This is a genomic window from Roseomonas sp. USHLN139 (genome assembly GCF_037145735.1).
Classification (GTDB): domain Bacteria; phylum Pseudomonadota; class Alphaproteobacteria; order Acetobacterales; family Acetobacteraceae; genus Pseudoroseomonas.
The window spans coordinates 57174-110471 of the sequence record NZ_JBBCWY010000004.1; the positions used below are offsets into that span (position 1 = coordinate 57174).

The 53298-nt window shown below is 72.5% G+C and carries 59 protein-coding genes and 1 tRNA gene (2 of these 60 running past the window's edge); 29 read left to right on the forward strand and 31 right to left on the reverse strand.

Annotated features, from left to right (window positions below):
- On the reverse strand, positions 1 to 701 hold the 5' portion of the coding sequence (locus WFI16_RS13025) for a LysR family transcriptional regulator (protein WP_419898248.1). It extends 184 nt beyond the left edge of the window; 701 of the gene's 885 nt are visible here — the first part of the coding sequence; its start codon is at positions 699 to 701; its stop codon lies beyond the left edge, outside the window.
- Positions 702 to 794: 93 nt separating this feature from the next.
- On the opposite strand from WFI16_RS13025, the gene WFI16_RS13030 reads away from it, so the two are divergent.
- The gene (locus tag WFI16_RS13030; RefSeq protein ID WP_419898249.1) at positions 795 to 1313 is read left to right on the forward strand and encodes a GNAT family N-acetyltransferase; all 519 of its coding nucleotides are present in this window, start codon (positions 795 to 797) and stop codon (positions 1311 to 1313) included.
- A 1-nt stretch (position 1314) separates the two neighbouring features.
- On the opposite strand, the gene WFI16_RS13035 is transcribed toward WFI16_RS13030, so the two are convergent.
- Positions 1315 to 1908 (reverse strand): nitroreductase family protein, encoded by a 594-nt coding sequence (locus WFI16_RS13035; protein ID WP_419898250.1) that lies wholly within the window; start codon positions 1906 to 1908, stop codon positions 1315 to 1317.
- Between the two features lie 167 nt (positions 1909 to 2075).
- Here WFI16_RS13035 and WFI16_RS13040 point away from each other — a divergent pair, with 167 nt between their 5' ends.
- Genes WFI16_RS13040 through WFI16_RS13050 form a run of 3 tightly spaced genes read left to right on the forward strand, consistent with a single transcriptional unit; the run spans position 2076 to position 3729 of the window.
- Positions 2076 to 2531, forward strand: coding sequence for a thioredoxin family protein (locus WFI16_RS13040; RefSeq protein WP_419898251.1), 456 nt, complete (start codon positions 2076 to 2078; stop codon positions 2529 to 2531).
- Positions 2528 to 3427, forward strand: coding sequence for a J domain-containing protein (locus WFI16_RS13045; RefSeq protein ID WP_419898252.1), 900 nt, complete (start codon positions 2528 to 2530; stop codon positions 3425 to 3427). Before WFI16_RS13040 ends, WFI16_RS13045 begins: the two co-directional genes overlap by 4 nt.
- Entirely contained in the window at positions 3427 to 3729 is a 303-nt protein-coding gene (locus WFI16_RS13050) for a hypothetical protein (RefSeq protein ID WP_419898253.1), read from the forward strand. The genes WFI16_RS13045 and WFI16_RS13050 overlap by 1 nt, the downstream gene beginning before the upstream one ends.
- Here the strand turns inward: WFI16_RS13050 and WFI16_RS13055 are convergent.
- The 3 genes from WFI16_RS13055 to WFI16_RS13065 form a co-directional block, all read right to left on the reverse strand.
- Positions 3726 to 5105, reverse strand: a complete 1380-nt coding sequence (locus tag WFI16_RS13055; RefSeq protein ID WP_419898254.1) for a CoA transferase — start codon at positions 5103 to 5105, stop codon at positions 3726 to 3728. The two genes, WFI16_RS13050 and WFI16_RS13055, sit on opposite strands and share 4 nt — an antisense overlap.
- Positions 5106 to 5180: 75 nt before the next feature.
- Positions 5181 to 5927: a hypothetical protein gene (locus tag WFI16_RS13060; protein WP_419898255.1), complete on the reverse strand. Its 747-nt coding sequence runs from the start codon at positions 5925 to 5927 to the stop codon at positions 5181 to 5183.
- On the reverse strand, positions 5924 to 6136 hold the full coding sequence (locus WFI16_RS13065) for a hypothetical protein (RefSeq protein WP_419898256.1): 213 nt from the start codon (positions 6134 to 6136) through the stop codon (positions 5924 to 5926). The genes WFI16_RS13060 and WFI16_RS13065 overlap by 4 nt, the downstream gene beginning before the upstream one ends.
- A gap of 376 nt (positions 6137 to 6512) precedes the next feature.
- Between WFI16_RS13065 and WFI16_RS13070 the strand changes: the two genes are divergently transcribed.
- Positions 6513 to 6881, forward strand: a complete 369-nt coding sequence (locus WFI16_RS13070) for a DUF6481 family protein (protein WP_419898257.1) — start codon at positions 6513 to 6515, stop codon at positions 6879 to 6881.
- 577 nt (positions 6882 to 7458) lie between these two features.
- On the opposite strand, the gene WFI16_RS13075 is transcribed toward WFI16_RS13070, so the two are convergent.
- Both WFI16_RS13075 and WFI16_RS13080 read right to left on the reverse strand, forming a co-directional pair.
- Positions 7459 to 7535: transfer RNA gene (locus tag WFI16_RS13075), tRNA-Arg, on the reverse strand.
- Positions 7536 to 7659: 124 nt separating this feature from the next.
- On the reverse strand, positions 7660 to 9021 hold the full coding sequence (locus tag WFI16_RS13080; RefSeq protein WP_419898258.1) for an amidase: 1362 nt from the start codon (positions 9019 to 9021) through the stop codon (positions 7660 to 7662).
- Between the two features lie 169 nt (positions 9022 to 9190).
- On the opposite strand from WFI16_RS13080, the gene WFI16_RS13085 reads away from it, so the two are divergent.
- The 6 genes from WFI16_RS13085 to WFI16_RS13110 all read left to right on the forward strand — a co-directional run bounded on the left by WFI16_RS13085 (position 9191) and on the right by WFI16_RS13110 (position 15002).
- Positions 9191 to 10171: a TRAP transporter substrate-binding protein gene (locus WFI16_RS13085; protein WP_419898259.1), complete on the forward strand. Its 981-nt coding sequence runs from the start codon at positions 9191 to 9193 to the stop codon at positions 10169 to 10171.
- A 102-nt stretch (positions 10172 to 10273) separates the two neighbouring features.
- A complete protein-coding gene (locus tag WFI16_RS13090; RefSeq protein WP_419898260.1) occupies positions 10274 to 10780 on the forward strand; it encodes a TRAP transporter small permease in 507 nt (168 codons plus the stop codon).
- Between the two features lie 5 nt (positions 10781 to 10785).
- Positions 10786 to 12084 carry a TRAP transporter large permease gene (locus WFI16_RS13095; protein ID WP_419898261.1) on the forward strand — a complete coding sequence of 433 codons (1299 nt, stop codon included), beginning with the start codon at positions 10786 to 10788 and terminating at the stop codon, positions 12082 to 12084.
- Positions 12085 to 12118: 34 nt separating this feature from the next.
- Entirely contained in the window at positions 12119 to 12961 is an 843-nt protein-coding gene (locus tag WFI16_RS13100) for an NAD-dependent epimerase/dehydratase family protein (RefSeq protein WP_419898262.1), read from the forward strand.
- 5 nt (positions 12962 to 12966) lie between these two features.
- The gene (locus tag WFI16_RS13105) at positions 12967 to 13776 is read left to right on the forward strand and encodes an aldose epimerase family protein (protein ID WP_419898263.1); all 810 of its coding nucleotides are present in this window, start codon (positions 12967 to 12969) and stop codon (positions 13774 to 13776) included.
- A 101-nt stretch (positions 13777 to 13877) separates the two neighbouring features.
- On the forward strand, positions 13878 to 15002 hold the full coding sequence (locus WFI16_RS13110) for an FAD-dependent oxidoreductase (RefSeq protein ID WP_419898264.1): 1125 nt from the start codon (positions 13878 to 13880) through the stop codon (positions 15000 to 15002).
- Positions 15003 to 15069: 67 nt separating this feature from the next.
- Here WFI16_RS13110 and WFI16_RS13115 read toward each other — a convergent pair whose 3' ends face one another.
- The 5 genes from WFI16_RS13115 to WFI16_RS13135 form a co-directional block, all read right to left on the reverse strand.
- The gene (locus tag WFI16_RS13115) at positions 15070 to 16482 is read right to left on the reverse strand and encodes a TRAP transporter large permease (protein ID WP_419898265.1); all 1413 of its coding nucleotides are present in this window, start codon (positions 16480 to 16482) and stop codon (positions 15070 to 15072) included.
- Positions 16483 to 16513: 31 nt separating this feature from the next.
- Positions 16514 to 17062, reverse strand: a complete 549-nt coding sequence (locus tag WFI16_RS13120) for a TRAP transporter small permease subunit (RefSeq protein WP_419898266.1) — start codon at positions 17060 to 17062, stop codon at positions 16514 to 16516.
- 216 nt (positions 17063 to 17278) lie between these two features.
- Positions 17279 to 18391, reverse strand: coding sequence for a TRAP transporter substrate-binding protein (locus tag WFI16_RS13125; RefSeq protein WP_419898267.1), 1113 nt, complete (start codon positions 18389 to 18391; stop codon positions 17279 to 17281).
- Between the two features lie 311 nt (positions 18392 to 18702).
- Positions 18703 to 20091: an FAD-binding oxidoreductase gene (locus tag WFI16_RS13130; RefSeq protein WP_419898268.1), complete on the reverse strand. Its 1389-nt coding sequence runs from the start codon at positions 20089 to 20091 to the stop codon at positions 18703 to 18705.
- Entirely contained in the window at positions 20088 to 20957 is an 870-nt protein-coding gene (locus tag WFI16_RS13135) for a dimethylarginine dimethylaminohydrolase family protein (RefSeq protein WP_419898269.1), read from the reverse strand. The genes WFI16_RS13130 and WFI16_RS13135 overlap by 4 nt, the downstream gene beginning before the upstream one ends.
- A gap of 145 nt (positions 20958 to 21102) precedes the next feature.
- On the opposite strand from WFI16_RS13135, the gene WFI16_RS13140 reads away from it, so the two are divergent.
- Positions 21103 to 21861: an HpcH/HpaI aldolase family protein gene (locus WFI16_RS13140; RefSeq protein WP_419898270.1), complete on the forward strand. Its 759-nt coding sequence runs from the start codon at positions 21103 to 21105 to the stop codon at positions 21859 to 21861.
- 44 nt (positions 21862 to 21905) lie between these two features.
- On the opposite strand, the gene kdgD is transcribed toward WFI16_RS13140, so the two are convergent.
- Positions 21906 to 22841 (reverse strand): 5-dehydro-4-deoxyglucarate dehydratase, encoded by a 936-nt coding sequence (gene kdgD, locus WFI16_RS13145; RefSeq protein WP_419898271.1) that lies wholly within the window; start codon positions 22839 to 22841, stop codon positions 21906 to 21908.
- 237 nt (positions 22842 to 23078) lie between these two features.
- Here kdgD and WFI16_RS13150 point away from each other — a divergent pair, with 237 nt between their 5' ends.
- Positions 23079 to 23753 carry a hypothetical protein gene (locus tag WFI16_RS13150; RefSeq protein WP_419898272.1) on the forward strand — a complete coding sequence of 225 codons (675 nt, stop codon included), beginning with the start codon at positions 23079 to 23081 and terminating at the stop codon, positions 23751 to 23753.
- Between the two features lie 4 nt (positions 23754 to 23757).
- Here WFI16_RS13150 and WFI16_RS13155 read toward each other — a convergent pair whose 3' ends face one another.
- Positions 23758 to 25014 (reverse strand): DNA polymerase IV, encoded by a 1257-nt coding sequence (locus WFI16_RS13155; protein ID WP_419898273.1) that lies wholly within the window; start codon positions 25012 to 25014, stop codon positions 23758 to 23760.
- Positions 25015 to 25110: 96 nt separating this feature from the next.
- Here WFI16_RS13155 and WFI16_RS13160 point away from each other — a divergent pair, with 96 nt between their 5' ends.
- Positions 25111 to 25389, forward strand: coding sequence for a Nif11-like leader peptide family natural product precursor (locus WFI16_RS13160; protein WP_419898274.1), 279 nt, complete (start codon positions 25111 to 25113; stop codon positions 25387 to 25389).
- Between the two features lie 12 nt (positions 25390 to 25401).
- On the opposite strand, the gene WFI16_RS13165 is transcribed toward WFI16_RS13160, so the two are convergent.
- Complete coding sequence (locus WFI16_RS13165) at positions 25402 to 26298, reverse strand: ROK family protein (RefSeq protein WP_419898275.1); 897 nt, start codon at positions 26296 to 26298, stop codon at positions 25402 to 25404.
- A gap of 45 nt (positions 26299 to 26343) precedes the next feature.
- On the reverse strand, positions 26344 to 27729 hold the full coding sequence (locus WFI16_RS13170) for an aminotransferase-like domain-containing protein (RefSeq protein ID WP_419898276.1): 1386 nt from the start codon (positions 27727 to 27729) through the stop codon (positions 26344 to 26346).
- A 131-nt stretch (positions 27730 to 27860) separates the two neighbouring features.
- On the opposite strand from WFI16_RS13170, the gene WFI16_RS13175 reads away from it, so the two are divergent.
- The 5 genes from WFI16_RS13175 (at position 27861) to WFI16_RS13195 (ending at position 31137) form a co-directional block, all read left to right on the forward strand.
- Positions 27861 to 28025, forward strand: coding sequence for a DUF1127 domain-containing protein (locus WFI16_RS13175; protein WP_419898277.1), 165 nt, complete (start codon positions 27861 to 27863; stop codon positions 28023 to 28025).
- Positions 28026 to 28140: 115 nt separating this feature from the next.
- Positions 28141 to 28326, forward strand: a complete 186-nt coding sequence (locus WFI16_RS13180) for a hypothetical protein (RefSeq protein ID WP_419898278.1) — start codon at positions 28141 to 28143, stop codon at positions 28324 to 28326.
- Between the two features lie 74 nt (positions 28327 to 28400).
- A complete protein-coding gene (gene aroC, locus WFI16_RS13185) occupies positions 28401 to 29507 on the forward strand; it encodes a chorismate synthase (protein ID WP_419898279.1) in 1107 nt (368 codons plus the stop codon).
- A 112-nt stretch (positions 29508 to 29619) separates the two neighbouring features.
- Entirely contained in the window at positions 29620 to 30840 is a 1221-nt protein-coding gene (locus WFI16_RS13190) for a hypothetical protein (protein ID WP_419898280.1), read from the forward strand.
- Between the two features lie 153 nt (positions 30841 to 30993).
- Positions 30994 to 31137 (forward strand): peptide chain release factor 1, encoded by a 144-nt coding sequence (locus WFI16_RS13195; protein WP_419898281.1) that lies wholly within the window; start codon positions 30994 to 30996, stop codon positions 31135 to 31137.
- A gap of 4 nt (positions 31138 to 31141) precedes the next feature.
- On the opposite strand, the gene WFI16_RS13200 is transcribed toward WFI16_RS13195, so the two are convergent.
- The 10 genes from WFI16_RS13200 to WFI16_RS13245 all read right to left on the reverse strand — a co-directional run bounded on the left by WFI16_RS13200 (position 31142) and on the right by WFI16_RS13245 (position 41669).
- Positions 31142 to 31879 carry a TlyA family RNA methyltransferase gene (locus tag WFI16_RS13200; RefSeq protein ID WP_419898282.1) on the reverse strand — a complete coding sequence of 246 codons (738 nt, stop codon included), beginning with the start codon at positions 31877 to 31879 and terminating at the stop codon, positions 31142 to 31144.
- Positions 31880 to 32162: 283 nt separating this feature from the next.
- Complete coding sequence (dxs, locus tag WFI16_RS13205; RefSeq protein ID WP_419898283.1) at positions 32163 to 34139, reverse strand: 1-deoxy-D-xylulose-5-phosphate synthase; 1977 nt, start codon at positions 34137 to 34139, stop codon at positions 32163 to 32165.
- Complete coding sequence (locus WFI16_RS13210) at positions 34139 to 35038, reverse strand: polyprenyl synthetase family protein (protein ID WP_419898599.1); 900 nt, start codon at positions 35036 to 35038, stop codon at positions 34139 to 34141. The genes dxs and WFI16_RS13210 overlap by 1 nt, the downstream gene beginning before the upstream one ends.
- Positions 35039 to 35049: 11 nt before the next feature.
- Entirely contained in the window at positions 35050 to 35301 is a 252-nt protein-coding gene (locus tag WFI16_RS13215) for an exodeoxyribonuclease VII small subunit (protein ID WP_076959550.1), read from the reverse strand.
- A 33-nt stretch (positions 35302 to 35334) separates the two neighbouring features.
- Positions 35335 to 36264 (reverse strand): histone deacetylase family protein, encoded by a 930-nt coding sequence (locus tag WFI16_RS13220; protein ID WP_419898284.1) that lies wholly within the window; start codon positions 36262 to 36264, stop codon positions 35335 to 35337.
- On the reverse strand, positions 36261 to 36509 hold the full coding sequence (locus WFI16_RS13225) for a sulfurtransferase TusA family protein (RefSeq protein WP_419898285.1): 249 nt from the start codon (positions 36507 to 36509) through the stop codon (positions 36261 to 36263). Before WFI16_RS13225 ends, WFI16_RS13220 begins: the two co-directional genes overlap by 4 nt.
- A 236-nt stretch (positions 36510 to 36745) precedes the next feature.
- The gene (locus WFI16_RS13230; RefSeq protein WP_419898286.1) at positions 36746 to 37855 is read right to left on the reverse strand and encodes a glycosyltransferase family 4 protein; all 1110 of its coding nucleotides are present in this window, start codon (positions 37853 to 37855) and stop codon (positions 36746 to 36748) included.
- Positions 37856 to 37872: 17 nt separating this feature from the next.
- Complete coding sequence (locus WFI16_RS13235; RefSeq protein WP_419898287.1) at positions 37873 to 39519, reverse strand: heparinase II/III family protein; 1647 nt, start codon at positions 39517 to 39519, stop codon at positions 37873 to 37875.
- On the reverse strand, positions 39519 to 40193 hold the full coding sequence (gene rpe / locus WFI16_RS13240) for a ribulose-phosphate 3-epimerase (protein WP_419898288.1): 675 nt from the start codon (positions 40191 to 40193) through the stop codon (positions 39519 to 39521). The genes WFI16_RS13235 and rpe overlap by 1 nt, the downstream gene beginning before the upstream one ends.
- A 162-nt stretch (positions 40194 to 40355) precedes the next feature.
- Positions 40356 to 41669: an RsmB/NOP family class I SAM-dependent RNA methyltransferase gene (locus WFI16_RS13245; protein ID WP_419898289.1), complete on the reverse strand. Its 1314-nt coding sequence runs from the start codon at positions 41667 to 41669 to the stop codon at positions 40356 to 40358.
- 105 nt (positions 41670 to 41774) lie between these two features.
- Here WFI16_RS13245 and WFI16_RS13250 point away from each other — a divergent pair, with 105 nt between their 5' ends.
- The 3 genes from WFI16_RS13250 to WFI16_RS13260 all read left to right on the forward strand — a co-directional run bounded on the left by WFI16_RS13250 (position 41775) and on the right by WFI16_RS13260 (position 44770).
- Complete coding sequence (locus WFI16_RS13250) at positions 41775 to 43466, forward strand: ArnT family glycosyltransferase (RefSeq protein ID WP_419898290.1); 1692 nt, start codon at positions 41775 to 41777, stop codon at positions 43464 to 43466.
- Positions 43463 to 44062 carry a DedA family protein gene (locus WFI16_RS13255; RefSeq protein ID WP_419898291.1) on the forward strand — a complete coding sequence of 200 codons (600 nt, stop codon included), beginning with the start codon at positions 43463 to 43465 and terminating at the stop codon, positions 44060 to 44062. The genes WFI16_RS13250 and WFI16_RS13255 overlap by 4 nt, the downstream gene beginning before the upstream one ends.
- A gap of 351 nt (positions 44063 to 44413) precedes the next feature.
- On the forward strand, positions 44414 to 44770 hold the full coding sequence (locus WFI16_RS13260; protein WP_419898292.1) for a hypothetical protein: 357 nt from the start codon (positions 44414 to 44416) through the stop codon (positions 44768 to 44770).
- 170 nt (positions 44771 to 44940) lie between these two features.
- Here the strand turns inward: WFI16_RS13260 and WFI16_RS13265 are convergent, their stop codons facing one another.
- Both WFI16_RS13265 and WFI16_RS13270 read right to left on the reverse strand, forming a co-directional pair.
- On the reverse strand, positions 44941 to 45102 hold the full coding sequence (locus WFI16_RS13265; RefSeq protein WP_256022903.1) for a DUF1328 domain-containing protein: 162 nt from the start codon (positions 45100 to 45102) through the stop codon (positions 44941 to 44943).
- Between the two features lie 223 nt (positions 45103 to 45325).
- A complete protein-coding gene (locus WFI16_RS13270; protein WP_419898293.1) occupies positions 45326 to 46048 on the reverse strand; it encodes a response regulator in 723 nt (240 codons plus the stop codon).
- Positions 46049 to 46110: 62 nt separating this feature from the next.
- Between WFI16_RS13270 and WFI16_RS13275 the strand changes: the two genes are divergently transcribed.
- From WFI16_RS13275 to WFI16_RS13305, 7 genes are all read left to right on the forward strand, one after another.
- Entirely contained in the window at positions 46111 to 46686 is a 576-nt protein-coding gene (locus WFI16_RS13275) for a sigma-70 family RNA polymerase sigma factor (protein WP_419898294.1), read from the forward strand.
- 250 nt (positions 46687 to 46936) lie between these two features.
- Positions 46937 to 47629: a sigma-70 family RNA polymerase sigma factor gene (locus tag WFI16_RS13280; protein ID WP_419898295.1), complete on the forward strand. Its 693-nt coding sequence runs from the start codon at positions 46937 to 46939 to the stop codon at positions 47627 to 47629.
- Positions 47629 to 47904 (forward strand): NepR family anti-sigma factor, encoded by a 276-nt coding sequence (locus WFI16_RS13285; RefSeq protein WP_442970688.1) that lies wholly within the window; start codon positions 47629 to 47631, stop codon positions 47902 to 47904. The genes WFI16_RS13280 and WFI16_RS13285 overlap by 1 nt, the downstream gene beginning before the upstream one ends.
- 139 nt (positions 47905 to 48043) lie before the next feature.
- Positions 48044 to 49807, forward strand: a complete 1764-nt coding sequence (locus tag WFI16_RS13290; protein WP_419898296.1) for a sensor histidine kinase — start codon at positions 48044 to 48046, stop codon at positions 49805 to 49807.
- A gap of 83 nt (positions 49808 to 49890) precedes the next feature.
- Positions 49891 to 50088, forward strand: a complete 198-nt coding sequence (locus tag WFI16_RS13295; RefSeq protein WP_419898297.1) for a hypothetical protein — start codon at positions 49891 to 49893, stop codon at positions 50086 to 50088.
- Between the two features lie 95 nt (positions 50089 to 50183).
- Positions 50184 to 50453, forward strand: a complete 270-nt coding sequence (locus WFI16_RS13300; protein WP_419898298.1) for a hypothetical protein — start codon at positions 50184 to 50186, stop codon at positions 50451 to 50453.
- 6 nt (positions 50454 to 50459) lie between these two features.
- On the forward strand, positions 50460 to 50870 hold the full coding sequence (locus tag WFI16_RS13305; protein ID WP_419898299.1) for a hypothetical protein: 411 nt from the start codon (positions 50460 to 50462) through the stop codon (positions 50868 to 50870).
- Positions 50871 to 50921: 51 nt separating this feature from the next.
- Here WFI16_RS13305 and WFI16_RS13310 read toward each other — a convergent pair whose 3' ends face one another.
- The 3 genes from WFI16_RS13310 to WFI16_RS13320 all read right to left on the reverse strand — a co-directional run.
- Entirely contained in the window at positions 50922 to 52142 is a 1221-nt protein-coding gene (locus tag WFI16_RS13310; protein WP_419898300.1) for a DUF1835 domain-containing protein, read from the reverse strand.
- A gap of 204 nt (positions 52143 to 52346) precedes the next feature.
- Positions 52347 to 52772: a MarR family winged helix-turn-helix transcriptional regulator gene (locus WFI16_RS13315; protein ID WP_419898301.1), complete on the reverse strand. Its 426-nt coding sequence runs from the start codon at positions 52770 to 52772 to the stop codon at positions 52347 to 52349.
- 237 nt (positions 52773 to 53009) lie between these two features.
- Positions 53010 to 53298: the 3' portion of a hypothetical protein gene (locus WFI16_RS13320; RefSeq protein ID WP_419898302.1), read on the reverse strand. It continues 104 nt past the right edge of the window; 289 of the gene's 393 nt are visible here — the last part of the coding sequence; the start codon falls outside the window, past its right edge; the stop codon is at positions 53010 to 53012.

Consider the following 53298-nt stretch of genomic DNA (forward strand, 5'->3'; position numbering starts at 1 on the left):
ACCAGCGGCTTGATCGCCTCGACGCTGCCCAGCGCCATCGCCGGCGCCGGCTGCAGCCCGGCGGCACGGAACCAGGCATCGCCGATCGCCCGCGTGTGGCTGCCGGCCTCGAAGGCGATCAGCGGCAGGGCGGCCAGCGCCTCGGGGGTGATGCTTTTCTTCGCCCCGGCCAGCGCCTCCGGCAGCAAGGCGAGAAAGGAATCCTCGAGCAGCGGGGTGACCGACAGGCCGCGGGCGGGCTCGGCCGGCAGGGTCAGCAGGCCGAGATCCAGCTCTCCCGCCAGCAGCCGCGGGACCAGCGTCGCGGTATTGCCGATGGTGACGGTGATCTGCAGCCCCGGCATCGCCTGCCGCGCCGCCGCCAGCACGGCGGGCAGGAAGAAGATGCAGGCGGTGGCGCCGGTGCCGATGCGGACCAGGGCGGTCTCGCCCGACCGGTGCGGGGCGGTGGCGGCCAGGGCGTCCTCAGCGGCGGCCTGGGCGCGGCGGGCGGGTTCCAGCAGCGCCTGGCCGGCCGCGGTGGGCAGCACCTGGCCACCGGCGCGCTCCAGCAGGCGGGTGCCGGTGATGCGCTCCAGTTCCCGCAGTTGCTGGCTGGCGGCCGGCTGGGTCAGCCCCAGGGCGCGGGCCGCCTCGGTGACGCTGCCCTGCTCGATGACCGACAGGAAGGTGCGGAGCTGGCGGAGGGTCGGGGCGCGCATCAGCGCAGCTTATTCCGATGCGCCGCATAAGAAAGATTTTCTTCTGTCGGGCGGCGCGCTGCGTCAGCCTGCGCGTCAGGAAGAAGGCTGTGGATGACGATGACGATGCTCGACGGGTTGCTGCTGCGGCCGTTCTCGGATGCGCAGGAGATCGCCCCGCTGACCGCCCTGCTGCACCGTGCCTATGCCCGGCTGGCGGCGATGGATCTGCGCTTCATGGCAACCCACCAGCCGCCCGAGGTCACCGCGCGGCGCGTGGCGGAGGGCGAATGCCTGCTGGCCTATGACGGGGACCGGCTGGTGGGCAGCATCCTCTACCGCCCGGCGGCGCGCACCGGTGGCAGCCCCTGGCTGGACCGCGCCGAGGTGGCCAGCCTGGCGCAGCTGGCGGTCGAGCCCGGGCTGCAGTCGCGCGGCCTCGGCGCCCGGCTGATGCGCTGGGCGGAGGCGCGGGCGGCGGCGGAGGGCGCGGCGGAAATCGCCCTCGACACCGCCGAGCCGGCGACGCATCTGGTCGCCTGGTATGCCCGCAGCGGCTACCGCGCCGTCGAGACGGCGCAGTGGTCGCACACCAACTACCGCAGCGTCATCATGAGCCGCGCCGTGGCGTGACTCAGGCGGGGCGCCATTCCCGCGTGAACTTCTGGACGTCGGGGCGCGGCGGCGCCGGAGCAACCGGCTCGACCGGCGTGCCGACATACAAGAAGCCCAGAAGGCGCTCGGACGCCTCGAAGCCGAGCGCCGCCGACACGGCCGGGTCATAGGCATTGGCGCCGCTCAGCCAGACCGCGCCATAGCCGCTGGCATGCAGGGCGTTCAGCAGGTTCATGGCGCCGGCGCCGACGGTCAGGACCTGCTCGACCTCGGGGATCTTGTGCCCGGCCTGGATGGCGGCGCCGATGGCGATGATCAGCGGCGTGCGGTGGATGCGGGCGCGCTGCTTCTCCAGCATCGCCTCGGTCACCTCGGGGTCACGGGCGCGCATCGCCTCGGTGATGACCTGCAGGAAGGCCATCCGCGCCGCGCCGCGGATCAGCACATAGCGCCAGGGCCGCAGCTTGCCGTGGTCCGGCGCCGACATCGCCGTCTGCAGGATCCTGTCCAGTTCCCCGCCCTCGGGCCCGGGCGATTGCAGCAGGCCGATCGAGCGGCGGGCGGTCAGGCTGTCCAGCACCGCGTCGGCGGTGGAGGGGGCTTCGGTCGGCATCGGCATCTCCCGCTGCGGGCTCAATCGCGAATGATTTGCATTATCACGGAGCGTGGCCCGCCGGGCAATGCATGCCCGCCATGCCGTCCCCCTGGCAAGACACCCCTTCCCGGCGTCATGCTGGCTGCCGATCTAAGCAGTCGCGCTTGCGAGAGGGAGTCCCTGGCATGGATGCCGCCCCGATCACCCTGGTCTGCCCGCATTGCTCGGCGATCAACCGGCTGGCGGCAGACCGCCTTGCCGCCGGGCCGCGCTGCGGCGCCTGCCACCAGGCGGTCTTCGAAGGCCGTCCGCTGGCGCTGGACGAGGCCGGCTTCCGCCGCCACCTGGCGCATGACGGCGTGCCGCTGCTGGTCGATTTCTGGGCCAGCTGGTGCGGCCCCTGCCGCGCCATGGCGCCGCAGTTCGAGGCGGCGGCGCGCAGCCTGGAGCCGCAGTTCCGCCTGGCCAAGGTCTCGACCGAGGAAGCCCCGGCGCTGGCGCAGTCGCTCAACATCACCGGTATCCCGGCCCTGCTGCTGTTCCGCGGCGGGCGGGAAGTGGCACGCCAGGCCGGGGCGCTGGCCGCCGGGCAGATCGCTGCCTGGGCGCGCCAGAAGGCGGGAGGACAGGCGGCGGCATGAGCGACGATCCCTATGCCCGGCTCGGCGTCGGGCGCGACGCCTCGGCGGACGACATCAAGCGCGCCTACCGCAAGCTGGCGCGCAAGCTGCACCCCGACCTGAACCCCGGCGACAAGACGGCGGAGGAGCGCTTCAAGCAGATCTCGGCAGCGCATGACCTGCTGTCGGATGCCGAGAAGCGGGCGCGCTTCGACCGTGGCGAGATCGATGCCAGCGGCCAGGAGCGCCCGAGCCAGCGGCGCTGGCGCGACCATGCCGGCAGCGCGCGCGACAGCTACGCCTCCGATTCGGGCTTCGCCGATTTCGCCGATGATGACGACGTGCTGTCGGAATTCTTCAGCCGCGGCGGCCGCCGCGCCGGCCTGCGGGTCAAGGGCCACGACCTGGCCGGCGAGCTGCGGATCGAGTTCCTGGAGGCGGTGAACGGCACGACGCGCCGGCTCGGCCTGCCGGACGGGGCGGTCGACGTGGTGGTGCCGCCGGGCTCGGCCGATGGCCAGGTGCTGCGGCTGCGCGGCAAGGGCGCGCCGGGCTGGGGCGGCGGGCCGCCGGGCGACCTGCTGGTCACCCTGTCGGTCGCGCCGCATCCGCGCTTCACCCGCGAGGGCGACGACATCCGGCTGGAGCTGCCGGTCTCGATCGCCGAGGCGGTGCTGGGCGGCAAGGTCGAGGTGCCGACGCCGGCCGGCGCGGTGATGCTGAGCGTGCCGCCGGGCAGCAATGCCGGCAGCCGGCTGCGGGTGCGCGGCCGCGGCGTGCCGCGCGCCGATGGCAGCCGCGGCGACCTCTATGCCACGCTGGTGCTGGTGCTGCCGGAGCAGCCCGACACAGCGCTGGAAGACTTCCTGCGCAACTGGGCGGGCCGTGGCTACGACCCGCGGAAAGGGAGGGGGTGATGCCGCATCGCGCGATCTTTCTCCAGGCCGGGCTGGGCGAGGCGCGGCTGCAGGCCTGGATCGCCGAGGGCTGGATCGGCCGCGACGCGGCGCCGGACGAGGCGGAGCTGGCCCGCATCGCGCTGATCCAGGCGCTGACCGAGGAGCTCGGCGTCAACGAGGCCGGGGTGGATGTGGCGCTTGGCCTGCTCGACCAGCTGCACGGCATGCGCCGGGCGCTGCGGCAGATGCAGGCGGAGCTCGACCGCCTGCCGCCGCCGCTGCGCGCCGCGCTGATCGAGGCGGCGCGGCGGGGGGATTAGCCCCAGGCGGCCGGGTGCGTGCCCAGCGGCACCGGCGGCGTCGCCCACTGGGCCGGCGTCGCCGAGAGCCGCGCCGCGTGCCGGGTCAGCCGCAGCGGGCCATAGGGGCTGTCGACCGACTCCATGCGGTCCTGCACCTCGTCATAGCCGGGGTCGGGCCCCTCGAAGCCGCGCTCGACACGCGGCAGGCTGCGCAGCCAGAGGCCGGTGCGGGCCAGCGAGACGCGCACCCGCCAGGAACCGCCCTCGGTCATCCGCCGCAGCGCCGCCACCAGGATGCCGAAGGCCAGCAGACTGCCGCCGGCATGGTCGAGCGCCTGGGCCGGCAGCGGCCGCGGCGTGTCGCTGCCGGCGGCGGCGGCCTCGGCCAGGTTGAGGCCGGTCGCGGTCTGCACCAGGCTGTCGAAGCCGCGCCGCCCCGCCCAGGGCCCCTCGAAGCCATAGGCCGAGAGCGAGGCATGGATGAGGCCGGGATGGCGCTGGGCCATCGCCTCGGCGCCCAGCCCGCGCCGCTCCAGCGTGCCCGGCCGGTAGGACTGGAGAAGAATATCGGCACCGGCGGCGAGGGCGTGGAAGCGGTCGAGGTCGCCGGCCTCGCGCAGGTCGAGGCTGGCGCTGCGCTTGCCGCGGCCGCTGTCGATCACCAGCGGTTGCACCTGCGGCAGATGCGGGGCGGCCAGATGCAGCACCTCGGCGCCATGCGCGGTCAGCAGCCGGCCGGCGACCGGGCCGGCGATGATGCGGGTCAGCTCCAGCGCGCGCAGGCCGGAGAGCGGGCGCGGCCCGGGCGGCAGCGGCCTCGGCGGCGCGTCGCCGATGCGGGTGACGGCGACCAGCGGCTCGGCCGCCAGCGCCTGTCCGGCCGGCGAGGCGTCCCAGGTGCCGGTGTCGCGGAGCGCGGCGACGACCAGCCCGGCCTCGGCCGCTTCCTGCTCGAACTGCAGGGGGTCGCGCCCGGCCAATGCCGCGGCCACCGCCGCCTTGTCATGCGGCACGCCCAGCAGCCGCAGGATGCCGTCGCGGTGATGCGGGAAATTGGTGTGCAGCCGCACCCAGCCGTCGCCGCAGCGATAGAGGCCGGCGATGGCGTCCCACAGCTCCGGCGCCGGCCCCTCGCCCAGCCGCAGATAGCGTTCCGAGCGGAACTCGATGGCGGCATCGCGGCGGTCGATGGCGATCTCCTGCGCCGGGCCGCCGCGCGCCCGGTGGATCTCGGCGGCGGCGAGCGCGACGGCGCCGATGCTGGCCGCCGCCAGGCTGCCGATGGCGAAGGAGGAGGGCAGCGCCGGATCCTCGCCGGTCATGGCGAGACGCCGCAGCGCCGCGGGATCGAGGCCCTGGCCGGTCCAGAGCGCGGTGAGGGCATCGATGGCCATGCAACTCTCCTGCGAGGCCGCCAGCATGCGCCGCCCCGGGGCCATGGTCGAGCCGGGCCCGGGCATCAGCCGCCGTCAGGGACGGGTCACCGCCGTGCCGGCGCCTGCGGCGGCGAGGCCAGCGCGAAGAGGCCGGTCCGTTCCAGCGGCACCCCGCGCAGATCGGTGACCGGCGCCGCCAGCAGCCCGGCCACGCGGCGGCGCGCCTCGGCCGTGGCGCGCTGCACCGGCCCCGCCCCGCGCGGCGGCGCGGCGCCCTGCACGGCGCCCTGGCCGTCCCAGTTTAGGGTCTCGGTCCAGGCCTCCTGCTGCGGCCGCCCGCGCCAGCGAAAGCCGCAGGCGCCGGAACGCGCCGGCCAGGCGCAGCCCGGCCGGGCCGGCCGAGAGCCGGCCGCGGAGCCGCGCCTCGCTCTCGCAGGTGGCGGCTTCCTGGATCTCCAGGTTCTCGATGCCGATGACCCTCAGCCGGCCCGCCGCATCCAGGGCGATCAGCACCCCGAGGCGCTGCGACACCCCGGTGCCGCCCTCGCCATCCATCTCCGCCAGCAGGATGTCCCGCCAGCCGAGCGGCAGCCGGGTCAGCCGGGTGTCCCCGCCATAGCGCGTTGGCAGCACGATCACCTCGGAGGGGGCGCCCGGGCCGCTCAGGCGGAGGCGCACCAGGCGCTCGGGCGCCTCCTCGGGATGGCTGCGCACCAGCAGCGGCGGCGCGCCGGGGCGCAGCCGGAGCTGCAGCGGCCCCGCCGCCCGGGCCGGGGCCAGCGGCGCGAGCAGCGGCAGCGCCAGCAGCAGCCGGCGCGACAGTGGGGACCCGCCGCTCACCGGCGCGACGCCGCCAGGCGGCCCTGCCGGTCGCGCGGGATAGCCTCGCCCTCGATGCAGGCGATGCCGGGTGGCGGTGCCGCCCCGGCCTGCAGCGCCGGCCGATCCGCGGCGGCGAAGCGGTGCAGCCGCTCCTCCGCCCGTGCCGGCGGGGCCAGGGCTGCCGCCAGCAGCAGGGCGGCGGCGGCGCGGCCCGGCAGGATGCCCATCGGTGCGATCTCCGGCGTGGATGGGGCAGCCGCGGCCCTGCCGGCCACGTCCGGCCGGGCGGCGATCAGCGTTTCACGCGCGGCCAGGGGACGTCAATGTGGCCAAGGCCAGGTCTGAACCTGGATGCCGGCGGGCATCGAAACGGCGGAAGCCGCCGGCCGGAGCGGAAGGGCAGCGCCGACGAGACTTCCGCAGCCAGGGCTTCAGGGACGGCCATCCTCCTTGGGCACGGAAAGGGGCTCAAGCCAGAGTCTCCTGCGCCCAGGCAACTTTTGCTAAGCTTTATTTTCTAATATTATTCAATATAAACAACGGCAATTCACTATTATTCATCATTTTCTATCAATCGCGGCGCTTTGCATATAAGTTGTCCGCATGAATCCAGAACACGCCAGTGGCTATGTCGATCGCCTTGCAACTGCGGCCAAGGCGAAGGTGGCAATGCTGGAGCGCTTCCGCAGCCGGCGGAATGCCGATGACCCCGCTCTGCTGAAGCAGCAGGCCGAACGCAAGGCGATCAGCGACGCCCGTGATATCCGGAACGCTGAGCGCCAGGCCGCCCGCGAGGCCCAGGCGGCGCAGGCGATCGCTGAAAAGGCCGCTGCGAAGCAGGAGAAGATCGCTCTTGCCGCTGCCCAGGCTGCTGAGGCCGCGGCCGCAGCGCGGCGCGCTGCTGCCCTGCCCGCCGAGCAGAAGGCGGCTCGGGATGCCCGCTATGCTGCCCGAAAGGCACGGCAACGCTAGAGGGTAAGCCGCGCCAGTTCCGCTTTTGTCTTGACTGCGCTGCCCTTCGTCGCGGCGCAGCTCGGAGGGGATGCCTGGCCGCCGGGCTGACCAGGCTGCCCTGGCCGGACGCCGGCCCCTCCCCGTTCTCCGGGATGACCTCAATTTCGAGGCGGCTGAGGCAGCGCGGCTCGGCAGGCAGGGGCACCGCCTACGCGGGGGATCTGAGCTCTGTGCCGTTCGAGATGCCGCCCTTCCCCTCGCGGGCGGAAACCGCCCGCCTCACCCCCGAAACAGCGCGAGGCGGCGACGCTGCCGTGACGCCGAACAGGCTTGCGCCCGTTCCGGACAGGACACCAGCAGCACCAAGGTTCAAAGTGGCCATGCTGGCAGGAGCAAGGACACCGCACGGCCATCGGTCCGGCCCGCCATGACGCCTGGCAAGCCTGGAGCCTGAAACGGCGCGCGGGCCGCTTGGGACGATTCGCGGAAAGGTGGATTGGCAGCGAAGGGCCGCTGCGGTGACGCCCCTCATCTCGTGACTCTCCGGTGACTCTGGTCAGGAGAGCGATTGAGGCGGCTAAGTCACTGAAAAATTTGGCGGACCCGATACGATTCGAACGTACGACCTTTGCCTTCGGAGGGCAACGCTCTATCCAGCTGAGCTACGGGTCCTCGCCGCCGGCTTCTTTACCCGGATGCGGGCGGGATGGGAAGCCCCGGAAAACGGGCCTAACCCTGCCCGGCGCGACGGGGGGCGAGCCCGCGACCCGCCCCTGGCCGTCGCTTCGTCGGGGCATCAGCCCTTCAGCACGGCCTCCACCGCCGCCGACACGCCGAACAGCGCGGCGTCACCGTCGAAGGCGCCGCTCAGCATCAGCCCGACCGGCGCCTCGCCCGGCGCGTGGCAGGGCAGGCTGATGCTGCAGCGGTCGAGGAAGTTGAAGGCCGCCGTGTTGCGCAGCAGCAGCAGGTTGATGCGGCCATACTCCGCCTCCTCCGCCACCGCCGCGATCGGCGGCGGCGTCAGCGCCGCGGTCGGGCAGAGCACGGCGTCGTAGCCCGCCGTCCGCGCCACGGCCGCGGCCATGATCCGCGCCCGGCTGGCCAGCAGCTGCTGGTAGTCGGCGGCATCCTGCTCGGCGCCGCGCAGGATGCGCGACAGCACCCGCGGGTCGTAGCCGTCCCGCGCCCTGGCGATCAGCGCCCGGTGCCAGGCATAGGATTCCGCCGCCGCGAAGCCGCCCTTGGCATTCGCCGCCGGAATCTCGGCGAGTTCCGGAAAGGCGAAGCGCTCGATGAAGGCGCCGGCCGCGGCCAGGCGGGACACCGCGCGCTCGAAGGCGGCGGCCACCGCCGGCTCCAGCCCGTCGAACAGGAAGGTGCCTTCCGGGATGCCGAAGCGCAGCCCCGCCACCGGGCGCACCGGCGGGGGGGAAGCCTCCTCGGCGCCCGCCATCAGCGCGTGCAGCACGCTGCAGCAGGCGACGCTGTTGGCCAGCGGCCCGATGCTGTCGAGGCTCGGCGACAGCGGCAGCACGCCGGCGAGCGGCACCCGCTTCGAGGTCGGCTTGTAGCCGACGATGCCGCAGAGCGCCGCCGGCACCCGGCAGGAGCCGCCGGTGTCCGAGCCCAGCCCCGCCAGCCCCATCCCGTCCGCCACCGCCACCGCGGCGCCGGAGGAGGAGCCGCCGGGCAGGCGGCCGGTGGCGCGGTCATAGGGCGAGCGCGGCGTACCGTGATGCGGGTTCACCCCCAGCCCGCTGAAGGCGAATTCCACCATGTTGGTGCGCCCCAGCACGACGAAGCCGGCGCGCTGCAGCCGCGCCACCGCCGGCGCGGTGGCGGTCGCCGGCGGCGCCTCGGCCAGCACGGCGGCGCCGGCGCGGGTGGGGATGCCTTCCTGGTCGAACAGGTCCTTCACCGTGATCGGGATGCCGGCCCAGGGGCTCGGCGCCCGGCCCACGGCGCGCAGCGCGTCCATGGCGCGCGCCGTGGCCAGCGCCGCCTCGGCCTGCACGGCGACGAAGGCGCGGGCGCCCTCGCCGGCCGGGTCGTTGATGCGGGCCAGCGCCGCCTCGGCCAGGGCGACGGCGCTGGTCTGGCCGGCGGCGAGGGCCCTGGCGGCGGCGGGCAGCGAGGAGGGATCGATCTGGGACATGGGGCATCCGGCCTGGCAGAAAAGCGGCTTCCATGCTGCGGCGCGGCTCGCCGCTCGGCAAGGGCGCCCGGCCCGGCGCCCGCGGACCGGCGGGCGACAGAGCGTTTGACAGCCGCCGGGCTTCGGGCGCAGGCTTGGCGAAACGAACAAGCACGAATTGGGAGGTATGATGACCCGACGTCTTATGAATTGGGTGGCCGCGGCCACCATGGCGGTGCTCGGCTGGACCGCCACCCCGTCCCAGGCGCAGGAATGGCGCGGCTGGAACATCCATCCGCCCGACTATCCGGTCTCGCGCGGCCTGGACCGCTTCGCCGAGCTGGTCGCGCAGCGCAGCAACAACCGCATCCGGCTGCGCCCCTACCATTCGGCGCAGCTCGGCCAGCAGGACGAGGCCATCCAGCAGATGCGCCTCGGCTCGATCGACTTCGCCGAGTTCAACCTGAGCCCGCTGAACAACCTGGCCGCCTCGACCCAGGTGCTCACCCTGCCCTTCCTGTTCCGCGACGTCGCGCATCTGCACGCCGTGCTGGACGGGCCGATCGGCGACGAGATCGCCGCCGACCTGGAGAAGGTCGGCATCGTGCCGCTGGCCTGGTACGACGCCGGCGCGCGCAGCCTCTACACCCGCCGCCCGGTGCGCGCGGTCGAGGACCTGCGCGGCATGAAGATCCGCGTGCAGACCTCGGATCTGTGGATCGACCTGATCCGGGCGCTGGGCGCCAACCCGACGCCGCTGCCCTATGGCGAGGTCTATACCAGCCTGCAGTCCGGCGTGCTGGACGGGGCCGAGAACAACTGGCCGACCTATGAGAGCGCCCGCCACTTCGAGGTCGCCAAGTACTACCTGACCACCGAGCACTCCAACGTGCCCGAGGTGCTGGCGGTCTCCGCCACGCGCTGGCGCCGGCTGAACGACGCCGACAAGGCGATGCTGCGCGCCGCCGCGCGGGAGAGCGCCACCTTCCAGCGCCAGCTCTGGGCCGAGCGCGAGACGCAGTCGCGCGACCGCGTCGTCGCCGCCGGCACGGTGGTCACCGAGGTCACCGACCGCGCCCCCTGGGCCGCGCTGATGAAGCCGGTCTACGACAAGTACGCCGCCGATCCGCGCATGGCGGCGCTGGTGGCGCGCATCCGCGAGACCCGCTGAGCTGAGCCGACCTGGCGGGCGTGCGGCCACCGCGCCGCAGGCCCGCCGCCTCTCCCGCATGCCCTTCTGCCCAGCGCGTGCCGCGCCCGGAGCCCTGTGCCCATGAGAAGCTTTTCCCGCCTGCTGGACGGGCTGGCCAGGCTGGTCATCCTGCTGGCGGCCATTGCCATGGTGGGGCTGGTCGCCATCACCGGCTGGATGGTCTTCGGCCGCTATGTCCTGAACGACACGCCGACCTGGGTGGAACGGGCCGCGACGCTGATCGTGGTCTCGATCGTGCTGCCGGTCGCCGCCGTCGGCGTGCGCGAGCGCTTCCACCTCTCCGTCCTCGGCTTCCGCGAGGCGATGCCGCCCGGCCTCAGCCGAGTGGTGGAGATCGCCTCCGACATCGGTGTCGGCCTGTTCGGCCTGGCCATGGCCTGGTGGTCCTGGGAGCTGGTGCAGACCAGCCAGGGCATCCGCATCCCGCTGCTCGGCATCAGCCAGGTTTGGAGCTACGTGCCGCTGATGGTCTGCGGCGCCCTCACCTTCCTCTTCGCGGTCGAGCAGGCGCTGCTGGCGCTGCGCCGAGACCATACCGAGGCGCGTCCGGCGCTGTCCCTGGAGTAGCCCGCGTGGAATTTGGCCTGATCATCCTCTTCGCCGTCTTCTTCGGCGGCATCATCATGGGCGTGCCGGTGGCCTTCACCCTGGGGCTGGCGGCGCTGGCCGGCTTCCTCTGGGAAGGCATCAGCCCGGCCGTGGTGTTCCAGCAGATGACCGCGGGGATGAGCATGTTCTCCCTGCTCGCCATCCCCTTCTTCATCTTCGCCGGCGAGATCATGATGCATGGCGGCATCGCCCGCCGGCTGATCGCGGTCGCCGCCGGCATGGTGGGCTGGATGCGCGGCGGCCTCGGCATGGTCAATGTCGCCGCCTCCATGCTGTTCGGCGGCATCTCCGGCTCGGCGGTGGCCGATGCCTCGGCGCTCGGCACCGTGCTGATCCCGGCCATGAAGCAGAAGGGCTACGACACCGATTATGCGGTGAACGTGACCGTCACCGCCTCGATCGCCGGCATCATGATCCCGCCCAGCCACAACATGATCCTCTACAGCCTGGCGGCGGGCGGTGGCATCTCGGTCTCGGCGCTGTTCTTCGCCGGCATCGTGCCCGGCATCATCATGTGCGCCTGCCTGGCGGTCGCCGCCTATGTGCTGGCGGTGCGGCGCGGCTACCCGGCCGAGCCCTGGCAGGGCTTCCGCCACCTCTTCATGACCTTCCTCGACGCCCTGCCGGGGCTGATGACCGGCGTCATCATCCTGGGCGGCGTGCTGGGCGGCGTCTTCACCGTCACCGAATCGGCCGCCTTCGGCGCCATCTGGGCGGTGCTGGCGACGCTGCTGGTCTATCGCGGCCTGACCTGGGAAAGCTTCCGCATCGCCCTGGCCGCCTCGGTCCGCACCACCGCCGTGGTGATGCTGCTGGTCGGCACCGCCACCGCCTTCGCCTATCTGCTGGCGCTCTACAACTTCGCCGACATGCTGACCCGGGGCATGCTGGCGATCAGCGACAACCCGGTGGTCATCCTGCTGCTGATCAACCTGGCGCTGCTGCTGCTCGGCTGCGTCATGGACATGGCGGCGCTGATCCTGATCACCACGCCGATCTTCCTCCCCGTGGTGCAGGCGCTGGGCATGGACCCGGTGCAGTTCGGCATGGTGATGATGATGAATCTGGGCCTTGGTCTGACCACGCCGCCGGTCGGCGCCGTGCTCTTCGTCGGCTGCGCCATCGGCAAGATCCGCATGGAGCAGACCATGAAGGGCATCTGGCCCTTCTACGGCGCAATCCTGGTGGCATTGGCCTTGACCACCTACTGGCCTGCTGTTTCGCTGACGCTGCCGCGGCTGCTGCTGGGCTACGGCCAATAGCCGCGGCTATGACCCCGAGGATCGGACCGCCATCATGACCGTCTCGAAAAAACCCGTCCTGGTGACGGGGGCTTCCGGCAATCTCGGCCGCATGCTGGCGGCCGCCCTCTCGGCGCGCGGCTACCGGCTGCGCCTGTCCGACATCAAGGCCTTCCCGGACGACCTGCCGGCCGGCGCCGAATTCGTCACCACCGACCTCGGCGACGAGGCCGCCATGCTGCGCATCGCTGATGACTGCCAGGCGATCCTGCATTTCGGCGGCATCTCGGTCGACCGCCCCTTCGAGGAGGTGATGGACCCGAATATCCGCGGCCTCTACCACGTCTACGAGGCCGCCCGCCGCGCTGGCGCCCGCGTGCTCTTCGCCAGTTCCAACCACAGCATCGGCTTCCACAGCCGCCCTGCGCCGGGCGAGCCGAAGCTCGAGGCCCCCGGCTCCTTCCGCCCCGACAGCTTCTATGGCCTGTCCAAGGCCTATGGCGAGCTGATGGGCCGGCTCTACTGGGACAAGCACGGCATCGAGAACCTCAACGTCCGCATCGGCAGCTGCTTCCCCGAGCCGGTCGACGCCCGCATGCTCTCCACCTGGCTGTCCTTCGACGACCTGGCGCGGCTCTGCCTCGCCTTCCTCGAGGCGCCGAAGATCGGCCATGCCGTGGTCTGGGGCGCCAGCAACAACCCGGCCAGCTACTGGGGTGCCGACCATCGCGCCCGCATCGGCTGGGAGCCGGTCGATACCGCCGAGGCCTTCCGCCACAAGGTGGGCAAGATCTTCTCCGGCAACCCGGTCGCCGAGCGCTACCAGGGCGGCGCCTATTGCGCCAACGACTACAGCCGCGCCAAGCCCAGCCCGCGCGACGCCTTCGCGCTCGATTGAGCGAATTGCTCCTCCGGGCGGGCCCCTGGTCCGCCCTGATCCTGCCCGGGCGCGGCGCCGCCTTCGCGCGGCTCGACTTTCACGGGCGCCCGGTGCTGCGCCCGCTGGAAGGCGCCGACCCCAATGCCACCCGCGCCGGCGCCTTCTGGATGGCGCCCTGGACCAACCGCCTCGATGGCGGCGCCTTCGGGCCGGATCACCGCTTCCCGATCAACCGGCCGGACGAGGGCAATGCGCTGCACGGCCTGCTCCGCGAGAACCCCTGGGACCTGGCCGATGCCGGCCCCTCCCATGCGGTGCTGACCCAGTCGCTGCGGGCCGCGCCCTTCGACATCGCCGCCCGCCTCGACATCGCGCTGGCCGGGGACGGCGTCACCCTGGCGCTGTCGCTCCGCAACACCGGCGACCGCCCCTGCCCGCTCGGCATCGGCTGGCACCCCTGGTTCCACCGCCCGCCCGGCACGCGGCTGGCGCTGCAGGCCGACAGCCAGCTCGTCACCGACCGGCGCGGCCTGCCCGTCGCCGCCGCGCCGGCACGGCCGGAAGACTGGCTCGGTAAGGACCGCCACTTCACCGGCTGGACCGGCACGGCCCGCTTCACCACGCCCGACCACGCGATCACCCTCGCCGCCACCGGCGCCTGGTCGCGCAACCTGCAGCTCTTCGCGCCGAACGAGACGCCGGTGCTCTGCCTCGAGCCGGTCAGCCACCCGCCCAACGCCATCAACCGGCCCGACTTCGGGCGGATGCACGTCGTTCAGCCGGGCCAGACCCTGGCAGGACGGATCACGATCGAAGCAAGGCCAGGGGAATGAATTCCCCTGGACCCCTTCTTCCTTCTGTCCGTGCTGCCGCGCGCTGACACTCGGGCGCGGGACGCTTGCGTCGGGAAGCTCCGGCGCCACACTGTCGGGCCATGAAACACGCGCTTGTCCTCGGGGCCGGGATCATGGGCCTCTCCGCCGCCTGGGGGCTCAGCCGCGCCGGCTGGTCCGTCACGGTCGTCGAGCAGGACGACATCCCCAACCCGCGCGGCGCCAGCGTCGACGAGCACCGGCTGATCCGCCACGCCTATGGGGCGGAGCGCGGCTACATGCGCATGGTGGACGAGGCCTATGCCGCCTGGGACCTGCTCTGGGCCGAGCTGGACGAGCGGCTCTATGTGCCCACCGGCGTGCTGGCGCTGGGCGATGCCGGCGGCGGCTGGCTGCCGGAAAGCCGCGCCAGCCTGGCCGGGGATGGCCATGCCTTCGCCGATCTCGGCGCGGCGGCGCTGGAGGCGCGCTTCCCGATGCTGCGCGCCGGCGGGGTGGGCGACGCCTTCCACATGGAAACCGGCGGCGTGCTGCTCGCCAACCGCATCGTCGCCGCGCTGGCCGCGCTGCTGCGGCGGCGCGGCGTCACCTTCCGCCGCGGCCGCGCGACGGAGGCCGACCCCGCCCGCGCCCGCCTGACGCTGGAGGACGGCACCGAGATGGCCGCCGACCTGCTGGTCATCGCCGCCGGCCCCTGGACGCCGCGCTTCCTGCCCGGCCTCGCCGGGCGCGTCACCGCCTCCCGCCAGATCGTCGTCTATCTGGAGCCGCCGCCGGCGCACCGCGCCGGCTGGGACGCCGCGCCGATGGTGCTGGATCTCGCGACCGATGGCGGCTTCTACGCCGTGCCCCCCGTCGCCGGCACCGCGCTGAAGGTCGGCGACCACCGGTTTTCCCGGCAGGGCGATGCGGAGCGCGATTCCCGCACGCCCACCCCCGCGGAGATCGAGGGCATCATGGCGCTGGTCCGCCCGCGGCTGCGCGACGCGGCGGACTACCGCATCCTCGGCGCCCGCGCCTGCTACTACGATGTCGAGCCGGAAGAGCGCTTCATCCTCGAGCCGCTCGGCGACCGCGCCCTTGTGATGAGCGGTTTCTCCGGCCATGGCTTCAAGTTCGGCCCGCTGCTCGGCCTGGCGGTGGGGGGCGAGGACCGGCTGTCGCGCGCCGGCTGGGCCGCCGGCCGGGCCCTGCCTGTCGCCGAAGCCTCACGGGGCATCGGCTGACGCGGGCGTCCGGGGGCCTTCAGGGCCCCCGGCGCAGAGGTCTGGGGAGGCAGCGCCTCCCCAGGGCTTACTTGAAGATCAGCGGCGCGTCGTCTGACGGCATGTCCGGCATCGGCACGTCGATGACCACGCTGCTCGGGTCCACCCCGGTGCCCTTGTCCAGCCAGTAGGTCACGCTTTCCGGCCAGAAGATGACCACCGCGACCAGCACGAGCTGCATGCAGACCCAGGGGATGGCGCCCCAGTAGATATCAGCCGTGCGCACTTCCTTCGGCGCCACGCCGCGCAGGTAGAAGAGCGCGAAGCCGAAGGGCGGGTGCATGAAGCTGGTCTGCAGGTTCACGCAGAGCAGCACGCCGAACCAGACCAGGTTGATGTCCAGCTTGGCGGCCACCGGCGCCAGCAGCGGCACCACGATGAAGACGATCTCGAAGAAATCGAGGAAGAAGGCCAGGAAGAAGATGAAGATGTTGACGAAGATCAGGAAGCCGGTCTGGCCGCCCGGCAGGTGCGACAGCAGGTGCTCGATCCAGATCGAGCCGTCGACGCCCTGGAAGACCAGGCTGAACACCGTGGAGCCGACCAGGATGAAGATCACCATGGCGGTCAGCCGCATGGTGTTCTCCATGGCCTGGCGCATCAGCGACCAGGTCAGGCGGCGGTTGATGGCGGCCAGCAGGATGGCGCCGCAGGCGCCCATGGCGCCGGCCTCGGTGGGCGTCGCCAGGCCCAGGAAGATGGTGCCGAGGACCAGGAAGATCAGCACGATCGAAGGGACCATGCCCTTGGCGACGCGCCAGTAGAGCGGCCAGCCGCGCGGCCCCAGCGCCTCGGCGGGCAGCGGCGGCACGCGGTGCGGCTGGAAGATGGCGACGCCGGCGATGAACAGCAGGAACAGCGAGATCTGCAGCATCGAGGGGCCGATGGCGCCGGCATACATGTCGCCGACGCTCTTGCCGAGCTGGTCGCCCAGCAGAATCAGCACCAGCGAGGGCGGGATCAGCTGCGCGATGGTGCCGGAGGCGGCGATGACGCCCGTCGCGATCCGCATGTCGTAGCCGTAGCGCAGCATGACCGGCAGCGAGATCATGCCCATGGCGATGACCGAGGCGGCGACCGTGCCGGTGATGGCGCCGAGCACCGCGCCGACCAGGACGACGGCGACGGCCAGGCCGCCCGGGATCTTGCCGAACAGCTGGCCGGTGCCTTCCAGCAGGTCCTCGGCCAGGCCGCAGCGTTCCAGCACCGCCCCCATCAGGGTGAAGAAGGGTATGGAGAGCAGCAGCTCGTTCGACATGATGCCGAAGACGCGGAACGGCAGGTTGCCCAGATAGGCCGAGGTGAAGAAGCCCAGCTCGATCGACAGGAAGCCGAAGAACAGCCCGACCGCGGCGAGCGAGAAGGCCACCGGGAAGCCGATCAGCAGGAACACGACGAGGCCGCCGAACATCAGCGGCGGCATCATCTCGAGGGTGATCATCAGAGGGAGACTTCCGGCTTGCGGTTGCGGATCATTGGTCGGGGCGGTGGTATTCGACCACCACTTCCGAAGCCGGCTGGATGCCGCGCAACAGGGCGACCCGCTTGATCAGCTCCGCCAGGCCCTGCAGCCAGATCAGCAGGAAGCCGATCGGCAGGACCAGCTTCACCGGCCAGCGGATCAGGCCGCCGGCGTTGGAGGACTCCTCCATGCGCTGCCAGCTGTCGAGGAAGAAGGGCCAGGTCATCCAGGCCATCAGCCCCATGGCCGGCAGCAGGAACAGCACCAGCCCGAAGACATCGACCCAGAGCCGCGCGCGCGGCGAGAGATTGCCGAAGACCAGGTCGACGCGGACATGCTCGTTGCGCATCAGGGTCGGCGCCGCGCCGAGCATGACGATGCCGGCGAAGAAGTACCACTGCACCTCCAGCCAGGCGTTCGAGGAGTAGCTGATGCCGTAGCGGACCACGGCATTGCCGGCGCTGGTCACGCAGGCCAGCAGCACCAGCCAATAGGCGATGACGCCGAAGACGCCGCTGATCCGGTCCATCACCCGACTGAAGCCAAGCAGGGCACCCATGCGTCGGGGTCCTCCCAAGGGGTACGAGAAAGAAAAGGCGGCGGCGGGGCCGGCCCCGCCACCGATTATTGCCAGGACGGCCCTGGGCGGGCCGCTTTTAGCAAAGCCGCGCCGGAATGACAGGCAGGATCGCGAGGCCGTGGTCCCGCCTGTCAGGATGTCACCGCCAGGATCTCACCGCCAGGACGTCACCCTGGTGACGTCGCCGCGGCGGCCTCAGCGCCTGGTCTGGGCCTCCTGCCCGTACATGCCGTAGACGAACTGGTCGAAGGAATTCTCGGCCACCCGGAACCAGCCGTACTGGACCTCGCGGAAGGCCTTCCAGTGCTCGAAGACCTTCTTGAAGGTCGGGTTCTTCGCCGCGGTCTCGTCATAGAGCTCGAAGGCGGCCTTGTAGCTGGCCAGCATGACCTCGCGCGGGAAGGGCCGCAGCTGGGTGCCGGCGGCGATCAGCCGGCGCAGCGCCGGCGGGTTCTGCACGTCGTACTTGGCCATGGTCTCGATGGTGGCGTCGCGGCAGGCGCTCTCGAGCACCTCGCGGTAGAGCGGCGGCAGCTCCTCGAACTTCGCCTTGTTCACGAACAGCGACAGGTTGAGGCAGCCCTCCCACCAGCCGGGATAGTAGTAGAAGGGGGCGACCCGGTTGAAGCCCAGCTTCTCGTCGTCATAGGGGCCGATCCATTCGGCGGCGTCGATCGTGCCCTTCTCCAGCGCCGGATAGATGTCGCCGCCGGCGATCTGCTGCGGCACCACGCCGAGCTTCTGCAGCACGTTGCCGGCGAAGCCGCCGACGCGGAACTTCAGCCCCTCCAGGTCCTTGACGGTCTTGATCTCCTTGCGGAACCAGCCGCCCATCTGCGCGCCGGTATTGCCGGCCGGGATGGAGACCATGTTGTAGGTGGCGAAGAAGTCCTTCATCACGTCGCGGCCGCCGCCCTGCTGCAGCCAGGCATTGGTCTGGCGCATGTTCAGGCCGAAGGGCACCGCGCCGTCGAAGGCGAAGGTCGGGTCCTTGCCGACGAAATAATAGGACGCGGTATGGGCGCATTCGATGGTGCCGTTCTGCACGGCATCCGCCACCTGCAGGCCGGGGACCAGCTCGCCGGCCGGGAAGGCGCGGATCTGGAACTTGTTGTCGGTCAGCGCCGCCACCCGCTTGGCGACATGCTCGCCGGCGCCCCAGATGGTGTCGAGCGAGCGCGGGAAGGAACTGGCCAGGCGCCAGCGGACCTCGGGGGCCGTCTGCGCGATGGCGGGAGTGGACAGGCTGGCAGCCAGGGCGGTGGTGCCGGCGACGGCACCCCCCGCCAGCAAACGGCGACGGATCATCGGTATCCTTGGCTCCCTTGGACCTCCGGCGGCTTGCCGCCCCGGAATGGCGGCATTTTCCGGCAACCCCAAGGGTTTGTCATCCGCGGAACGTTGCCGGGAGGGGGATGATTCGTTACCGATAGTTCAGGAGAACGGCTGCTCCAGCCAAGATTGGGGGAAGAATGAATTCTTCCCCCAAACCCCCATCATCTTCTCTTATCACCGGCCGTGACGGGACCAGCGCATCGCCACGAGCCACATCAGGCGCGACCTCGAAGGTCGCGCGGCCGTCGGGCCGTCTATTCCGCTGGCCTGTCCCTCTCTTCTCTTCAGTTGAAGAAAAGCTTTCCGGGATTCAGGATGCCCTTCGGATCCAGGCTGGCCTTCAGCCCGCGCATCACGTCCAGCACGTCGGCGCCATGCTCCTCGACCAGGAACTCCCGCTTGCCCAGGCCGATGCCGTGCTCGCCGGAGCAGGTGCCGCCCAGCGCCAGGCCCTGCGCCACGATGCGGCGGTCCAGCTCCCAGGCCTTCTGCAGCCCCTGCGGGTCGTCGGCGGGGAAGAGGATGACGCAGTGGAAATTGCCGTCGCCGACATGGCCGACGATGCAGGTGTTCTGGCCCATCTCCACCGCCGTCTCCTTGGCATGGACGATGGCCTCGGCCAGGCGGGAGATGGGCACGCAGACATCGGTGGTGATGCCGCGGCAGCCCGGATAGAGCGCATTGGCCGCCCACCAGGCGTCGTGCCGCGCCTTCCACAGCTTGCTGCGGGCTTCCGCGTCCTCGGCCCAGGCGAAGCCGCGGCCGCCCATCTCCTGCGCCAGTGCCTCGACCGCCTCGGCCTGCTCGCGCACGCCGCTGGGGCTGCCGTGGAATTCCAGGAACAGCGTCGGCAGCGGCGCGAAGGCCAGCTTGGAATAGGCGATGGAGGCGCGCATCTGGTCGGCATCCGCCAGCTCGATGCGGGCGACCGGGATGCCGGCCTGCATGGTCATGATCACCGTCTCGACGGCGGCGGCCAGGCTGTCGAACTGGCAGACGGCGGCGGTGGTCGCCTCCGGGATGCCCTGCAGCCGCAGCCGCACCTTGGTCACCACGCCGAGCGTGCCTTCGGAACCGACGAACAGGCGCGTCAGGTCATAGCCATTGGCCGACTTGCGGGTGCGGCCGCCGGTCTGGATGACGCGGCCATCGGCCAGCACCACCTCGAGGCCCAGCGTCGCCTCGCGCATGGTGCCGTAGCGCACGGCGTTGGTGCCGCTGGCGCGGGTGGCGACCATGCCGCCCAGGCTGCAATGGCTGCCGGGGTCGACCGGGAAGAACAGCCCCTGGTCGCGGAGGTAGTCGTTCAGCTGGTGGCGGCTGACGCCCGGCTCGACCAGGCAGTCCATGTCCTCGGCATTGACCTCGAGGATCGCCGTCATGCGCGACAGGTCCAGGCTGATGCCGCGCTGCACGGGCACGACGTGGCCCTCCAGGCTGGTGCCGGCGCCGAAGGGGGTCACCGGGATGCCATGGCTGTTGCACAGCGCCAGAAGGCGGGAGACTTCCTCGGTCGTCTCGACGAAGGCGACGGCATCGGGCAGCACCGGCGGGTTGGCGTCCTCGCCCTTGGAATGCTGCTCGCGGATGGCGGCGTTGGTGGTCAGCCGGTCGCCCAGGAAGGCGCGGGCCGCGGCCAGCACGGCGTCGAGCGGGGGAGTGTCGATGGTCATGGGTGTTCCTCTTCCCGCGCCAGCGGGCAGGTCAGGCAATGCGGGCCGCCACCGCCCAGGGTGAACAGCGACAGGTCGGGGTCGAGCACGGTCAGCCCCTCGGCGCGCAGCGCGGCGTTCAGCGCGGTGCTGCCGGCGGCCGAGACGACGCGGTCGCGGCCGAGCGCGATGATGTTGCAGCCGAGCTGCATGGCGTCGCGGTAGGAGACGGGCAGGCAGCGGATGCCGTGCCGCTTCAGCCAGGCCAGAAAGTCGTCGTCCAGCACCTCGACGCAGGCGACGGCCAGGCCGGGGGCGGCCATGCAGAACAGCACGTCCAGATGCAGAAAATGCTCGTCGAAGGCCTCGAGGCGGACTTCCCAGCCCTCGCCGCGCAGCCAGCCGGCCAGCTGCTCGGCGCCTTCCTCGTCGGTGCGGCCGCCCGAATGGCCGATCAGCGCCAGGCCGGGGCGGATGATGTGGATGTCGCCGCCTTCCAGCGTCCCGGCATCCGACTTGCGCCAGAAGGCGCTGTCATGCCCGGCATGGAAGTCGATCAGCGTTGCATATTCGCCGCGGCGCTGCGGGCGCTCCAGCTGGCAGAGCACCGGTCCCCGATGCGTCACCACCACGCTGTCGCGGGTATAGACCATGTAGGGCAGATGCGGCGCCGGCGTCAGCCGGTGCACCCGCGCGCCGCCCTGCTCCAGGGCCGCGACCAGCTCGGCATGCTGCGCCTGGAGGTGCGGCAGCGCCGGGCCCTGCCGCGCCTCGGACAGGGTCCGGCGGACGATGCTGTTGGTGGGTATCCAGCGGTAATGGTCCGGCGGGCAGACCAGCACCTCGGTGAGCACCCCGGTTTCGGAAGCGACGCGCCAGTTCGACATGCCGCGAAACTACGCCTGCCGCGGGCGCGGAGCCAGGGGTCGTGAGGGCCGCCGCCCCCCGGAAAACCGCCGGCCCTTGCGTTGACGCCCCCCGGGCACAGGCATAGCGTTTCCCTCCCGCCCGTCCGGAGGAAATGGAATTACAATGGTGAACAAGGTGAAAGAGGCCTGGGCGCAAGGTCGCGCCGTGGTCAATGGCTGGCTGGCCATCCCGAGTGGCTTCAGCGCCGAGGTCATGGCCCAGTCCGGCTTCGACAGCCTGACCGTCGACATGCAGCATGGCGTCCAGGACTACCTCTCCGCCGTCGCCTGCTTCCAGGGCATGCAGCCGCATGGCGTGACGCCCATGGTGCGCGTGCCGTGGAACGAGCCGGGCATCATCGGCAAGGTGCTGGACGCCGGCGCCATGGGGCTGATCTGCCCGATGGTGAACACCGCCGAACAGGCCGCCGCCCTGGTCTCCGCCTGCCGCTACCCGCCCGAGGGCACCCGCTCCTTCGGCCCGATCCGCGCCGGCATCTATGGCGAGGCCGGCTCCTATTTCGACACGGCCAACAAGGACATCGCCGTCCTGCCGATGATCGAGACGAAGCAGGCGCTGGACAACCTGGAAGCCATCCTCGACACGCCGGGCGTCGACGGCATCTATGTCGGGCCCTCCGACCTCGGCCTGTCGCTCGGCCTGGCGCCGAAGCTCGACCGGGAAGAGCCGGAAGTGCTGAAGATCTACGAGCGCCTGCTGAAGGAAACCGGCAAGCGCAACCAGGCGGTCGGCATCCACAACGGCTCGGCCCCCTATGCCAAGCGGATGATCGGCATGGGCTTCAAGCTGGTCACCATCATGAACGATTCGGGGCTGATGCTGACGGCCGCGCGCGCGGCCGTGGCGACCGCCAAAGGCTAGGCAAGAATCCGGGGGCATTGAATGCCCCCGGACCCCCACATCCGTTAAGCGGCGGCGCGCAGGCCACCGGAAACGCCGGCGATCAGCGCCTCCAGCTCGGCCAGCTCGGCCGGGGCCAGGTCGACCAGCGGCGCGCGCACGGGGCCGGCCGGACGGCCCACCGCGGCACAGCCCGCCTTCACGATCGAGACCGCATAACCCTTCCTGCGGTTGCGGATGGCGATATAGGGCAGCACGAAATCGCGCAGGCCCTGATACACCGCCGCGCGGTCCTGCCGCCGCACCGCCTTGTAGAACTCCATGGCGAAAGCCGGCACGAAGTTGAAGATCGCCGAGGAATAGGTGGTCACGCCCATCTCGAGATAGGGCAGCGCGAAGGTCTCGGCGGTCGGCAGCCCGCCGACATAGGTCAGCCGGTCGCCCAGCTTGGCATAGACCCGCGTCATCAGCTCGATATCGCCGACGCCGTCCTTGAAGCCGACCAGGTTCGGATTGCGCTCGCACAGCCCGGCCAGCGTGTCCTCGTTCAGGATCGCATTGTCGCGGTTGTAGACGATGACGCCGAGCTTCGTGCTTCGGCACACCGCCTCGATATGCGCGGCCAGCCCCGCCTGCTCGGAATTGACCAGGTAGTTCGGCAGCAGCAGCAGCCCGTCGGCGCCGGCCGCCTCGGCCGCCTGCGCCAGCTCCTTGGCGATCGGCGTCGCCATGCCGCAGGGCGCGATCACCGGCACCCGACCGGCGGTCTCGGCCACTGCCGCTTTGACCACCGTGGACACCTCGGACGGCGACAGAGAGAAAAACTCGCCGGTGCCGCCGGCGGCGAACAGGCCGGCCGGGCCATGCTCGAGCAGCCAGGACACGTGCTGGCGATAGCGCGCCTCATCGAAGCCGAGCTCGGCGTTGAAATGCGTCACCGGGAAGGACAGCAGCCCGCTGCCGATCTGCTTTGCCATCGCGTCCGGGGTCATCAGGGGCATGGGTCTTCTTCTCCTCCTGCCGTGGCGCCGGCAGAGACCTGCCGGCTGTCAGGTCATCATACATCTTACCAGAATATCGTCTATCGGTGATGTGAACGGGCCTTGCCGCCTCCGCCGGCCGTAATTAACAATTCGTTTACATCACCACTTGAGCCTCCGCTCGCCGTGACCGACCTTCCTCCCGCTCCGCCCTCAGGCCGGCCGCGACGCTGGGCCCTGCAGCCCGACGACGCCGCGGTGGCCGCTGCCGCGTCCGCCGCGCCGACGACGGCCTTCGGGCCCGAACTCTCCCTCGACAACGGGGCGGGGACGTCCGGCGGCGCCGACACCGCCATCCTGGTGCCGCCCCGGCCGGCGACGGCCGGGCCGGCCGGCCTGGCGGCCGCGCCGAACCAGCCCCTGCGCCAGGGCGCCAGCCTGCCCAATCCCAATGCCCAGCCCGGGGTGACTCAGGGCGCCGGCCTGGCCAATTCCCGCGGCGCTGCCCCGCCCGCCGCGGCCCTGCCGCCGCCGGTGCCGCTGAACGGCCTGCCCGCCGAGCCGCGGCAGCCGCCGCTGCTGCGCGAGCACCGCGTGCTGCTGTTCCATCCGACGCTGCTCTGCCAGGCGCTGCACCATTGCGGCCGCGACCGGCTGCGCCTGCCGATCGAGGATGTCACCGGCGCCGAGATGCTGACCGACAGCCAGTCGGTGCGCTTCCGCTTCGGCCCCGGCGGCCGCAGCGGCGAGGTGGTGGTAACCACCCCCGGCCTCGGCGCCACGCTGATCGCCTATTGCATCGGCGCCGGCATCCCGATCCCGGCCAGCGCGGCGAAAAGCCTGCAGGTCACCGAGCATGGCGTGAAGCTGGAGCTGCGGCTGACCATGACCGCCGCCCCCTATTTCCGCCCCCGCGCCAGCGCGGAATGGTGATCCTCTAGCTCTTCAGGCTGCGGCCGCGCATCACCGCCTTGTCGCCGAAGCGGGCGCGCAGCGCCTCCACCGCCGCCCAGCGCGCGGCGCGCTTCGGCGCCTCGGGATCGACCAGGTCGCCCTGGTCCGCCTGGGCGCCGGGCAGCAGCGGCTGCGCGCCGATGCCGATCAGCCGGAAGGCGGTGCCATCGGCCTCCCGCGCCAGCAGCGGCCGCACCGCGGCGAACAGCGTGTCGGGCAGCCGGCTCGGCGCCGCCAGCCGGACGTGCCGGCTGCGGATCGCGAAGCCGCCAGTCTTCAGCTTCAGCACCACCCCGCCGGCGGCCAGGTCCTGCGCCTGCAGCCGGCGCGCCAGCTTCTCGCACATCCGCCACAGCGGCGCCTCCAGCGCCGCGACATCGGACAGGTCCTGGTCGAAGGTGGTCTCGGCGCTGACCGAGCGCGCCTCGCGCCCCGGCTGCACCGGCCGGTCATCCTCGCCGCGGGCCCGCGCGGCGAGCTTCGGACCCTCCTCCCCCAGCCGCCGGGCGGCCTCGCGCGGGCTCAGCCCCTGCAGCTGGCCAAGGGTGAGAAAACCCAGCGCCTGCAGCCGCCGCACCTGCACCGGGCCGACGCCGGGCAGCACGCCGACCGGCTCGGGCGCCAGCACGGCGGCCGCCTCCTCGGCGCCGATCACGGCGAAGCCGCGCGGCTTGTCGCGCTCGACCGCCAGCTTCGCCAGCAGCCGGTTCGCCGCCAGCCCGACCGAGACGGTGACGCCGATTTCCTTCTCGACCCGCAGCGCGAAGCCGGCCAGCACCGCGGCGGGCGGCGCCTTGTGCAGCGCCTCGGTGCTCGACAGGTCGAGCACCGCCTCGTCGATCGACAGCGGCTGCACCAGCGGCGTCAGCGCCTCCATCAGCGCGCGGATCTGCTGTCCCGCGGCGCTGTACTTGGCGTGGTCGGGCTTGATCACCTCGGCATCCGGGCAGAGCGCCAGCGCCTTGAACATCGGCATGGCCGAGCGCACGCCGCGGATCCGCGCCAGGTAGCAGCAGGCCGCCACCACGCCGCGCCGGCCGCCGCCGACGATCACCGGGCGGGCGCGCAGCTCGGGCCGGTCGCGCTTCTCGACACTGGCGAAGAAGGCGTCGCAGTCGACATGGGCGATCGACAGCCGCGCCAGCGAATCATGCCGCAGCACCCGCCGGCTGCCGCAGCGCGGGCAGGCAGGCGGCAGGGTCGCCTCGTGGAGCAGGCAGTCGCGGCACAGCGCGGTCATGGCGCCGCCAGCATAGCGCAGCCGACCCCCCTTGCGTTTTTTCGATACGTATAAGAAACATTAACCACCCGCCCCGCCGTCCCGCCGGAGCTGCCCATGTCGCGTGCCGAGATCGCCCGCTTCGCCCATGATCTGGCCCAGGATCCGGCCCTGCGCCACGTCCTGGCCGAGGCCCGCCCGGCCGATGCGGAAGCCACCGCCGCCCTGCTGCGGCGCCGCGGCTACCAGGTCGAGGCCTGCGACCTGGCGCCGCGCCCGCCCTCCGAACCGGAGGCGCTGCAGGACCGCGCGCTGAAGCGGCTGCGGGGCGGCAGCGCCGCGCTGTTCAGCCGCCTGCTCCGCGGCCTGTCCCCGCGCCGCCAGCCGGCGGGCTGACGGCGCGCCGGCTCAGCCGGCCTCCCAGAGCCGCGCCGCGCCGAAGACCCCGGAGGAATCGCCATGCCGCGCCGGCACCAGCCGGATCCGCGCGACATCGCCGAAGACATAGTCCGGCAGCAGCGCCGGCACCGTCGCATAGAGCCCGCGCAGGTTGGACAGGCCGCCGCCCAGCACCACCACCTCCGGGTCCAGCAGGTTGGCCGTCGCCGCCAGGGCGCGCGCCAGCCGCGAAGCATGGCGCTGCAGCGCCGCCGCCGCCCGCGCATCGCCGGCCGCCGCCGCTTCCTCGATGCCGCCGGCGTCGCGCTGGCCCTCTCCCTTCCAGTCGGCCGCCAGGGCCGGACCGCAGAGGAAGGTCTCCAGGCAGCCCTGCAATCCGCACCAGCAGCGCGGGCCGGGATGCTCCTCGCCGGGGATCGACCAGGGCAGCGGGGTATGGCCCCATTCGCCGGCGACGCGGTTCAGCCCCTCGATCAGCCGGCCCTGCACCACCAGCCCGGCGCCGACCCCGGTGCCGAGGATCACCGCGAAGACCGTGCCGTATCCGGCGCCGGCGCCATCCGCCGCCTCCGACAGCGCCAGGCAATTGGCGTCGTTGGAGACGCGCACCTGGCGCCCGAGCCGCGCGGCGAGGTCGCGGTCCAGCGCCCGGCCGTTCAGGCATTGCGTGTTGGCGTTGCGCACCAGGCCGCTGGCCGGGCTGAGGCTGCCGGGAATGCCGACGCCCAGCCGCGGCAGCGGCAGGCCGAGCTCGCCCGACGCCGCCTCGACCAGCCCGGCCAGGGTGGCGATGATGCCGTCATAATCGCCCGGCGTCGGCGTGCGGCGGCGCAGCCGCACCGCGCCCCCGTCGTCGAGAGCCACGATTTCCGTCTTGGTGCCGCCGAGATCGATGCCGATGCGCATGGCGCCGGACACTGCCGCCGCGGCTGACCGGCGGCAAGGGGCCGCTCAGCCGATCGCGCCGGTCTCCGGCCCGGCCAGCGCCAGGTCGCGCAGCAGCTCCAGCGCCGGGCGCAGCGCCGTCTCCGGCGGCGAGGCCAGCGCGAGGCGCACCGCATCCGGCGCATGCCCCGGCACCACGGCGAATTCGGCGGCCGGCGAGACGGCGATGCGCCGCCGCGCCGCCGCGGCGACGAAGGTCTCCGCCCGCCAATGGCCGGGCAGCGTCAGCCACAGGTGATAGGCGCGCGGATCGCCCTGCAGCGCCAGGCCGGCACTGCCCAGCACCGCGCGCACCAGCGCGTTGCGCGCCGCGCCATCGGCCTGCTTGCGGCGCTGCAGCTCGCGGATGCTGCCATCCTCCAGCCAGGCGGTGGCGACGGCGAGCACGAAGCTGCCCGCCGTCCAGCCGCCCAGCCGCAGCGAGGCCGCCAGCCGCATCCGCAGCGCGGGCGGCGCCACCAGGAAGCCCAGCGTCAGCCCCGGCGCCACCCGCTTCGACAGGCTGTCGACCAGCACCACCCGCTCCGGCGCATGCGCGGCCAGCGGCGGCGGCGCGTCGGGGGCGAGGAAGCTGTAGACCGCATCCTCCACCGCCAGGATGTCGAGCTGGCGCAGCACCGCGGCGAGTTCCGCCCGGCGCCCGACCGGCATGCTGTGGCCCAGCGGGTTGTGCAGCTCGCTCTGCAGGTAGAGCAGCGGGAAGGGATGCGCCCGGTGCGCCGCCAGCACCGAATCGGGGCGCAGCCCGTGCTCGTCCATGGCGATCGGCTGCGGCTGCAGCCCGAGCCGCAGCGCCATGCCCTTGGCCAGCGGATAGGTCATCGCCTCCATCCCCAGCCGGTCGCCCGGCCGCAGCAGCGCGGCGAAGACCGCCGCCAGCGCCTGCTGCCCGCGCCCGGCAAACAGCAGGTCCTCCGGCTGCGGCGCCCAGCCGTCGCGCGCCAGCAGCCCGGCCACCGCCTGCCGCGCCGCGCCGGTGCCGCGCGCCTCGCCGCGCTGCAAGGCGTCCAGCAGCGCCGCCGGATCGGCCAGCCGCGCCAGGCCCGGCGCCAACAGCGCCTCCTGCCCGGCGAGGACGGAGAAATTCACCTCCAGGTCGGTGATGCCGGCCGGCTCGGTCTCCCGCGCCGGCAGGCCGGGCAGGCCCGGCAGCGGCCCGGCGCCAGCGCTCAGCCCGGCGCGCAGGAAGGTGCCGCGCCCGACCTCCCCCACCGTCACGCCGCGCCGCACCAGCTCGGCATAGACCCGGCTGGCGGTGGAGGGCGCGATGCCGCGGGCATGCGCATAGTCGCGGCTCGGCGGCAGCCGCTCGCCCGGCCGGCGCCGCCCGGCGACCAGATCGGCGGTGAGCTCGGAGATCAGGCCGTCAGCCAGGTCGCGGAAATCGGTCATGCGGATAATTGTACCGAGAGCAATGCTTCGGTTGAAGCGAAATCTCGGGGCATGCAATTGATTGCCTCACATAACACCAGGAAGCCCCGCCAATGCTCGGAGCAATTTTCCGAATTGATCGGATCAATCTGTTGCCCCGGGCGCCGCTGCCGCGCCTCTGGGCCCGGCTGGTGCTCTGGCACCGCCGCTCGGCCAGCCGCGCCTGGCTGTCGGAACTGCCGCCCGAGCGGCTGCGCGACATTGGCCTGACGCCGCATGAAGCGGCTCAGGAAGCCCGGAAGGCCTTCTGGGAATAGGGCGGCGCGGCGCGGCCCATCATCCTCCATCGGCCGGTCGGCCGCGCGGCCCCTGCTGTCCCGCAACCTCGTCCCCCACCCCGGGTTGACTCCCCGCACAGCAAGGAGACAGCCCATGGCCGACAAATCCCCGAAGGACAAAGCCCCCGCGCCGCAGGAGCGCGCCAGTGGTAGCGTCGAGAACCCGATCCCACCGGGCGAGGTGCAGCCGGGCGAGATGAACGAGCTGGCCAGCACGCTGGGCGGGCCGGTCGACGTCTTCCCCGGCCGGCAGCGCAAGCCGGCGCAATCCGGGGAATAACCCGCGCCGCGATTGGCCTTTTGCCGCGGCTTCGAGCATAACCGGCGGCCCATTCCCGCCGCCGGTGTCCCCCCATGTCGCACAACAGCTTCGGCCATCTCTTCCGCGTCACCAGCTGGGGCGAGAGCCACGGCCCGGCGATCGGCGGCGTGGTCGATGGCTGCCCGGCCGGCATCGCGCTGAGCGAGGCCGATATCCAGCCCTTCCTGGACAAGCGCCGCCCGGGGCAGAGCAAGTTCGTGACGCAGCGCCAGGAGGCCGACGAGGTCCGCCTGCTCTCCGGCGTCTTCGAGGGGCTGACCACCGGCACGCCGATCAGCTTCATCATCGAGAACACCGACCAGCGCTCGCGCGACTATGGCGACATCAAGAACCGCTTCCGCCCCGGCCATGCCGACCTGGCCTATCACCTGAAATACGGCGTGCGCGACTATCGCGGCGGCGGCCGCTCCAGCGCGCGCGAGACGGCGGTGCGCGTCGCCGCCGGCGCCATCGCCCGCAAGGTGCTCGGCGAGGGCGTGGTGATCCGCGGCGCCATGGTCGCGATGGGGCCGCTCGGCATCGACCGCGCCCGCTTCGACTGGGCGACGGTGGACGGCAATCCCTTCTTCTGCCCCGACCCGACCGCCGTCGCCGCCTGGGAGGAGAAGCTGGCCGCCACCCGCAAGGCCGGCAGCAGCCTGGGCGCCGTGGTCGAGCTGGTGGCCGAGGGCGTGCCCGTCGGCCTCGGCGCGCCGCTCTACGGGAAGCTGGACGCCGACCTGGCCGCCGCGCTGATGAGCATCAACGCGGTCAAGGGCGTCGAGATCGGCGAGGGCTTCGCCAGCGCCGCCCTCGATGGCGAGGGCAATGCCGACGAGATGCGCATGGGCGCCGATGGCCTGGTCGAGTTCCTCTCCAACCATGCCGGCGGCATCCTGGGCGGCATTTCCACCGGCCAGCCGGTGGTGGTGCGCTTCGCGGTGAAGCCGACCTCCTCGATCCTGGTGCCGCGCCGCTCGGTCGACCGCTTCGGCCAGGAGGTCGAGGTGCTGACCAAGGGCCGCCACGACCCCTGCGTCGGCATCCGCGCCGTGCCGGTGGGCGAGGCGATGCTGGCCTGCGTCCTGGCCGATCACCTGCTGCGCCAGCGCGCGCAGAATCCGGAGGCGCCCTTGACCCCGCGCCTGCCCCGGAACTGACCCTGACAAGGAATTGATCAGAGGTTCACACCCCGGTAGCTTGCCGTCAGCCTTGACTAAATCGTGACACCTCCGGATAGGCTGATGCGCAATCGGCGCGAGGCGCGGCCTGATGTTCCTGGACCCTTCCCCTTCCGGCGCGGCCGAGGATGACACCGCCAGCGCCCGTGGCTTCCTGGCCCTGGCCGGCGAGGCCGTCTGGCGCCACCGCATGGCGGACCTGGCGCGGCGGGCCCGGCCCCGCTCCTGGCAGGGCCGTGCCGCGCAGCAGCGCCACGCGCTGGAACTGCTGCTGGCCCGCCTGGCCGATCCAAGCCAGACCCCGCGCCTGACCCGCGCCGAGGCCCAGGTGCTGACCCTGGCGCGCGAGGCCGTGCGCCTGTCCGACACCCTGCCCGAGCGGCCGCGCGCCCGGCTGCGCGAGCGGCTGCTGGACGGCCTGACCGGCCAGGCCACGCTGATCCCGCTGTTCCACCTGCTGCGCGAGGCCAGCCGCCAGCGCGCCCGCGGCTTCGCGGTGCATTTCGCCGGCCTCGCCGAGGATGCGCCCTACGACCTGCGGCTCGAGCGCGACGGCGCCGTCGCCGAGCTGGCCTGCCACACCGTCTCGGCCGAGGAAGGCCGCCACCTGCCGCGCGGCGACTGGTTCGCCCTGGTGGATGGCATCAACCCCGACCTGCAGACCTGGCTGGCCGCGCATCCCGGCCGCTACCTGCTGAAGATGACCCTGCCCGAGGGCATCCAGTCCGCCGCCGAGCGCGACAGCCTGCAGCGCCAGGTCAGCAGCCTGCTGGCCAGCGAGCGCCGCCAGGATGCCTCCGAGGCCGCCATCCTTAAGCTCGACCCGCTGACCCTGGGCGGCATCCAGGCGGCCAGCGCCACTGCCTTGCCCAGCCGGCTGCGGGAGATGTTCGGCCCCGACGCGCATCTGGCGGTGACCGGCGACCCGGCCGGCGGCAGCGTCTTCGTCATGGCCGCCCATGCCGGGCGGGAGAATGCCCTGGCCGCCACCGTCGTCCGCCACCTGGCCACGGCCGCCGCCGGGCGGCTGACCGGCCAGCACCCCGGCATCGTCTCGATCTTCCTGGAGGAGGTCGAACGGGCCGAGTGGCGCACCCTGCGCGACACGCTGGAGCTGGAAGGCGCGGTCCGCCGCTTCTTCACCACGCCGGCCGCCGCCCGCCTGGCCGCCGCCGCCTGCAGCAGCCGATTCGAGCTGTTCGGCCTGGCACCGCCGGAGGCCGCCGAGCAGGGTGAGCTGCGCTACCGCAACCAGGGCCATCCCGAGGCCGGTTCACCCGCGCTGCAACCGGCCATCGCCTCCTTCACCTGAGGCGCAAGCGGCCCGAAACAGTTTTCGCGACTGAACTGATTGTGAGCTTCCTGAAGCCTTCCTGACGGCAAAGTTTCGTCGCCGAACTGCCACTTTTCCCTGCATGCTGCGTTGCAACGTTCTCCACAACCGCTGCGGCCAGGGTCGACTGAAATGTCTGAGCGTGAAATGGAAGCGAAGCTGCTGGAGCTGGACCGGCTGCTGAACGATCCCGAGGTGCAGATGGATCCGCACCGCGTCTGGTCGCTGCTGCAGGAAATCTCGGGCGCCAGCAAGGCGATGCCGCGCGCCGCCTGAGGCCTCAGGCCTTTCGCGCCGCGATCAGGAACTCGCGATTCCCTTCAGGTCCCAGGATCGGGCTGGCCTCGACCCCCAGCACGGTCCAGCCGGGCAGGCCTGACCACCAGGCCTGCACCCGGTCGCAGACCTCCTGGTGCACCGCCGGGTCGCGCACCACGCCACCCTTCCCCACCTTCTCCGGCCCCGCCTCGAACTGCGGCTTGATCAGCGCCACCGCCCAGGCCCCCGGGGCGGCAAGCCCCAGCGCCGCCGGCAGCACCGTCGCCAGGCCGATGAAGCTGGCATCGCAGACCACCACCCCCGGCGCCTCGGGGATCAGCGTGGCGTCCAGCCGCCGGGCATTGGTCTTCTCCATCACCACCACCCGCTCGTCGCTGCGCAGCTTCCAGGCCAGCTGCCCATGCCCGACATCGACGGCATAGACCCGCGTCGCACCGTGGTGCAGCAGCACGTCGGTGAAGCCCCCCGTCGAGGCCCCGACATCCACGCCGACCCGCCCCGCCGGATCCAGCCCGAAGAAGTCGAGCGCATGGCCGAGCTTCATGCCGCCACGGCTGACCCAGGGATGCTCCTGGCCCTTCACCTCCAGCGGCGTGTCCTCGGAGACCGGCTGCCCCGGCTTGTCGACGCGCCTCGTGTTGGAAAACACCTTGCCCGCCATGATCAGCGCCTGCGCCTTGGCCCGACTCTCGACCAGGCCCCGATCGACGAGGGCGACATCGGCACGCTGCTTGGGCATCTTTGGAAAGTCTCTTTTAAGGAAAGGGAGCTGGGCAGGCTGGGGAAATGAATTCCCCCAGACCCCCATCTTCTTTCTGTCCACCGGCCGTTCGCAGACCAGCACCCCTTCTCAGGCGGCACCAGGGCATCGCGGCGGGACGCGGTTGTAAAATCAGTACTCGATCACAGGTCGCGCTGTTGCGGGGCCGTTTCACGTCCTGTCACCACGTGGACACGGCAGTCTGACAGAAAAAGAAGAGGTCCAGGGGAATTCATTCCCCTGGCCTATTTCTGCCTTCTCTTCAGGCCCTGACTGGCTTCAGCGCGTCCCCGGCCCCCAGCGCCGCCACGGCATGGGCGGCGATGGCGGCGGCGGACAGGCCGACCTGCTCGTACTGGGCCTTCGGCGAGTCATGGTCCGTGAAGACGTCGGGCAGCACCATCGGGCGGAACTTCAGGCCGCCGTCCAGCAGGCCCTGCCAGGCCAGGTGCTGCATCACCAGCGAGCCGAAGCCGCCGACCGAGCCTTCCTCGATGGTGATCATCACCGCGTGGTTGCGGGCCAGCTGCTCGACCAGCTTCGTGTCGAGGGGCTTGGCGAAGCGGGCATCGGCGACGGTGCAGGACAGGCCACGGGCGGCGAGCTCGTCGGCCGCCTTCAGGCATTCCTGCAGCCGGGCGCCGTAGCTGAGGATGGCGACGCTGCTGCCCTCGCGCAGGATGCGGCCGCGGCCGATCTCCAGCGGCGTGCCGCGGGCGGGGACCGGGACCAGGCCGAAACCCTCGCCGCGCGGGAAGCGCAGCGCGGTCGGCCCTTCCTCGAAGGCGGCGCAGGTGGCGACCATATGGGCCAGCTCGGCCTCGTCGGCGGCGGCCATCAGCACCATCTCGGGGATGCAGCCGAGATAGGCGATGTCATAGGCGCCGGCATGGGTGGCGCCGTCGGCGCCGACCAGGCCCGCGCGGTCGAGGGCGAAGCGAACGGGCAGCTTCTGCAGCGCCACGTCATGGACGACCTGGTCATAGGCGCGCTGCAGGAAGGTCGAGTAGATGGCGACGAAGGGCTTCATGCCCTCGGTGGCCATGCCGGCGGCGAAGGTCACCGCATGCTGCTCGGCGATGCCGACGTCGAAGGTGCGCTTGGGGAAGCGCTTCTGGAAGGCGTCGAGCCCGGTGCCGGAGGGCATGGCGGCGGTCACCGCGACGATGCGCGGATCGGCCTCGGCCTCGGCGATCAGCGCCTGGGAGAAGACCTTGGTATAGGTCGGCGGGCCCGGCGGCGCCTTGGCCTGGGTGCCGGTGACCACGTTGAACTTGGAGACGGCGTGGTACTTGTCGGCGCTGGCCTCGGCGGGGGCGTAGCCCTTGCCCTTCTGCGTCACCACGTGGAGCAGGATCGGCGCGCCGTCCTCGGCATCGCGCAGGTTGCGCAGCACCGGCAGCAGGTGGTCCAGGCTGTGCCCGTCGATCGGGCCGACATAGTAGAAGCCCATCTCCTCGAACAGCGTGCCGCCGGTCAGCAACCCGCGGGCATATTCGTCGGCGCGGCGGGCGGCGCGTTCCAGCGGCGCCGGGAAGCGGCGGGCCAGCTTGGCCATCATCTCGCGCAGGGAGAGGAAGGGCCGCGACGAGATCAGCCGCGACAGATAGGCCGACATGGCGCCGACCGGCGGCGCGATCGACATGTCGTTGTCGTTCAGCACCACGATCAGGCGGGAGCGCATGGCGCCGGCGTTGTTCATCGCCTCATAGGCCATGCCGGCGCTCATCGCGCCGTCGCCGATCACCGCGATGACGTTGCGGTCGTCGCGGGCTTCGCCGGGGATGGCCCGCTTCAGGTCGCGCGCCACCGCCATGCCGAGGCCGGCGGAGATCGAGGTCGAGGAATGCGCCGCGCCGAAGGGGTCGTATTCGCTCTCCGACCGCCGGGTGAAGCCGGAGAGGCCGCCCCCCTGGCGCAGCGTGCGGATGCGGTCGCGCCGGCCGGTCAGGATCTTGTGCGGATAGGTCTGGTGGCCGACGTCCCAGATCAGCCGGTCGCGCGGCGTGTCGAAGACGGCGTGGATCGCCACCGTCAGCTCGACCACGCCCAGGCTGGCGCCCAGATGGCCGCCGGTCTGGCTGACCGCGTGGATGGTCTCGGCGCGCAGCTCCTCCGCCACCTGCTTCAGCTGGTCGGCCGAGAAGTTGCGCATGTCGGCCGGCACGCGGACGCGGTCGAGCAGCGGCGTCGCGGGCGGGGCGGCGGGAGAGGTCCCGGCGGGGGGGGGTGTCGCCATCAGGACCTCCGGGCGATGGTATAGTCGGCCAGCATGCGCAAGAGATCGGCACGAGGACCGAAACTGTCGAGGTGTGCCCGGGCCTGGGCGGCCAGTCTTTCCGCATGCACCCGGGCGCGCTCCAGCCCGAGCAGCCCGACCAGCGTCGCCTTGCCGGCGGTGGCGTCCTTGCCGGTGGCCTTGCCGGTCTCCGCGGCGCTGCCGGTGGCGTCGAGGATGTCGTCGGCGATCTGGAAGGCGGCGCCGAGCTCGCGGCCATAGAAGCAGAGCGCCTGGCGCTGCTGGCCCGGCGCCTTGCCGAGGATCGCCCCGGCCTCGGCCGAGAACTCGATCAGCTTGCCGGTCTTGAGCATCTGCAGGCGGCCGATGGCGGCCTCGCCCATCGGCACGCTGCCGGCCAGGCTCTGGTCCTCGGCCAGCATGTCCAGCATCTGGCCGCCGCACATGCCGCGCGGGCCGGCGGCCAGCGCCAGGCGCAGGCAGAGCTCGGCGCGGACGGCGGAATCGGAATGGGTGTCCTCGGCGGCCAGCACGGCGAAGGCCTGGGCCTGCAGCGCGTCGCCGGCCAGAATGGCGGTGGCCTCGTCGAAGGCGCGGTGGACGGTGGGCTTGCCGCGGCGCAGGTCGTCATTGTCCATCGCCGGCAGGTCGTCATGCACCAGCGAATAGGCGTGCAGCATCTCGATGGCGGCGGCGACCCGCAGCGCCGAGGTCTTGGAGACCCCGAACTGCGCCGCGCCTTCCACGACCAGGAAGCCGCGCATGCGCTTGCCGCCGCCCAGGCAGGCGTGGCGCATGGCAGCGAACAGCCGCGCCTCCGGCCCCTCCGGCATCGGCAGCAGGGCGTCCAGCGCGTCCTCGATCTCGCCCGCCGCGGCGCGCAGCGCCTCGGGCAGCATCGGGGCGGCGGTCACGGCAGGTCGCGCAGGGTGGCGCCCATCGGCGACCCGCCCGGCCCGGCGACGATGGCCTGCACCTTCTGCTCCGCCTCGGCCAGCTTGGCCTCGCAATGGCGGCGCAGCACGGCGCCCCGCTCATAATCGGCGATCGCCTCCTCGAGCTTCGCCTGGCCGCCCTCGAGCTTCTTCACGATGGCATCGAGCTCGGCCAGAGCGGCCTCGAAGGACAGGGCGGCGACGTCCTGGTGGGGCGTCTCGGACATGACAGGCACCTCAGGGGGTGGCGGAAAGCGGCATCAGGCGCAGAGCAGCGCCCGCACATGGCCGGCGGCCGAAGACGCCAGCGCCTCCAGATCATAGCCGCCTTCCAGCGTGGAGACGACCCGCCCGCCGCAGAGCCGGTCGGCGATCCGGCAGATTTCGGCGGTCAGCCAGTTGAAATCCGCTTCCCGCACGCGGAGTTGCGCCAGCGGGTCGCGCGCATGCGCATCGAAGCCGGCCGAGACGATGATCAGCTCCGGTCCGAAGCCTTCCAGCGCCGGCAGCAGCCGGTCGCGCCAGGCGGCCCGGAAGGCCTCGCCATCGGCGCCGGGCGGCAGCGTGGCGTTGATGACATTGCCCACCCCGGTCTCGCTCTCCAACCCGGTGCCCGGATAGCAGGGCGACTGGTGCGAGGAGAGGAACAGGATGGTCGGGTCCGCCTCCACCACCGCCTGGGTGCCATTGCCGTGGTGGACGTCGAAATCCAGGATGGCGACGCGCCCCAGCCCATGCGCCGCCTGGGCATGGCGGGCCGCGATCGCCGCATTCGAAAACAGACAAAAACCCATCGGCCGGTCGGGCTCGGCATGGTGGCCGGGGGGGCGGACGGCGCAGAAGGCGCGCCTCACCTCGCCGCGGCAGACCGCATCCACCGCGGCGATGCCGGCGCCGGCGGCGCGCAGCGCGGCCTCGGCGCTGCCCGCGCTCATGCCGGTGTCGCCATCCAGCATGACGATGTCATCGCCCTCGGGGCGGATCGCCAGGATGCCCTCGACATGGTGGCGCGGATGCACCCGCAGCAGCTGTTCCTCGGTGGCGCGCGGCGCCTGCTCCTGGATGGCGGTGGCGAATTCCTCGCCCTCCAGCGCGGCGAGGACGGCGCGCAGCCGGCCGGGCTCCTCCGGATGGCCCTCGCCATTGGAATGGCCGAGGCAGGCCCGGTGGGTGACCAGCAGCAGGCTCATGCCTCGGCCACGGGCTCGGCGTCGCGCTTGCGGAGCGTGAAGCGGTACTGCCCGGCCTGCTCGCTGAAGCCGACCAGGGCATGCCCGGTCTCGCGGCTATAGGCCTGGAAGTCCTTCACGCTGGCCGGATCGGTGGCCAGCACCACCAGCCGCGCCCCGGGAGGAAGGCTGCGCAGGGCCTTGTTGGCCTTCAGCACGGGCAAGGGGCAGGTCAGGCCCTGCACGTCCAGCATGGTCTCGCTCATGAAGGGATAGTGGAGCGGAGAGGCGGGAAAGAGAAGGCTTGGAGGAACAAGGCTGGGGGAATGAATTTCTTTCCATCGGCCATTTTGTCCCCAGGCACCACAGCGGCAGTGATACCAGGGTGTCACGGCGGGTCGAGTGCAGTGTCCCGCCTGGTCGGGAGGCAGCGGCAGCCTGACAGAAAAAAGATGGAGTCCAAGGGAATTCATTCCCCTGGCCTTCTCCTGTCCTCTCTTTTCTAAAGACCTAATAAATCGAGGGTCTTCCCGATGACCTTCGCTTCATCGAAAAGCGCCAGCGCCCTCTCCCGCCCGGCAGCACCGAAGCGCGCCCGCAGCAACGGATCGGCGGCCAGCCTGCGCAGGGCCTCGGCCAGGGGCGCCACGGTCAGGGGCGGCACCAGGAAGCCGGTCTCGCCGTCGATCACCTGCTCGCGCGGGCCGCGGATGTCGGTGGCGACCACCGGCAGGCCGGTCAGCATCGCCTCGATGACCGACATCGGCAGGCCCTCGAAATGGCTGGGCAGGCAGAAGACATCGGCCGCCGCCAGGACCTGGCCGACATCCTCGCGATAGCCCAGGCGCTTCAGACGCGGGCCAAGCAGCCGTTCGGCGCGGACGAAATCCTCGGCCATGTCGGGGCCGTGGTCGGAGGCGAGGCGCTCGCCGACCACCCAGAGGGTGGCGCCGGGGACCTCCTCCAGCGCGCGCAGCAGCTCGACATGGCCCTTGTGGCGCACCAGCCGGGAGACGATGACGACGACGCAGTCCTCCGGCGCGGCGCCGAATTCGGCGCGCAGCCGGGCGCGGGCCTGCGGGTCCGGGCGGAAGCGGCCGGGGTCGCGGCCATTGCCGATGCCGACCGCGTGCGGCGCGATGCCCAGGCGGCGGGCATCGGCCGCCTCCTCCTGGCTGACGGTCAGGAAGACGTCGGTGGCGCGGCCGCCCAGCCATTCCAGGCCGAGCGCCAGGTTCTTCCGCCAGGCGGGGCCGGGCTGGTTGAACAGGAAGCCATGGCCGGTATAGGCGATGCGCGGCACCCCGGCGGCCTTGGCGGCGGCGCGCGCCAGCAGGCCGGAGATCGGCATATGCGCGTGCACCAGGTCGAATTTCTCCGCCCGGAACACCTCCAGCAGCGCGCGGAAGGCCTTCAGCTGGGCGACCGGGTTCAGGCTGCGCGCCATCGGCACCGGGACGATGCGGAAGCCCTCGGCGCGGGCGACCGAGAGCAGCGGGCCCTCGGCGCAGATGCCGACCACCTCGTGGCCGCGCGCGCGGGCGCCGCGCATCACCGGCAGCACGAAATGCCGCAGCGAGAAGTCGACGTTGCAGACCTCGGCGATCTTCATGGCGCGCGAGAGGCCGCTCAGCCTTCCTCGACGATGCCGGGGGTCGGCAGGTTGACCCGGCTCAGCGCCCATTGCACCGAGGCGGTGCCGGGCTCGGCCAGCAGCACGACCTGGCTGGTGCGGCGCGGCTCGCCGGCCATGAAGACGCTCTCCTCCACCGCCAGCTTCGCCCGGCTGGCGCGCAGCCGCCAGGAGGCGCCGGAGGGCAGCCGCAGCAGCACCGAATTCTCCTCCGCCTGCGGGCTGGCGACGACGCCGGGATGCAGGTGGAAGCGGATCTCGTAGGCGGCGGGGTTCTCCGCCTCGACCGAATCCTCGCCGCGCAGGTCGTCGCCGGATTCGGAGAGATAGAGGCGGCGGCGGTGCAGCGCGCCGAAGCCGCGCTTGTAGCCGTCATGGCTGGCATCCAGCCACTGGGCGCCATTGGCCTCCTGCCGCTCCGCCTCGACGGTCTCGGGGCGGCGGCCGAGGCCCTCCTCGCGCAGCTCGCTGCTGTTGGTATCGGCCAGCACCAGGGTGGAATGGGCGGCGGTGGCGCGCAGCGCGTCGCGCCAGGCACTCTCGGCGGCGGTGGCGGCGCCGCAATTGACGATCAGCCGGTCGCGGCCGACCGACATCTCGAAGGCCAGCGTGCCGGCATGGTGGAAGCGGTCGGCCTGGCGCGGCAGGCCGGCGGGGCTGAGCGTCGCGCGGCCCTCGGGCGGCGGGCCGCAATCGACGATCACCAGGGTGCGGCCGGCCTGCAGCCGCTGGAAGCCGGCCTCGGGCAGGATCAGCGGGGCGCGGCCGCGCGCCTGGCCCTGGGTCAGCACCAGGTCGACCAGGGCGGCGCCCTCGTCGCGGGTGCCGTTGAACAGCGCCAGCCCGCCATCGCCATGGCGGAACAGCCGCAGCGCCGGGGCGGCGCGGTCCAGCGCCAGCGCCAGATGCGGCGGCGCCTCGAGGCCGGCGCCATGCAGCAGGTTGCGGATCTCGATCAGGTCCTGCACCGCCAGCAGCAGCTGGCCGGGCGAGCGCTCGACATGCGCGCCGTCGGGCAGGATCTGCCGCTCGATCTCCTGCGGCAGGACGCGCAGGCAGCGGGCGATCCAGGGTTCCTCGTTCAGCGCGACGGAGGCCGCCATGGCGCCCTTCAGCGCCGCCAGGCCGCCGCGGTGGCGCGCCTCGGCCGGCAGCGTCGCGACCAGCACGCGGGCATCCTGGGCCAGCCGCACCATCAGCGCGCGGCGGAACTGGTCCTCGGCGGTGGCGGCCAGGAAATCCCAATGGCCGAGCCAGGCGGAGAGGCGGGCGCCGGCGACCTCGGGGGCGGCGGCGATCACCTCGCTGCTGCCGCGCTCCAGCCAGTCGGCGGTGAGGTCGCGGGCGCGCAGCCGCGCGCCGTCGGTGCCCAGCGCGCGCAGGTCGCGCAGCCAGCAGAAGCCGTGCACGGCGGCACGCCAGAGCGCGGAGCCGCTGCCCTCGCCCCAGCCCTGGCCGCCTTCCTCGGCGGTGATCAGCGGACGGCTGGTGCCGCTGACCTCGCATTCGCCGCGGAGCAGCCGGTGGCCGCGCGTCGCATCGCCGGGCCAGAGGTCGCGGAAGGCGCGGGCCGGCGCCTCCGGCACCTTCACCGGCTTCAGCCCGGCCATTACCCGGCGGGCGCCGCGCAGCCAGTCGGACATCAGGCGGTGCCCCTCGAGGGAGAGCCGCGCAGGGTCGCGATGGCGGCGGCATAGTCCGGCGCGCCGAAGACGGCGGTGCCGGCCACCAGCACGTCGGCGCCGGCGGCGATGCAGAGCGGCGCGGTCTTGGCGGTGACCCCGCCATCGACCTGCAGCGCGATGTCGCGGCCGGTGGCGTCGATCATGCGGCGCAGCGTCTCCATCTTCGGCAGCTGGCTCTCGATGAAGGACTGGCCACCGAAGCCGGGATTGACCGTCATCACCAGCACCAGGTCGACCAGGTCGAGCACATGCTCGATGGCGGCGACCGGGGTGCCCGGGTTCAGCACCACGCCCGGCGACTTGCCGAGGGCGCGGATGGTCTGCATCGAGCGGTGCAGATGCGGCCCCGCCTCGGGGTGCAGGCTGATGCGGTCGGCGCCGGCCTCGGCGAAGGCCGCCAGATAGGGATCGGCCGGCGCGATCATCAGATGGACGTCGAAGCACATGGCGGTCTTGCCGCGCAGCGCCTTCAGCACGGCGGGGCCGTAGCTGATATTGGGCACGAAATGCCCGTCCATGATGTCCAGATGGAGCCAGTCGGCGCCGGCGGCATCGATGGCGGCGACTTCCTCACCCAGCCGCGCGAAATCGGCAGCCAGCAGGGACGGGGCGATTTTGACCGGACGTGTCACGACGGATGTTATGCCTTCTGCGCGGGTGCAGAACAAGCTGAGACGGAGCAGGTCGCGCCCGGCTTGTCATCAGTAAATCTAGAGAAACCGGACCTCTCGGCAGCAAAAAACAATAAAAAGCCGTCCCCCCGCGGCAGGCCGCGGGAGGCACGGCGGCCGGCGTCAGGCGGCGCGGAAGCGGGCCATGAAGAAGCCGTCCATGCCGCCTTCCGGCGCCCAGAGGTCGGGCCGGGTGCGCAGCCAGCCCTCGGGCGAGAGCGCCGCCTCCAGCCCCGGCACTTCCTCGGGCCGGATCGGGTCGGGCAGCAGGCCGGCGGGCGGGCTGGCCGCCTGGGCCTCGCCCTCCTCCCGCTGCAGCGAGCAGGTGGCGAAGACCAGCCGGCCGCCCGGCGCCAGCAGCTTCGCCGAAGCCTCCAGCAATTGCCGCTGCAGCGCCGCCAGCGTGCCGATATCGGCCGGGCGCTTCAGATGCGGCACGTCGGGGTGGCGGCGGATGGTGCCGGTGGCCGAGCAGGGCGCGTCCAGCAGGATGGCGTCGAAGCGGCGGCCGGGCTGCCACTGCGCCACATCGGCCTGCACCGTCTCAGCCCCGAGATTCAGCCGGGCCAGGTTCTCGCGCAGCCGCAGCAGGCGGGTCGGGTCGCGCTCGACGGCGACCACCTCGGCGCCGGCGGCGGCCAGCTGCGCGGTCTTGCCGCCCGGGGCGGCGCAGAGATCGGCGACCGACATCCCCGGCCGGGCGGCCAGCAGCCGCGCCGGCAGGGCGGCGGCGGCATCCTGCGCCCAGGCCTCGCCGGCGATGAAGCTCCCCAGCTCGGTGATGCGGGTGCCGGCGGGGAAGCGGGCGGTGCCGGTCGGCAGGCGCAGGGCGCCTTCCGGGAAGCCAGCGCCCGGCTTCAGCGACAGGTCGAGCGGCGCCGGCAGGCGATGCGCCCGGGCGATGGCGCGCACGCCGGCGCCATAGGCGGCGTGCCAGGCGCTCCACAGCCAGGTCGGCGTGTCGAGCCGCTCGCCATCCAGCTCCTCCAGCGCGGCGGGGCCGGCGGCAGCGACCTTGCGCAGCACCGCATTGACCAGCCCGGCGAAGGGCCGCGGCACCAGGTCGACGCAGCTGGAGACGACCGCATGCGGCGGCGTCTCCAGCAGCAGCAGCTCGGCGGCGCCGATGCGCAGCACCTGGCGCACCTCCGGCGGCGGCTCGCGGCGCAGCGAGGGCTCGAGGACGGCGTCGATGCTGCCCAGGCGGCGCAGCACGGCCGCCGCGATGCGGTGCGCGGCGGCGCGGTCGCGCGCCTCGCCGGGCGGCAGGGCGTCCAGCGCCTCCTCCAGCCCGCGATGCCGGTCGAGCACGGCGGTCAGCAGCGCGAGGGCTGCCGACCGGGTCGGGTTGCGGCGGGGCGCGGGCGCGCGGTCCCCCCCGGTGCGGGGGCCACGGGAAGCGTCGGAACGGGGGCGGCGGTCGGCGGGCGGCTTCATGTCCGGGATGCTATGGGCCGGAAGGCGGTGCCCTGTCGAGGGCGGAGCGGGCGTCTCGCATTGACGCTATACTTCCGCGGCCAAAAGGCTTTACAGCCCGGCGCCATGCCCCTGCCGAGCTTTCCCCCGCGCGCCGCCGATTTCCTCGATCGCCTGCCGGAGACGCGCTGGCCGCGGCTCTGGCTGATGCTGCTCTGCCTGGCGCTCTGGCTGCCCGGCTTCGCCAGCCTGCCGCAGGGCGACCGCGACGAGAGCCGCTTCGCCCAGGCCAGCCGGCAGATGGTGGAATCCGGCGACTACGTGCGCATCCGCTTCGGCGAGGAGGAGCGCAACAAGAAGCCGGCCGGCATCCACTGGGCCCAGGCGGCCTCCGTCCATGGGGCGGAAACCCTGGGCATCGGCTCCCGCGACCAGATCTGGCCCTATCGCCTGCCTTCCCTGCTCGGGGCGCTGGCGGCGGTGCTGGCCACCTTCCACTGGGGCAGGGCGCTGGTCGGGCGTCGCGCGGCCTTCACCGCCGCCGCCATGCTGGCCGCCAGCACGGTGCTGGTGGTCGAGACGCATATCGCCAAGACCGACGCGGCGCTGCTCGGCACCGTGGCCGTCGCCATGGGGCTGCTGGGGCGGGCCTATCTGTCGCCGGGCAGCTTCACCACGCGGCAGGCGGCGGGGTTCTGGGCGGTGCTCGGCCTGTCGATCCTGCTGAAGGGGCCGATCGGGCCGCTGGTGGCGCTGCTGGCCGTCGTCACCCTGGCCGCCGCCGACCGCGGCGGCGCCTGGCTCAAATCGCTGAAGGCGGGCTGGGGCGTGCCCCTGATGCTGGCCGTCGCCGCGCCCTGGTTCGTCGCCATCGGCATCGCCACCGAGGGCCGCTTCTTCGCCGATGCCGTCGGCGGCGACATGCTGAACAAGGTCAATTCCGGCGAGGAGGCGCATGGCGGCCCGCCGGGCTACTACCTGCTGACCTTCGCGCTCAGCGCCTTCCCGGCCGGCTTCCTGGTGCTGCGCGCGCTGCCCGCCGCCTGGCGCGACCGGCTGAACCCCGGCACCCGTTTTCTTCTCGCCTGGATCGCGCCGAGCTGGCTGATGTTCGAGGCGGTCGCGACCAAGCTGCCGCATTATACCCTGCCGGTCTTCCCGGCGCTGATGCTGCTGGGCGCCGCCTGGGCGATGGACCCGCTGCGCCGCCCGGCGCCGCGCTGGCTGGCCTGGCTCGGCGCCGGGCTGCTTTCGGTGGTCGCCGTGGCGCTGGGGGTGGCGGCGGCGGTGCTGCCCTGGCTGGCCGACCACCGGATCGACCCGGTCTCGCTGCTGGTGCTGCCCTTCGGCCTGCTGCTGCTCTGGGCGGTCTTCGCCTGCCTGAAGGCCCATGCTCCCGGCCGCGCCGCGTTGGCCGCCGCCATCCTGGCGGTGCCGCTCTATGCCGGCATCCTGGGCGGGCTGCTGCCACGGCTGGAGGCGCCCTGGATCGGCCCGCGCGTGGCGCAGACGCTGGCCGCGCAGGGGCTGGCGAAGCCGGGCGGCGAGGGCTTCGGCATCGTTGGCTACCACGAGCCCTCGCTGGTCTTCGCCACCGGCACCCGCACCGCGCTGCTGCGCGACGGCAGCGCGGCGGCCGACTACCTGGCCGCGGCGCCGGGCCGCGTCGTCGCCATCGGCGACCGCGACCTGGCGCGCTTCCAGGCCGAGGCGCAGCGGCTGAACCTGGTGCTGCAGCCGGTGGGCGAGGTCGGGGGTTACAACTACACCCGCGGCCGCCGCCTGCTGCTGCGGCTGTTCAGGCTGGAGCGCGCATGATCGACTGGGTCACGGACATCGTCGGCGACGCCGGCCCCATCGGGGTCTTCCTGCTGATGTTCCTGGAGAACCTGTTCCCGCCGATCCCCTCCGAGCTGATCATGCCGCTGGCCGGCTTCGCCGCGGCCGAGGGGCGGATGCCGCTCTGGCTGGCGGTGCTGGCCGGCGCCGCCGGCTCGCTGATCGGCAATGGCGTCTGGTACGAGATCGGCCGGCGGATCGGCGGCGAGCGGCTGCGCGGGCTGGTGGCGCGGCATGGCCGCTGGTTCGCGGTCAGCCCGGCGGAACTCGACCGCGCCGAGGGTGTGCTGCGCCGGCACGGGCCGGTGGCGCTGTTCTTCGGCCGCATGCTGCCGGCGATCCGCACCCTGATCTCGATCCCGGCGGGGCTGGTGCGGATTCCGCGCGGCGTCTTCTACTTCTGGACCAGCCTCGGTGGGCTGGTCTGGGTCGCCGTGCTGGCCGGCGCCGGCTTCCTGCTGCAGGAGCAGTACCAGCGCGTCGCCGATACCCTCGAGCCGCTGAGCTATCTGGTGGTGGCGGGGCTGGTCGGCGCCTATCTCTGGCACCTGTTCGTCCGGTCCCGCCGCTCGTGACGCCCCCCTCACGGAGGGGGGCCGAGACGGTCAGATCACGCCGAACAGCAGCAGGAGGATGATGATCGGGATGGGGATGCCCAGCAGCCACAGCAGGATCGAGCGCATTCTCTTCCGGTCCTCGGTCTCGGTGTTCTCGGCCTGGGCAACGCCACATGCCGGCCGGGGTTGCCGCGCCGCCGCCTGAGGGCCCTCTCCCGCTCCCTGCCGGCGACCCCCTCCCGGCTACCGGCACCGTCACCGCCACGTTTTTTCCGGCAACGGCGTGTAACCCGTGCCACGCCCTGGCGTTCAGCCTGGCAGACCGCCCCACTGAGGGGCCGGCTTGTCGAGCATGAAGGACGAGGAAGAATGCGCCAGCGCAAGATCGGTTTTGCCATCCTGATGTCGGCCGGCCTGATGGGCCTCGCGGCCTGCAGCTCGAGCCCGACCGGCACCGCCCCGGAGCGCGCGCTCGATCGCGCCGCCGGCACCAACACCTCGGGCGCCTATCCGATGCAGTCGGACGGCATGCCGGGCAACCCGCCGGGCACCGCGGCCACCCGCGCCGTCGACCGCGCCGCCGGCACCAACACCTCGGGCGCCTATCCCTCCCAGTCGGATGGCACCCGCGCCAACCCGCCGGGCACCGCGGCGACCCGCGCCTATGACCGGACCACGGGTTCCAACACCTCGGGCGCCTATCCGCAGAACGGCCCGCGCCAGTAAGCGCGGCCGTGTAGGCGGCAGCCTGCCCTGTTCGCCTCCGGGACTTCGGTCCCGGGGGCTTTTTTATGGGCTGGCCGCCGCCGCAGGCAGCAAGAAGCCCCGCCGGATCGCTCCGGCGGGGCTGGTTCAGGCAAGTCCGGGTAAGGCGGGCCTGGTGAGACGGCCGGGGGTCAGACCCAGCCGCGCCCCGCCACCAGCGAGACCAGGAACAGCACCAGGAAGATGACGAACAGGATCTTCGCGATGCCGCTGGCGGCGGAGGCGACGCCGGAGAAGCCGAGCACGCCGGCCACCAGGGCCACCACCAGGAAGATGAGCGTCCAGTACAGCATGGGTTCCTGTTCCTTTGGACCGGGGAAAGAAAAAGCCGAGGCCGCTTCGGCGGCATCGGCTTTGCAACGCAGTGTTCCAGCCCCGGTTTCAGGCGGCCGGTCCCGCTGTCACCTTTCCGCCGGGCGGCCGGCCGGGCCTGGCCCCGCCGCCCTGCCGAACGCCGCCCTGCCGGACGCCGCCCTCCTGGCCGCCGCCAGGATGGCGGCCAGGACAGGCTGCGCCTCAGCCGATCGGCACGGTGGAGGAGACCGCCTGGTAGGTGGCGATGGCCAGCGCCAGCGGTTCGAAGGGCTTGCTGATGACGAAGGCCGGCTCGACCTGCTCGGCGGTCAGCAGCCGCTCCGGATAGGCGGTGACGAAGATCACCGGCACCTCGACCTCGCGCTGGATGCGGTTGACCGCGTTGATGCCGTCGCCGCCGGCGCCCAGGTTCACATCGGCCAGGATCAGCCCGGGGCGCTTCTGCTTGGCCATGGCGACCGCCTGGGCCTCGGTGGCGGCGACGCCGACCACGCGGTGGCCGCAGGCCTCGACCAGCTGGCGGACGTCCATGGCGATGATCGGCTCGTCCTCGATCACCAGGATCTCGGTCGCCGCGGCGCTGCGCAGCGCCTCGCGCGCCGCGTCCAGCTCGGTCTCGGCGACGTCGCGCGGCACGCCGACCACGGTGGCGGCGTCGGCGATCACCAGCTCCTCCAGCGCGGTCAGCAGCAGCAGCTGGCGCTGGCGGGCGGTGAGATTGGCGCCCGGGCCCGGCGCGGGCGGCGGCGCGATGCGGGTCACCCCGGCATAAAGGGCGAGCTTGGCCGGCAGGTCCGGCAGCCCCTCGCGCAGCGCGGCCGCGACCAGGGCGTCGCCCGCCGCCTGGCTGCCGCTGAGCGCGCGGGCATAGCGCCGGGCGGGCGGCAGGCTTCGGAGGAGCTCGGCTTGGCTAACGGCGTTCATGTGCTGGCCCTCGTATCCATCCTGGTTGCTGAAGCTAAACTGCGTCTGGACTGAAGATGGTCATGCATCCCGACGATAACCGATGCGCCGGTTCCGATCCGGCCAACCCCCAGCCGGCCGCTTCGCAGCCGGCCGTGCCGCAGCAGGCCGACCCGCTGCGCCGGCTGCTGCCCGGCCTGCTGCCGGAGCTGCGGGCCTTTGCCCGCTTCCTGGCGCGCGACGCGGCACAGGCGGACGACCTGGTGCAGGAGGCAATCCTGCGGGCCCTGCGGGCGGAAGCCCAGTGGGATCCTGCCACCAGCCTCAGAGCCTGGCTGTTTCATATCCTGCGGAACGCCTTTCTGGAACAGCTGCGGCGTCGCGGCACCGAACGGCGGGCGCTGGAGCGGCTGCCGCCGCCGGCCATGCCGGCCGCCTCGGAGCAGGAGGCCCGCGGCCAGGTCGCCGACCTGCAGCGCGCCATGGCCGCCCTGCCGGCGCCGCAGCGCGAGGCGCTGATCCTGGTCGGCGCGCACGGGCTGTCGCATGAGGAGGCGGCGGCCGTGGTCGGCGTCCCGGTCGGCACGGTGAAGGCCCGTGTCGCGCGGGCCCGCATGGCCCTGGCGCAGAACTGGACGGAAAGCGGCTCGCCCGCCTGAGGGCGGGCAGCCAGAAACGGCGCCCGGCGCAATGCGCGGGCGGCTTCGACAGAACCGGCAGTCCAGGGGAGGCTGGCGGTGCCGCGGCAGGAGGATTCAGGTCGGTACATCGATACGCAGAATCGAAAGCCTGGCCGGGGTTAGGGTTTCCAGGGAAAATGCATGGCAGGTATGCGTTTTATTCATCCCCCTCATGCAACTGCGGGCCTGCCTGGCGCATTGGTTGGGTATGCAAGGCGAGCACAGCACCATGACCAGCGTCACCCCGATCCAGGCCGATGCCGCGCCCAAGAGCACCTCGCAGGAGGGCCCGAGCTTCCACGATCAGCTCGTGGCGCTGCTGCCGCGGCTGCGCGTGCAGGCCGTCTCCATGACCCGCAACCGCGCCGATGCCGATGATCTGGTGCAGGCTGCGGTCAGCAACGCGCTGGCGGCGCAGCACAGCTTCACCCCCGGGACCAATTTCGGCGCCTGGATGTTCCGCATCCTCCGCAACCGGTTCCTCTCCGACATCCGCCGCAAGCGCGACACCTGCGAGATGGACAGCGCCCCGGCCGAGGCCCTGGCCCGTCCGGCCGCGCAGGAAGACAGCTTGGCGCTGCGCGAGCTGCGCCGCCGCCTGGCCGACCTGCCGGAGGATCACCGCACCGCGCTGCTGCTGGTGACCGTCCAGGGCATGTCCTACGAGGAGGCCGCCGGCGTCATGAAGTGCGCCGTCGGCACCGCCAAGTGCCGCGTCTTCCGGGCGCGCCGCCAGCTCGAAGCCTGGCTAATGGGCGAGAAGCAGGCCCCGCGGCGCGGCGCCGACAAGGCCGCTGCCAGCAGCAAGGCCGAGGGCAAGACGAAGGCACAGCCGAGCTCTAGCGCAGCCGGTCGCGGAAATGTTACCTTGCGCGGTACTGGCCGTGCCAGTGAGGTGCGGGCACTGCATCCGGAAATGTGATGGACGATCGAGCAGACAAGCGCATGCTGGCGGAACCGGCCGTGGAGGCCAGCCGCTCTGGCTCACGGCACGCCCGGCCCGGCGCGCCCGATGCTGCCTTCGACCTCTGGCTCCAGCGCGGGCTCCATGCGATGTATGATGGCGTTGCGAATGAGCCCATTCCGGACGAGTTGCTGCGTCTGATCGAACAGGACCGCTCCGGTGCTGCCAACAAACCCTCTTCCCCCGACCCATCATCGGGGGGAAAGCCCGGCTCCGGCCAACGAGACGGGTGAGGCGGCTCGCCCCGCAGCGGCCGCTGCCGCTGCTCCGGCATCAGGTCCGGTGTCACCCCCGCCCCGGCGGAGCGGTGCCGCCGGCTTCCTGATTCGCCACTTCCCGCTGCGCCGCATGTTGCGGGGCGTCCGCGGTCGCATGCTCCTTCTGTTGCTCGCCGCCAGCGTGCCGGTCGTCGGCATCGCCGGCGCCAATGCCGTCCTCAGCTACGAGGCCGAGCTCGCGGCCGGCCGCCGCACCGCGCGCATCCTGGGCGACGTCGCGGCCGCCCGCCACGGCGCCGCGGTCGAGCTGCTGCAGGACACGCTGAACGGCCTGGCCCTGGATCCCCGCGTGCTGACCGCCGGCGACGCCTGCGACGCGCTGGTCGCGGCGGTGGCCGGCATCTATCGCGGTCGCTTCGGCAATATCTGGGTCGCCGAGCCGGATGGCACCACCCGCTGCAGCGCCCTGCCCGGGCCGGCGGCCAATGTGCTGGGCCGCGACCCCGCCTTCCGCAGCAGCCTGGCCATCGAGGGCTTCGCCCTCAGCTCCTTCCGGCGCGGCCGTGCCAGCGACCAGCCGGTGGTCACCGCCACCCTGCCGATCCGGGTGGCGGGCGAGCTGCGCGGCGTGGTCGCCGCCAGCCTGCTGCTGAACTACTTCGTCCAGGCCGAGACCCGCAGCGACGGCCAGAACGGCCAGCGGGAGGCGCAGCGGATCTGGCTGGTCGACCGCGAGGCCACCGCCCTGCCGCTGACCGCCGCTGCCGTCGCCGAGCTGCCCGATCCCGCCGTGCTGCAGCGCCTGCACGGCGAGTCGGGATCGAGCACGCTGGAGATCCCGGCCCGCGGTGGCGCCGAGTTCGCCTATGCCAGCACCCGCCTCGAATCCGGCCTGCGCCTGCTGGTCGGCCTGCCCACCGGCGAGATCCGGCGCGCGGCCAACACCGTCCTCGCCCGCCGCGCCGCCGAGCTCGCCGCCTTCCTGCTCGCCTGCCTCGTCATCATCGTGCTCGGCGCCGACATCGCCATCGCCCGCCCGCTGCGCAGCCTGGCCTGGCGGGTGCGCGCCTGGCGGCCCGGCGCCCCCTTCGGCGGCCGCGCGCTGCGCGGCGAGCCCGACGAGGTGCGCGCCCTCGAACAGGCCTTCATCGACGCCGCCTCGGCGATCTCCGCCCGGCAGGAGGAGCTGCGCGCCGCGCTGCGCCAGCGCGACCTGCTGATGGCCGAGATCCATCACCGGGTGAAGAACAACCTGCAGATCGTGGCCAGCCTGCTGAACCTGCAGGCCGGCCGGCTGCGCGACCCGAAGGCGCGCGCCGAATTCGCCACCGCCCGCGACCGCGTCCAGGCGCTGGCGACGCTGCACCGCCATCTCTACACCAACCAGACCTTCGAGGTGATCGCGCTGCGGCCCTTCCTCGAGGAGCTCGCCCAGCAGCTCTTCGCCGCCCTCGGCGAGCGGCCGGGCCAGCGCATCACCCTCTCCATCGAGGCCGACGAGCTCGAGATCGTCACCGACCAGGCCGTCTCGCTCGCCCTGCTGATCACCGAGACGGTGACCAACGCCATCAAGCACGGCTTCGCCGATGCCCGCAGCGGCACGCTGACCATCTCGGTGCGCGGCGAATCCCGCCCGGCCGGGGAGGAAGGCGAGGCGGAGGAGCAGGTGGTGCTGCGCGTGCATGACGACGGCATCGGCCTGCGCCTGAACGACGACGAACCCGGCCAGGGCGCCAACCAGGGCATCGGCCTGACGCTGATCCGCGGCTTCGCCCAGCACCTGGGCGGCGAGATCGAGATCCAGGGCCAGGGCGGCACCGAGATGCTGCTGCGCTTCCCGCTGCGCCAGCGCGAGCCGGAGCCCAAGGCCCCCGCCCGCTACGAGGCGCCGCCCTCCGCCGCCACGCCCCGCCCCTGAACCGCGTCCCGCGCAGGACTTCCGCCGCAACCCGAGCCTGGGCGCGGCGTTGACCTGGCAGCACGGTGAAGGAGCCCTCGCGCATGACCAAGATGATCAAGGCTGTTCTGCCTGTCCTGCTGCTCGCCGCCCCGCTGGCGCTGGCCGCCTGCAACGAGGGCCCGGCCGAGCGCGCGGGCCGCAGCCTGGACAATGCCGCCGCCAATGTGCGCGACGCCGTCGACCCGCCGAAGGGTCCGGGCGAGCGCCTGGGCCGCAGCATCGACCGCGCCACCAACTGATCCGCCACGCGCGACGGCCCCGGCGGCAGCCTCGACTGGTTGCAGCCCGGCGGCCGACGCGCGATCCTGACCGAAACCTCCCGAGGAGGCCCCGCATGCGCCGTTTCTCCGTTCCCTTCGACACCGGCTCCGTCGAGGACCGTATCGCCGACCTGCGCCAGCGCCTGGACGCCCTGGTCGAGGAGCAGATCAACCCTGCCCTCAGCCGGGCCGGCAGCCGCGCCCAGGATCTGGCCAGCCAGCTCGGCAGCTCCACCCGCAGCGAGGCCCAGCAGGTCGCCACCATGGTGCGTGACCGCCCGGTGGCCACCATCGCGGTGGCCGTCGGCATTGGCTTCCTACTCGCCAAGCTGCTGAAGCGCTAGCCGGCGATGCGCGCCCTCCGCCTCGCCACGGCCTCGCTCGAGGCGGAGCGCGTCCGCCTCGGCCTGTTCAGCCAGCGCCTGCTGTGGCGCCTGGTCTATGGCATTGCCGCCGCGCTCTTCCTCATCGGCGCCTTCGCCATGCTGCATGTGCTGGCCTGGCTGGCGCTGACGCCACAGGTCGGGCCGCTCGGCCGCGCCGGCATCCTGCTGGGTGCCGACCTGCTGATCGGGCTGGTGCTGCTGCTCATCGCCGCACGCGACCGGCCGACCACGGCGGAAATCGAGGCCCGCATCCTGCGTGACACGGCGCTGACCCAGGCACGCGCCAGCTTCGGCCTGCTGCCGCTCATCGGCGGGGTGGCCAGCTCGCCGCTGCTCGGGGTTCTGCTGGGCTACTTCAAGGGGCGCCGTAAGTAAGAGAAGGCAAGGCTGGGGGGAGGTATCCCCCCAGGCCCCCTTCTATTTCTGTCAGGGCTGCCGCGTGCCAACAGGCACTGTCTCGCCCTGTGCGTCGTCCCAGCACCAGCCGGCGGCGACGCCGCCGACCCAGCGCGCCGGACCGGCAAAGGCCGCGCGCCCTTCCAGCACGGCACGGCCCAGCGGCGACAGCGCGGCCTGCTCGGGAAAGGCGACCTCCCCGGTCACCAGCGCCCCCAGGCTTTCAACCACCGACAGGAACATCAGGTCGCTGAGCCAGGGCAGCGGCTCGCGCTCGCGCATCAGCACGGCATAGACCTCGGCCCAGCGGCGCGGCGCCTCGGCCAGGATCTGCAGCACCAGCCGCTGCGTCAGCCCCAGCCCGTCCTCCCGCCAGGGCAGCTCCTGGCAATGCCGCCGCAGCGCCCGCCCCAGCACCGTCGGCCGTCGCGCCAGCGCCGCCAGCCCGCGCGGGTCCGGCGCGCGCAGGGCTGTCCAGGCCGCCACGCCCTCGGCGATCGCGGCCGGGGTCACCGCCTGCCGCTGCTGCCACAGCAGCAGCAGCGCTTCCGGCGCCAGCTGCCCCAACCCGATGAAGCGGGTGATCGCCGGGAAGGCCCCGGCGCTGACCATCTCCAGCCGCGGCGGCGGCGCCGCCGCCAGCGCCGCCAGGCAGCGCGCCAGGATCAGCTGGTCGTAGTGGTCGTGCTCGAACCACAGCACCACGCGGGAGAAGCGGCCGGCCCGTGCCAGCCCCTCCTCCGCCGCTGCCTGCCGCGCCGCGATCGCCGCGCGGTCCAGCCCCAGGGCGCCGCCGAAGGCCTGGCTCAGGAAGTCGATCCGCCGTTCCTGCCAGTCCTCGCCCGCGACCACCGGCCCCAGGCAGAGCGGGTCCGACACTTCCAGGAACTCGCCACGGAAGCCGGCCTGCCGCAGCGAGGGGGCGATGTCGCTGCCGCAGCGGATATGCAGGGTCGGCATCCCGGCATCCGGCGCCGCGCCGCCCGCGGCGATGTCGGCCCGCAGCCGGTCCAGCAGGGCGACATGCGCCGACAGCCGCGGCCAGCTCGGCAGGCCGAGCGCCCGGGCGATGACCAGCTGCGCCTCGGACAGCCGCAGCAGCCGCGGTGGCAGGGGGCCCTCTGACGGCGCGGCGGGATGGTGGCGGCGGAAGCGCGCCAGCGCCTCGGCCTCGCCGGCGCGGGCGGCGGCCAGCAGCGCCTTGGCGCGCTTGCGCTGCTGCTCGAGATTCAGCCGGAACGGATCGGACAAGGGACGCCCCTTCCTCGGGCCTGCGTCCGCCGGTCAGGCCGGAAAGGGTGCAACGGGGGAACCGGGGCATCCAGACAGGGGGTGTGGGCGCAGCCCTTTCCGCGGACACGGCGGCCCCGGATCGCTCCCCCATAGGCCGGCCCCAGCAGACCAGCGCGCGGCGCCCGCGTCAACCGGCGCGGGCCTTGCCGGTCATCCCGGAGCTCAGCCCAGGATGCGGCGCAGCAGGCGGATCAGGTCCTGGCGGTCCTCGGCGGTCAGCGGCGCCAGCAGCTGTTCATTGGCGCGGCGGCCCTGGCCCACCGCCTCGGCCAGCACCGTCTCGCCGGCGGGCGCCAGCGACAGCACCACGGTGCGGCGGTCCAGCGGATCGCGGCTGGCCTCGACCAGGCCGCGGTCGCGCAGCCGCGCCACCACCCCCTGGATCGTCGCCGGATCGAGCGCCACCGCCCGGCCCAGCGCGTTCTGCGTCGCCCGGCCGAGCTCGCCCAGCTTCAGCAGCGTGGCGAACTGCGTCGGCGTCAGCCCGCCCACCGCGCCGCGGTCCTGGAACAGCGAGGCATGGCGCTGATGCGCGCGCCGCAGCAGATGACCGACCGACTGGTCCAGGCTGTAGGTGACGGGGGGCACGGGAGGTGCTGCCTTCTGGCCACGCATGGCGTCCAGGAGCAGCGTGATGTCGCGGTCGTTGATGGCCCCTCACCTTCCCCCTGGGCGCGGCACGGGTTGCGCTGCGCTGCACCCAAGATGTCGCGCCGGCGGCGGCCCCCGTCAACATGGTTCCGCCCGCAGGTTCCGCCCGCAGGTTCCGATGGATGGTTCCGCCGGGCGGGGCCGGTCCGGTCGCGCGCCGGGCCGCGCGCCGGGTCAGTTGTGCAGGAGGCGCGCCCCGTGCAGCAGAAGGGCCAGGCTGCCCAGGCCGAGGGCGGCCAGGGCGGTGCGGTCGGCATGCCACATCAGCCGCTCGGCCAGCACGGCGGCCAGGTGGCGCTGGCCGCGCCCGCCGCGTAGCCGCTGCGCGCCCTCGCCGGCCAGCACGGAGAGCTGGCGCCACAGCGAGGTCCGCCGCAGGTCCATGTGCGGCACCCGCAGCGCCGCGCCCCACAGGCCAAGCCAGACGGCGGCGGTCAGCAGCGCGCCGCTCTGCACCGCCAGC

Coding starts and splice junctions, on each gene's coding strand:
- WFI16_RS13140 (WP_419898270.1), top strand. CDS start 21,103: ATGGTGAACAAGGTGAAAGAGGCCTGGGCGCAAGGTCGCGCCGTGGTC.
- WFI16_RS13090 (WP_419898260.1), top strand. CDS start 10,274: ATGAGAAGCTTTTCCCGCCTGCTGGACGGGCTGGCCAGGCTGGTCATC.
- WFI16_RS13250 (WP_419898290.1), top strand. CDS start 41,775: ATGCCCCTGCCGAGCTTTCCCCCGCGCGCCGCCGATTTCCTCGATCGC.
- WFI16_RS13210 (WP_419898599.1), bottom strand. CDS start 35,038: ATGCTGCCCGAGGCGCTGCGCGCCGCGGCGGGCGAGATCGAGGACGCG.
- WFI16_RS13295 (WP_419898297.1), top strand. CDS start 49,891: ATGACCAAGATGATCAAGGCTGTTCTGCCTGTCCTGCTGCTCGCCGCC.
- WFI16_RS13045 (WP_419898252.1), top strand. CDS start 2,528: ATGAGCGACGATCCCTATGCCCGGCTCGGCGTCGGGCGCGACGCCTCG.
- WFI16_RS13170 (WP_419898276.1), bottom strand. CDS start 27,729: ATGACCGATTTCCGCGACCTGGCTGACGGCCTGATCTCCGAGCTCACC.
- WFI16_RS13245 (WP_419898289.1), bottom strand. CDS start 41,669: ATGAAGCCGCCCGCCGACCGCCGCCCCCGTTCCGACGCTTCCCGTGGC.
- WFI16_RS13030 (WP_419898249.1), top strand. CDS start 795: ATGACGATGACGATGCTCGACGGGTTGCTGCTGCGGCCGTTCTCGGAT.
- WFI16_RS13260 (WP_419898292.1), top strand. CDS start 44,414: ATGCGCCAGCGCAAGATCGGTTTTGCCATCCTGATGTCGGCCGGCCTG.
- WFI16_RS13230 (WP_419898286.1), bottom strand. CDS start 37,855: ATGAAGATCGCCGAGGTCTGCAACGTCGACTTCTCGCTGCGGCATTTC.
- WFI16_RS13080 (WP_419898258.1), bottom strand. CDS start 9,021: ATGTCCCAGATCGATCCCTCCTCGCTGCCCGCCGCCGCCAGGGCCCTC.
- WFI16_RS13280 (WP_419898295.1), top strand. CDS start 46,937: ATGACCAGCGTCACCCCGATCCAGGCCGATGCCGCGCCCAAGAGCACC.
- WFI16_RS13305 (WP_419898299.1), top strand. CDS start 50,460: ATGCGCGCCCTCCGCCTCGCCACGGCCTCGCTCGAGGCGGAGCGCGTC.
- WFI16_RS13115 (WP_419898265.1), bottom strand. CDS start 16,482: ATGATCACCCTCGAGATGATGCCGCCGCTGATGTTCGGCGGCCTCGTC.
- aroC (WP_419898279.1), top strand. CDS start 28,401: ATGTCGCACAACAGCTTCGGCCATCTCTTCCGCGTCACCAGCTGGGGC.
- WFI16_RS13100 (WP_419898262.1), top strand. CDS start 12,119: ATGACCGTCTCGAAAAAACCCGTCCTGGTGACGGGGGCTTCCGGCAAT.
- WFI16_RS13165 (WP_419898275.1), bottom strand. CDS start 26,298: ATGCGCATCGGCATCGATCTCGGCGGCACCAAGACGGAAATCGTGGCT.
- WFI16_RS13220 (WP_419898284.1), bottom strand. CDS start 36,264: ATGAGCCTGCTGCTGGTCACCCACCGGGCCTGCCTCGGCCATTCCAAT.
- WFI16_RS13085 (WP_419898259.1), top strand. CDS start 9,191: ATGACCCGACGTCTTATGAATTGGGTGGCCGCGGCCACCATGGCGGTG.
- WFI16_RS13110 (WP_419898264.1), top strand. CDS start 13,878: ATGAAACACGCGCTTGTCCTCGGGGCCGGGATCATGGGCCTCTCCGCC.
- WFI16_RS13135 (WP_419898269.1), bottom strand. CDS start 20,957: ATGTCGAACTGGCGCGTCGCTTCCGAAACCGGGGTGCTCACCGAGGTG.
- WFI16_RS13285 (WP_442970688.1), top strand. CDS start 47,629: ATGGACGATCGAGCAGACAAGCGCATGCTGGCGGAACCGGCCGTGGAG.
- WFI16_RS13265 (WP_256022903.1), bottom strand. CDS start 45,102: ATGCTGTACTGGACGCTCATCTTCCTGGTGGTGGCCCTGGTGGCCGGC.
- WFI16_RS13275 (WP_419898294.1), top strand. CDS start 46,111: ATGCATCCCGACGATAACCGATGCGCCGGTTCCGATCCGGCCAACCCC.
- WFI16_RS13040 (WP_419898251.1), top strand. CDS start 2,076: ATGGATGCCGCCCCGATCACCCTGGTCTGCCCGCATTGCTCGGCGATC.
- WFI16_RS13225 (WP_419898285.1), bottom strand. CDS start 36,509: ATGAGCGAGACCATGCTGGACGTGCAGGGCCTGACCTGCCCCTTGCCC.
- WFI16_RS13290 (WP_419898296.1), top strand. CDS start 48,044: ATGCTCCTTCTGTTGCTCGCCGCCAGCGTGCCGGTCGTCGGCATCGCC.
- WFI16_RS13155 (WP_419898273.1), bottom strand. CDS start 25,014: ATGACCGCGCTGTGCCGCGACTGCCTGCTCCACGAGGCGACCCTGCCG.
- WFI16_RS13035 (WP_419898250.1), bottom strand. CDS start 1,908: ATGCCGACCGAAGCCCCCTCCACCGCCGACGCGGTGCTGGACAGCCTG.
- WFI16_RS13130 (WP_419898268.1), bottom strand. CDS start 20,091: ATGACCATCGACACTCCCCCGCTCGACGCCGTGCTGGCCGCGGCCCGC.
- WFI16_RS13160 (WP_419898274.1), top strand. CDS start 25,111: ATGTCGCGTGCCGAGATCGCCCGCTTCGCCCATGATCTGGCCCAGGAT.
- WFI16_RS13190 (WP_419898280.1), top strand. CDS start 29,620: ATGTTCCTGGACCCTTCCCCTTCCGGCGCGGCCGAGGATGACACCGCC.
- WFI16_RS13070 (WP_419898257.1), top strand. CDS start 6,513: ATGAATCCAGAACACGCCAGTGGCTATGTCGATCGCCTTGCAACTGCG.
- WFI16_RS13125 (WP_419898267.1), bottom strand. CDS start 18,391: ATGATCCGTCGCCGTTTGCTGGCGGGGGGTGCCGTCGCCGGCACCACC.
- WFI16_RS13270 (WP_419898293.1), bottom strand. CDS start 46,048: ATGAACGCCGTTAGCCAAGCCGAGCTCCTCCGAAGCCTGCCGCCCGCC.
- WFI16_RS13050 (WP_419898253.1), top strand. CDS start 3,427: ATGCCGCATCGCGCGATCTTTCTCCAGGCCGGGCTGGGCGAGGCGCGG.
- WFI16_RS13195 (WP_419898281.1), top strand. CDS start 30,994: ATGTCTGAGCGTGAAATGGAAGCGAAGCTGCTGGAGCTGGACCGGCTG.
- WFI16_RS13180 (WP_419898278.1), top strand. CDS start 28,141: ATGGCCGACAAATCCCCGAAGGACAAAGCCCCCGCGCCGCAGGAGCGC.
- WFI16_RS13300 (WP_419898298.1), top strand. CDS start 50,184: ATGCGCCGTTTCTCCGTTCCCTTCGACACCGGCTCCGTCGAGGACCGT.
- WFI16_RS13255 (WP_419898291.1), top strand. CDS start 43,463: ATGATCGACTGGGTCACGGACATCGTCGGCGACGCCGGCCCCATCGGG.
- WFI16_RS13055 (WP_419898254.1), bottom strand. CDS start 5,105: ATGGCCATCGATGCCCTCACCGCGCTCTGGACCGGCCAGGGCCTCGAT.
- WFI16_RS13065 (WP_419898256.1), bottom strand. CDS start 6,136: ATGGGCATCCTGCCGGGCCGCGCCGCCGCCGCCCTGCTGCTGGCGGCA.
- WFI16_RS13120 (WP_419898266.1), bottom strand. CDS start 17,062: ATGGGTGCCCTGCTTGGCTTCAGTCGGGTGATGGACCGGATCAGCGGC.
- WFI16_RS13235 (WP_419898287.1), bottom strand. CDS start 39,519: ATGTCCGACTGGCTGCGCGGCGCCCGCCGGGTAATGGCCGGGCTGAAG.
- WFI16_RS13200 (WP_419898282.1), bottom strand. CDS start 31,879: ATGCCCAAGCAGCGTGCCGATGTCGCCCTCGTCGATCGGGGCCTGGTC.
- kdgD (WP_419898271.1), bottom strand. CDS start 22,841: ATGCCCCTGATGACCCCGGACGCGATGGCAAAGCAGATCGGCAGCGGG.
- WFI16_RS13215 (WP_076959550.1), bottom strand. CDS start 35,301: ATGTCCGAGACGCCCCACCAGGACGTCGCCGCCCTGTCCTTCGAGGCC.
- dxs (WP_419898283.1), bottom strand. CDS start 34,139: ATGGCGACACCCCCCCCCGCCGGGACCTCTCCCGCCGCCCCGCCCGCG.